This is a genomic window from Shewanella sp. T24-MNA-CIBAN-0130 (assembly GCF_040310185.1).
Classification (GTDB): Bacteria; Pseudomonadota; Gammaproteobacteria; order Enterobacterales; family Shewanellaceae; genus Shewanella; species Shewanella psychromarinicola.
Genome location: NZ_JBEOPP010000036.1, coordinates 1 through 48,359 on the forward strand (window position 1 = coordinate 1; position 48,359 = coordinate 48,359).

Sequence of the window (48,359 nt, forward strand, 5' to 3'; positions counted from 1 at the left end):
AGTGTAATTTGTTTCATAGGGCTATGATGATCCCATTTGGGACAAAATCAAGCATTTTCAATGATCACGGGTATATATCTGGATCAACATAATCGACTTTGGCCATACCAATGCTGGCACTGATATTGTGTTTAACACCTTTCCAAATAAATTCATGATCAAACAATTGCTGACAAATCCGCTTGGCAACTTGTTGTGCTGATAACATATCTGAGTGGAGCATCAATAAGCCAAACTCATCACCGCCTAAACGTGCGACGATATCTCCCTTACGCAATAATTGTTTTAACCGCGTAGCCACTTGTTGCAGTAACAAATCACCCGCTTGATGGCCACTAAGATCATTCACCACCTGAAACTGATCGAGATCGAGAAAGGCAATACAAGCCGGTGGATGATCTTCGTCGTTTAATAACTCTTCGAGCATATTTTCAAACTGTAGCCGATTAGGGAGTCCGGTCAGTACATCATGATTTGAATGGAACGATAATTCATCGGCAAGTCGATAGCGCTCGGTAACATCTTCAATCATTAACAATAACTGTTGCTGTTTATTAAGCGCATGGCAAAAGCTAAACTTATACCAGTGGATTTGAACGCCATTTCGCAGCGGCACTTCACACCAGGCTTGGCGTAAAATACCTTCTCGGACAATATGCAATGTATCTAGGAGCAGAGGATGATCATCTTTAAGTAACAAATCAAATAAACTCTGCCCTATGGTAATGGGCAAATTATGTTTACTCACATCATTTTGCAATACCACATTATTGTGTAAATCAATCAGCGCACAGGCCATCGGCAATAATTGAAACAGTTCTTGATACTGTTTATCTTTATTATCAAGAACTACGGCTAAACGACGTAACTCAAGTGAAGAGGCCAATTCATATGCGGTATCATCGAGTAACTTTTGTACAAAGGCACAAGGATTTTCATGCTGACAAACATCATGATTAGCATCTGATACACACAGAGTCCCTAAAACAACTTTGACATTGCCAACGTGTAAAACGGGGCTTAGAGCAAGGTGCTTACAATCAATATCCAGGGCCGTCAGTGTGTCTAGAAACGGAATTAATATTGGGTTTTCGTCGGCAGTAAAACATTGTTCAGGGGAACAGGTATAGACAATGGGTTGATGATTATAAAATAAGGAGCTGCACAGTGATCGATTATCTTGTAAATGTTGGCTAAACAGGGCCTCAGATACAGGTGAAGCACCAAAATGACTGACACATTGTTGCTCTAACGTATCGATAATATCAGTATCAACCGCAAATAATTTATCGTATTGACTCGTCAGCACAAATGCTGCACTGCATTCTAGCCTTTCACAGACTAATTGTAGTGCCTGATTAAGCAGTGATAACACCGAAGTATTATTGCCTTCAATAGGTCCATTTGTAAAAACACTTTTCAATAGTTGCTGGGTACTATTGGCCATACATCAACTCAGTCAAGGTTAGCAATTCAATTTGCTCGGGAATAAAAAAACATGCGCTATATTATCGTTAACATTAGCCTAAGTGTAGTTTAGTCACTCACAAATAACGATATATGTTTATATCATGCTGTATTGGTAATCTATTCGGGTTAAAGTTACAACTTATTACTAATTAAGGATAACCGAATGCAAACCACCTCTTCGCGAAGATTGTTTGTCGGTTTTAGCTTAAAAAAATCACAAATAGAACAAATATCTACGCTACGGCATAGGCTTAAGACATTGTTGAACAATGATGCGAAGACCATAAACAACACCAATTTACACATGACTCTTGGATTTTTAGGCCCGGTAGATCCTACCCGTTACGCCAGTGTCATCGATGCGATTGGGTTGATGCCCAAATCTATTTTTAATCAACAGTTCGATACCCTAGCTTTATGGCAATCAGCACAGTTAATCTGTTTACAAGGACAAGCAAGCGAACCGCTATTAGCCATGGCACAATCGCTTACATCGATTGCCAAACACCACAACTTATTCATCAGCCAGCACCAATACACGCCACACATTAGCTTATTTCGTCATGTTAGCATGACGGATTTACCCATATTGGGATGCATGACAAACTTACAGTTAACGCCGACACATTTACATTTGTACCAATCCATAAATTGCTCGCAGCAAATTAACTATTCAGTCCTCAAAAGTTGGCCGTTACTGCACGAAAAATAAAAAACCGTCGCCACAATACGTGAACGACGGTTTTTATTACGTTTAAAACAAAATAACTAGTCTTTTAATAATTCAGCTATGGTCAATACACCATGGGTGGTCGCGCCTGCTGCCCATAATGCAGAGGCAGATGATTCAAATGCGGCAGCTAAGTCTACGTGTAACCAATTAGCTTGTGGTGACACAAAGCGCCATAAAAAACCGGCCGCATTTGATGCCCCACCCGCGCCACCACCTTTGACTGGTCGGCTATTGGCGGTATCAGCATAAGCTGATGGACACATATCTTTATGCCATTCATCTAACGGCAATGGCCATACATTTTCTGATACTGCTGCCGCGCGCTGCTGTGCTAATTGTAATGTTGCCGTTTGTGGTGAAAAAATCGCATTATAATTTGAACCCACGGCCATCACTGCTGCACCGGTTAAGGTTGCCGCATCGATAATTAAGCCGGCACCCGTTTCTGATGCTGCTTGTAAACCATCAGCCAAGACTAAGCGCCCTTCTGCATCGGTATTGACGATTTCAACCGTGGTGCCATTCTTATAAGTTAAGATATCACCTAATTTAAAGGCACGACCACTGATTAAGTTTTCCGCACAGCATAGAAATAGCTTAACGCGTTTATTCAAACCCGCCTTCATCGCTAATCCCAATGCCGCAGTGACGGTGGCGGCGCCACCCATGTCACATTTCATCGCTAACATACCTTCTGATGACTTAAGGCTATAACCCCCTGAGTCAAAAGTAATACCTTTGCCTACTAGGGCAACAGATACCGGTGCATCAGCTCCCAATGGATTAAAATCGAGTTCTAATAATGCAGGAGGACGTTCACTACCACGACCCACAGCATGAATACCGACCCATTTTTTCGCTAATAATTCTTGGCCTTCAACAATACTGAAGCTGACATGATCGCCACCAATATGTTTTAACCAAGCAGCAGCTTGTGTCGCTAAACCGACTGGCGATAAATCTTCAGGTGTATCATTAATCAACTTACGGGCAAACAGGGCTGCTTCAGCACGTTGTTTCAACGTTGCTTTATCAGCATCACTCCCACACCAGTTCACTTCGTATCCCGCTTTAGCCGTCGCAAAACCTTGCGCAAATGCCCACTGTGAATGTAAATTCCACAAGTCACCGTCTAATTGCACATAATTAATACCTTGATTACGCACTTTCCTTGCAGCCATTTGCACTTGGCGCAGTTCATCGTTGCCAGATAAATGGATCGCCGCTTGAGCGCCTTGGTAGGTCACATCAGCCTTACCCCAATGAGCAGCAGGGGCTTGGGTGGTGAGAGTAACTGTCATAATGTCCATAATAATCCCTTGTTGTAAGTCTAATAACACCAATACTCGCGCTTAACCACGAGTTAATGGCAGTAGTGTAGACAAAACATAATCGATAAACCACGCTAAAGTTTGTTAGCATTGTTGTAAATCAACTCATTAAATGAGTAATCGATGAAATTTACCCCCGAATTAGAATCAGGTGTATTAATTAAACGTTATAAACGTTTTCTCGCCGATATCATGCTACCAAATGGCCAAGCGATCACGATTCATTGCCCTAATACGGGGTCAATGAAAAATTGTTTATTTCCAGGTGAAAAGGTGTGGTTTTCCACCTCAGACAATCCAAAACGTAAATATGCCCACACCTGGGAAATTATGCAGACAGATCAGCAACAGCTGATTGGTATTAATACCAATCGTGCCAATGCGTTAGCAGAAGAAGCAATCCATCAGCAAGTTATCACTGAACTGCAAGGTTATGACAAATTAAAACGTGAAGTAAAATATGGTAATGAAAATAGCCGTATTGATATTTTGCTCACTAGCCAAAACCGACCTGAGTGCTATATTGAAGTGAAGAGTTGTACTTTGCTAGAAGGCCAAGAGGGTTATTTCCCTGATGCCGTGACCACGCGAGGACAAAAGCATCTGCGGGAGCTGAGCCACATGGTGGCATTAGGACATCGTGCGATATTATTGTTTGTGGTACAACACAGTGGCATAACAAGTGTTAGACCCGCACGACATATTGACCCTCAGTACGCAGACTTACTTCAACAAGCAGTATCAAATGGCGTTGAAGTGCTAGCATATAAGACACAATGTTCATCTCAGGGAAGCCTTATCACCACCCCTTGTAAAGTGATGGTGTAGATAAAAAAACTCAAATACTGAGTAAAAAATTTGCCTAGCCATAGAGTTTCTGCTATAGATAGCGGCGATAAATTTTAGACGCCCTTAAAACGCAAATGATTACAGGAGATGCGTTATGCCTGAAGGCACGAAAAAACTTGGCGTACTCGCTATCGCCGGAGTAGATCCTTACCAGGAATCCGCTGGTGAAGAGTATATGAATATCAAGCAACGTGGTCACTTTACATTGATCCTCGATGCATGGCGTAACCAATTGCGTGAAGAAGTCGACCGTACGTTAACTCACATGCAAGATGAAGCTGCAAACTTTCCTGATCCTGTAGACCGTGCAGCACAAGAAGAAGAATTCAGCTTAGAATTACGAGCTCGTGACAGAGAACGTAAACTGATCAAAAAGATTGAGAAAACTTTACGGTTAATCAAAGAAGACGATTTTGGCTTCTGTTACTCATGTGGTGTCGAAATAGGTATCCGCCGTCTCGAAGCTCGCCCAACAGCCGATCAATGTATCGACTGTAAAACACTTGCAGAAATAAGAGAAAAACAAATGGCGGGTTAACCCGTTACCAATAGGGCGAGATTATCTCGCCCTTTTTGTTTTGTAATTTAGTCACATCAGATGTAAGTGACGGTAATGACAGTGCGATATTAATGAATAAAAAATACTCCACAAAATAACATGAGTATCACTTCCTACGTTGGACGTTTTGCACCATCACCTTCAGGTCCACTGCATTTCGGTTCACTCACGGCTGCATTAGGCAGTTATCTTCGCGCCCACAGTCTGCAAGGCCAATGGCTGGTCCGCATAGAAGATATCGATCCCCCACGAGAAGTCCAAGGTGCAAGCGATAATATCCTCCGCACACTTGATGCCTACGGTTTGCATTGGCATGGCACTGCACTATTTCAACATCAACGTCATCAGGCTTATCAAGATAAAATAGACCAACTCATTGCCAGCGATGATGCTTATTATTGCCAATGCACACGTAAGATGATCCAAGCCCATGGTGGTGTATACGATGGCCATTGTGGCCGACTGCAGCCTAAGTTGACACAAGGTGCGATCCGGATTAGAAATTACGCTAAAATCGATCGTTTTATTGACCAGCTTCAAGGCTATGTGGTGGTCGATAACACCTTCGCCGAAGAAGATTTTATGATTAAACGCAGCGATGGTTTATTTGCATACCAGCTCGCCGTTGTACTCGACGATGCTTATCAAGGTATCACTGAAGTCGTCAGAGGTTGTGATTTACTTGAAGCCAGTTGCAGGCAAATAAGTTTATTTACTCAATTAAATGTTACCCCACCTGATTGGCTTCATTTACCGCTAGTCTGTGCACAAAAAGGTGTTAAATTATCAAAGCAGAATCACGCGCCCGCCATCGATATCATTCGCCCACAAGCCAGTATTAATGCTGCTCTTGCCTTTTTAGGCCAGCAAATGGTTGATGTAGATTCGGTACAAGTCATGCTTAAACAGGCAATAGAACAATTTGACCTAAGTACCATTCCAGCACAAAAAGAAATTGTCTTAACGACAACAAACAACTAAGTATCGTCATCGTTCGGCGTACATGATTGCATTAAGCCCATTTTAGCGCCGCGACATGTATACTCATTTGGTCACATTTAATGTATTATACCCGCCAGATTTTTAATCAAATTATTATAGCATTTCGAGGTGTATTATTTTTCGCCGTATTAGCCAATTCTGTAAACAGCTATTTGAAGACAACAAAGTAGCTCCAGTACTTGAAGACCCCATTCAAGAAGATGGCTTACGTCTGGATATCATCTCCAGAGATGGCCATTCGATTTCACGTCGCCAAATTAGTGAGAACGCACTCAAAGTGCTCTATCGTCTTAATAGATCAGGCTATAAAGCTTATTTAGTCGGTGGGGGTGTGCGTGATATTTTATTAGGCCTTCAACCGAAAGATTACGACGTTGTGACTAACGCCACGCCAGACGACATTAAAAAACTATTCCGTAACTGCCGTTTAGTTGGTCGTCGCTTTAGACTGGCACATATCGTTTTTGGGCGTGACGTCATTGAAGTGGCCACTTTTCGCGGCCACCACAGTGAAACAAACGACAACGTATCGAAATCAAATGCCGAAGGGCGTTTACTGCGTGACAATGTCTACGGCGAAATTGATGAAGATGCTGAACGTCGTGACTTCACTATTAACGCGCTGTACTACGACATCAGCGACTATTCTATTCGCAGCTATGGCGGTGGAATAGACGATCTCAAGGCTCGGACGATTAAGCTTATTGGCGACCCCGACACCCGTTATCGCGAAGACCCTGTCCGCATGCTGCGCGCCGTTCGTTTTGCCACTAAACTTGATATGCAAATCGACGCCGTTACCGCGGCCCCAATTAAAGCACTCGCACCATTATTAAAAGATATCCCTGCAGCACGCATGTATGAAGAAGTGTTAAAACTGTTTTTTGCCGGCAAAGCTGAAGCCAATTATAACATGATGCAACGCTTTGGTTTATTCGCACCCTTGTTTGCACAGGTCAGCGCACTCATTGAAGAGTCGCCTAAAGGACATGCCGCCAAAATGCTGCAAGCCGTTATGCGTAATACCGATATCCGTGTTAATGAGGATAAAACGGTTACCCCAGCATTTTTCTTTGCTGCCATATTGTGGTATCCGGTAAAATACCGAGCCGATGATATTGCCATTGAAAGCGGGTTAACCCACTACGATGCACATGTTGCCGCTATGGGTGATGTGCTTGAACAACAATGCCTAACGATTAGCTTACCACGACGCTTTAGTACCCCTGCCCGCGACATTTGGCAGCTGCAACTGCGCTTAGAACGGAGTCAAGGCACGCGGGCATTTAAACTGCTAGAACATCCTAAATTTAGAGCCGCTTACGATTTGCTACTACTGCGTGGTGAAGCTGAAGCGGGCAATACCGCCAAGATAGCTCAGTGGTGGACAACGTTTGTAGAAGCAGATGAAACTGACCGTAGCGACATAGCTAAAAGTGTCAAAAGCAGTAATAGTCGCAACAGAAATGCACCACAGCGTAAGCGTCGTCGTAAACCAGCAGCCAAGCCTGCGGAAGAATAACCACCATGGCGGTTCAAGTTTATGTCGCCTTAGGCGCTAATTTAGCCGAGCCAATACAACAACTCAATGTTGCAGTAACGGCGCTAAAAGCATTGGCGGTAAACGACACGTTTGTGGTCTCAGCTTATTATCGTTCCAAGCCTATGGGTGATGTTGTTCAGCCAGATTATGTCAATGCTGTCGCTGGGTTTCATACCACCCTATTGCCGATTGAATTACTTGATGCCTTGCAAGATATCGAGCAACACCAAGGGCGTGTTCGGCTTAAGCGCTGGGGACCTCGCACCCTAGATTTAGATTTGTTACTGTATGGTAATCAACACATAAGCAAACCTCGACTCTGTGTGCCTCATTACGGCATGAAGCAACGCAGTTTTGTGTTAGTACCATTGGCAGACATCGCGCCATCGCTAACATTGCCTTGCAATACAAGCCTTGAAAGTCTTATTAGTGTGAAAATGCGTGATGAATTGCAAAAACTTATCGATTTAAGTTGATCTTAACGGCCAGAACATTAAGCTCGGCTTTTAGTATTTCAATATTGTTTTAAGAGTCTATTATGTCAAAAGTCACCAGTTCGACCCTAATCAAGTTCAAACAAGAAGGTAAAAAGTTCACCGCATTAACGGCCTATGACGCCAGTTTTGCCGGCGCCTTTGACAGCGAAGGTGTGGATGTACTTTTAGTAGGTGATTCACTTGGTATGGTGCTTCAAGGCCATAATGATACCTTACCGGTAACGATTGCCGATATTGCTTACCATACAGCTTGTGTCAAACGAGGCGTTTCGCGTGCATTGCTCATCGCGGACATGCCGTTTATGAGTTATAGCACCCCAGAACAAACCATGACTAATGCTACAACGCTAATGCAGGCGGGTGCCAGTATGGTTAAATTAGAAGGCGGACATTGGCTACTTGAAAGCGTAAAAATGTTAACCGAACGTGGCATTCCAGTATGTGCTCACCTAGGATTAACCCCGCAGTCGGTGCACGTGTTTGGCGGATTTAAAGTGCAAGGTCGCGATGTTGATAGTGCTCAACGTATTCTAGATGAAGCCAAAGCAATACAAGCTGCAGGCGCGCAATTATTAGTGGTTGAATGTATTCCGGCTTCGCTGGCTAAAGCCATTACTGAAGCGCTAACCATTCCCGTTATCGGTATTGGCGCAGGTGCAGACACTGATGGCCAAATTCTTGTTATGCATGATGTGTTAGGCATTTCCAGTGGCTATATTCCTCGTTTTTCAAAAAACTACCTTAAACAAACAGGTGAAATTCGTACCGCTATTAAAGCGTATATTGATGAAGTAGCAAACGGCACTTTTCCAGCTGAAGAGCACACATTTAATTCATAATGCGCATTAAATAACGGCATTGTTTTTCCATTAAGGTTTGAACAGAAAATGATTACCACCTCCGCTATTTCAACCATTCGTGAACACGTTAATGCTTGGCGCCGCAAGGGCGAAACGGTTGCTTTTGTGCCAACAATGGGCAATTTGCATCGAGGTCACATCGCCTTAGTAGATGAAGCCAAAAAGCGTGCAGACCATGTGGTGGTATCTATTTTTGTTAATCCTATGCAGTTTAGTGCCAACGAAGATTTAGACAATTATCCTCGCACACTCGCACAAGACAGCGAGCAGCTTATGGTTGCCGGAACAGAAATACTCTTCACTCCAACACCTGAGATCATGTATCCCAAAGGGTTAGCACAACAAACATTTGTTGAAGTACCCGACATTGGCGATCAATTATGTGGTGCAAGCCGCCCAGGGCATTTTCGTGGTGTGGCAACCATAGTCACCAAACTGTTCAATATTGTGCAACCTGACATTGCCTTGTTCGGCCGTAAAGATTTTCAACAATTGATGATCATCAAAACCATGGTTGAAGATTTATCGATGCCAATTGACGTAATTGGTGTCGAGACTATCCGAGAAAAATCGGGTCTAGCCATGAGTTCTCGTAACGGCTATTTAACCGCCGATGAAAAATACTTGGCAGCAAGATTAAAACAAGTATTAGATAATATTATTCACGCTATTCAACACGGTGAAGCAGCACAACAAGCTATCACGAAAGCTGAACGAGACTTGATTAGTGCTGGTTTTACGCCCGATTATCTCCAAGTGAGAAATGCAAACACCTTACACCAAGCGACGGCAGCAGACACTAAGCTAATTGTTATTGCGGCCGCGTATCTCGGTAAAACGCGCTTAATCGACAACGTGCTATTTTCTCGTCATTCGAATTAGCCACCACCTATGAAATTATCCAGTTTCAGCTTAAGCCCATTAAATAACAAAACAAATATTATTTTTTATTGAAATTTCTGTTGTCAAAAAACTGGTTTTATCGATAAAATTACATCATATTGAATGATATTGAATCAATATCATTATTTTTTCGACGCTATTGTTGCTATATTGTTATTTAAGCATGATGGCTGTGTATCAACTTTCCGCTAACGAGCAAGGGTTATGTCTTAGTTACGTAGCTAAAAAACATGCTAATCTGCTTAAGTCAATAAGTTCACCAAACCACGAGCTAATTAAGTTAGTTAGTTAGTAAGTTAGTTAGTTAGTCGGAAGCTAAACACTGTGGTCCGCTGTTAGGCTGAATACATAACCGAAACAGTCTACCGTAAACCACTAATATCAAAATCGTAATAGTGATGACAAAAGGATGTGTGGCCGCATGGCAAAAAAACTGTTATTCATCGTACTCGCCATGAGCGCTTTTACTGCTCAGGCCAATACTATCTACAAGTGCATGAAGGATGAAAAAGTCATTTTCAGCCAAACAGTTTGCCCGCAAGAATATAGCCAGCATAAAATTGAATATCAATTAGGTATTACCACCGAAATCGACTCTGACAAGCGCGAGTTGAAAGACGATCCATTAAAAGCCTTGCTTAATAAACAAACTATTTCTAAAGAAAAATTACTCCAATTACTCGATGGCGAAATTTATCGACTTAAACAAGAAAATAGCTATTTTGAAATATTACGTGCGAGCGAAATCCAAAAACTGGATCGTAAACGTTATTGGCAGACCACACCTAAAGACGATCCAAGTTACGGCCTAGAATTACAAAACATCTCTGAACGTTTCAATGATCTCACTAAAAACAACATCAATGTTATCCGTGTATTAAATCAACATAAGATGAAGGTCTCTGCTGAAACACCCCCTGATGAATATATGAGTAATTAACCTCAACTCAATGCCAATGTTGAGGTTATCCCCCTAAGCAGACTGTTCTAGTCTGGTTTAAACACCCCGATCATACTGCCGCTAGCCTTTTGAGGTGCTTTTACATCAGTTTGTTGCTCACGGTAATCACACTCTGTGCACTCAATGGTTTCAATGCCATTTTCTTTAAACAATAGAATACTGTCTTTCGCGCTGCATTTAGGACATTTAGCCCCTGCAACAAAACGCTTTTTAATTTTAGTCATGATTTACTCGACTTAGTGTTTACACAATGAGGTTTATACCCGCTTTATACGCCTATTTTGCCATGATTAGCCCACATGAGTCCCGTGATTGTGGGAAATAAATCCTATATGCGATATTATCTGCACCATTATTCTATTCTTAAGAATCAAGTTGTAATTAATGATCAAGATAAGCCAAGCACAGTTAATTCGCGGCAGTAAAATCTTACTCGATGAAACCTCACTGACGATTAACCCCGGACACAAGGTTGGCCTTGTCGGCGCCAATGGTACAGGTAAATCAACATTGCTTGCCTTAATTTTGGGTCATTTACAGCTGGATAAAGGTGAGTTCAGTTTCCCCGCAGGCTGGCAGGTTGCCTCTGTTGCTCAGGAAACACCCGCATTAAATGTGTCGGCACTAGAGTATGTACTGGACGGCGACACCGAATACCGTCAACTAGAAGCCCAATTAGAACAAGCTGAACATGATAATAACGGCAATGCAATAGCGCTTATCCATGGCAAAATTGATGCTATTGGCGGTTATGCTATTAAAGCTCGAGCGGGCTCACTATTAGCCGGTTTAGGCTTTAAAGATACAGATCAGAGTCACCCGGTCAAAAGTTTCTCTGGTGGTTGGCGTATGCGCCTCAACTTAGCCCAAGCACTGTTATGCCGTTCTGACTTATTGTTACTCGATGAGCCAACCAACCACTTAGACTTAGATACCATGTATTGGTTAGAAGGTTGGATAAAAACGTATCAAGGAACGTTAATTTTGATCAGTCACGATCGTGACTTCATCGATGGCATTATCGGTGAAATTGTTCATATCGAAAATCAAAAATTAAATTATTACAAAGGCAATTACTCATCTTTTGAACGCGTGCGCGCAGAACGCATGGCACAACAACAAGTGGCCTTCGAGCGTCAACAAAAAGAACGCTCACATATGCAGTCATTTGTTGATCGTTTTCGCTATAAAGCCAGTAAAGCTAAACAAGCACAAAGTCGCTTAAAAGCACTCGAACGTATGGCAGAGTTATTGCCATCCCAAGTAGACAATCCATTTCAAATGGCCTTTAGAACACCAGAAGCATTGCCAAATCCATTAGTGGTGATGGAAAATGTCTCTATTGGTTATGAAGATAAAACCATCCTTAAACAGGTTGAGTTAAACCTTGTTCCAGGCGCTCGTATCGGTTTATTGGGGAGAAACGGTGCAGGTAAATCGACGCTAATTAAACTGTTATCTGGCCAATTAAAAGCTAAAACCGGTAAATATCAACCTAATCCAGGATTGAATATTGGTTATTTTGCTCAGCATCAAGTTGAATTTTTAAGCCTTGATGATACCCCAATGCAACACTTGATCAGGCTGGCGCCATCCAATGCGCGCGAACAAGAATTACGGAGCTTTTTAGGCGGATTTGGCTTTAATGGTGATATGGCTTTATCGCCAGTACGGCCGTTTTCTGGCGGCGAAAAAGCGCGTCTGGTATTAGCATTAGTCGTTTGGCAACGCCCTAATCTATTATTACTCGATGAACCCACCAACCATTTAGATTTAGAGATGCGCCATGCGCTAACCATGGCATTACAAACCTTTGAAGGTGCAATGGTAATTGTGTCACATGACCGTCACCTATTACGATTAAGTTGTAGTGACTATTACTTAGTGGATCAAGGTGTTGTAACACCTTTTGACGGTGACTTGGATGATTACCATCAATGGTTACTCGATGCGGCTAAATTGGCCCAAGCCAGCAACAAAACGGATGCTGCCATTAGCAGTGATTCGGTGGATAAAAAGCAGCAAAAAAGGATGGACGCTGAATTACGTCAACGAGTATCGCCATTGAAAAAGCAACAAATAAAATTAGAAACCCAACAGCAAAAAATCAACAAAAGATTAGCCGAACTAGAAATTGAATTAGCCGATGGCGACTTATACGAAGCTGAGAACAAAGCTAAAATGACCAAGGTTCTCAACGAGCGTACGACGCTGACTCAAACCATGGATGAAAGTGAAATGGATTGGTTAGAGATTCAAGAACAGATTGAGCTTATCGAACAAGATTTTCAATAAGCGATTGGTTTTCATTATTTTATTGGCATTTGTGCTGTTAATTAACCGCACAAATGCAGCAAGGGATTCTGTATGTCGCAACCTTTTCATCGCCAAACATTTAGTCATACAATTTGGCGTCATTGCGAGCAAAGCTATTCAATTAACCCTCAGTTTTACATACACCTACAAGACAGTTACCACGTAAACGTTAATATTCTATTATTAGCGCAATACCTTGATCAACAGCATTATGTTTTGACGCAGCAACAATGGGAAATATTAACCCTTGTGGTTGATCAATGGGAAACCAATGTCTTACAACCTTATCGACGCTTACGTCGGATCGCTAAGGCGCATTTAGACAACGACGAATATCAAAAAATGCTCGATGTTGAGTTGGTGATGGAACGTAAATCTCAATACATGTTATTGCACAAATTGAATTTACTGCAGGGACAACCACTAAGCACTGATACTACAGACAATACTGAACCAGGAAATATACAACACTATCTAAGTTTATTTGGCTTAGATGAAAGCATTATGGCTGGGTTAACCACGCAAACAGGTCTTATTAACTCGTAATACATCGTCATCTCATTTGAGCCAGTTGTACGCAAACCAATGGGTTAACAATAAGATTCACCCATAACAGCATTGTTTAGACAATAAAGATTGTCTAAACAATGCTAAATAGGCTGGCTGTTGTGACAGTAAGAAGAGTCTTAGTCACACTCAATATCTGGTATGTTCAACACATTGGATAAGGACGCGGCTTCGCGCGGCCTATCTTTATTGACTTCGCGACCACTTACGACCACTTAGAATGTTAGCTTTCATTGCATAAAATTAAGATTTAGACATTATTTATTTTTCGAGTCGGTCATTGATTTTAATTCACCTTCAATAAGTATTTAACTTTTCTTTCGACGCGGTAGATTTGATATTAACGCTTACATTCTGACCTACTAGATAATCAGCTCGATTTTTTTGAGAAGTTCTAACCGCTTCTTCGTCTTCTTTATATTTATAACGCTAACGTGATATTCAAACGATGCCCCTTGTCCTGGTCCTGGGCCATCGCCTAATGGCGTATATGTAGATGGAAAGCTAAACCATCCATTTTCAAATTCGTAACATGGATGGTTTCAATAATCATTACCATGGTCTTTGGTTTTTGCAGCAACAATCTTGGTGGCATGATTAATGGTCATGATTAATGGTATTGAGTAATACCATCAGGTAATACTCAATACATACATTTACACATTATTGCACTGGGATCAGAGCTTCGATTAGCTTTGGTCGCCATTGGCCCTTATTAGCATCGTATGCGCCAAATCCTGATGCGTATTCCCAATATGCCCAGCTCATATTACGTTTTTCAGCCTCGCGCGCAATAAAAGCGGTCCAGGCTTTTTGCTGATCGGGATCAACGCTACGCGAATAAACGCCGAATTCACCTATAAATATTTCAAAACCGCGATTAGCGTGCGCATTCCAACGGGTGACTCGATCAAACATAGCGATTAAGGGGGCCTGATCGCTTTGTGTGCCTAACCAGCGAGTGCCAATCCAATCGTCTGCTCCATTAACCCATTTAGCCCCTTGATGAGTAAAATGAAAGGGCTTGTAATAGTGAATGGTAATTATGGTATTACGCGCATTTACCGAGGATGGTAGTCTCAATTTCGCTAAGTCATCGGGCTGACTCCAATTGGCCGAACCAATCATTACGGTCCGCTGCGTGGTACCATCATTTTGCTGTGCTGCCATATCACCCCAAATTACCGTCAATAATCGTGCAATGATATTATTCCAATCACTGTGATCTATGCTGCTATTAGGCTCGTTCAATAATTCAAAGATAAGATTATCATGGCCATATTCAGAGAGAGGAAATTGCTCACTCATTTGTTGCCAAATACCCTGTAAACGAAGAATGTGTCCCGCTTGCTGACTTTCTGGATCATGCATCATCTTTGTATAGTGATGCACATTTAAGATAACTTTTAGATGCGCATTGTTGGCCCAGCCAACCACTTCTTTAACGCGGGCCATAAATGTATCATTAATGGCATAGGGGAAGGTTAAATCGGCGTGAGCGGACCAGCGAACCGGGATGCGCACGGTTTTAAAACCGGCAGCGGCAATCCTTTGTAAATCATCTTCAATCAGCACGCGACCACCAGACCACTCGCCCTCGACAGGAGCCTCTAAGTAATTGCCAAGGTTGATTCCTCGGCCGAGTTGCGTCTGTTCCAGGCCACCTTGATCATTCCATGCGTAAAGGTCGCTGTAATAGCTGTCTAATAGCACCACGGGATTATCTGTTGCGTTAGCAATAGCGTTGGGACTTCCACAGCCGAGTAAGTTATAAATGACTGTGGCGAATAGTAAAGGCGTTACACTCTTGCGTATTAACAAGCGTGCACAAGCATAGATATCAATAGCAAAGATAGTCGCTAGTTTAACGATCCGCGAATCAACCCACTCTCGTCGATGCTCAACGTGTTCATCAGTCACATCATCAAGGCCACACGAGAACGCTTTACGAACAACACATGAGCAGCAATGATAATTAGGTGTCTCTTCTAAGCTCACGATTGTTTGTCTTGGTCTAGCCATCATTCATTACCTGCAAAATAAAGGTAACTAAAGACTAGACCAGTGGTTGAGTATTCGCCAACGATCTTGGCTAGCCATAATAGGGTCACCTTTGGGCTGTATAAAGCGAGCACTATCTTTTCGGGTGATCCACAATAAAAGCACTTAATTATGTTATTCGAAACAATATCAAGCAAAATCGAAGCAGCATAAATATCGGAGTAACGCGGCCGTCGATGACATGGCCAAGTTTACTGGGAAGGACTTGCCAAGTGTCACCGAAGTGCTTGCACTATAGGCTGCTCTTTCACATCCATGTGATCGCGACATTCGCGACATCCTGTAGGTAACCGGCTTATAGCAATTGATAAAATTGAATTGACGATCTAAAAAACCTTAAAATATGAAATTGTTAAGGCGTTACTCGAACTGAAGTCCAAATATTAATAACCGTTGGAATAAAAGTGAGTTATCTCGACTCTAATATCGACTCTAATATCGACAAACTACGACAATATCAAAGTAATATACCGCCCAATAGCGGTATACAACATAAATTGAGCTAGCTAGTTTGAGTCAGTTTTTGGGCCAACGCCGTCGCATTTCGAGCCACAAGCCCATAAATAGACAACTGAGGGTTAGCGCCTAAACTGGTTGGAAATACCGAACCGTCCATCACCGATAAATTTTCAAGATAGTGTGAATAACCAAAACCATCGACCATTGCAAGGGCTTTATCTTCACCCATTGCACAACCGCCCATCACATGGGCCGATGCGACTATGGTTTTTAATAAGCCTAAATCGACATTATTGATAACCTGCTTTGCTTCACTCCACGAATTGAGAAATGACAAACCATCATGCATCGGTAACACCTTTTTGGCACCTGCAGCAAATTGTAACTCAGCCATCGACAAAAATGCCCGACGAGCACCATCCCAAAATCCTTGGTTTAAAGGATAATCTAATGCAAAACTGGTATCCGTTAACCTCACCTGTCCACCAGGACATTGCTGATTGAAACCATCACGAATAAGCGCAATGGTGACCTGCATTTGATTAAAATTAGCCATTAACTGTGCATGGCTAACGCCATAACCAATGGTTTTTGACGCGATCAATACTGGGTGTACAGGCGCAACTTCCAATTTATAACCAACGTCACCCACGGCGCCATCACGCCAAACAAATTCATCGGAATAGATAGATTGCGGTGCACCACTGTGACCATTAATTTGTTCCGCAAAAATCCCTCCCGATAACAATGAAGGATGTAAGAAAGTTTTGCCTAACTGTTTATGGGGATCGGGCGTATTAGAGCGCATTAAAATAGTCGGAGTATGAATAGCCCCCGCACTTAAAATATAATGTTTCGCACTAAAGGTGATTTGCACTGACGTTGGCTTTAGGCCTTCTGTTAACGCTTGTGCCGTTAACCCAACAACTTGATCGCCTTTATGCTCAAGCTTAATCACCCTAGCGCGTGAAATTAGCGTAGCGCCTTTATCCAGCGCCGCGGGGATAGTAGTGACCAACATAGATTGTTTCGCGTTGACAGGGCAACCCATGCCACAGTAGCCCGTATTCCAGCAACCTTTGACATTACGTTTGATAACCGTGTAATCCCAGCCCAGTTTTTCACAACCTTCAAGTAATGCACCATTGTTACGATTGGGCTCATACTGCCATTGCTCAATATTAAGTCGCTGTTCCATCATTTCAAACCAAGGGAGTAAGTCTTGCGAAGATAGTCCTTTAACCGACTTCTCTTGTTCCCAATAAGCTAATGTTTGCTCAGGTGTTCTTATTGATGTGGTCCAATTCACTGTGGTCGACCCGCCCACCGTACGACCTTGAAATATACCAATGCCTTTATCGGCAGTTTTCATCGCGGCCGCTTGTTGGTACAAATTGGGGTAGGCGTGACGTTCTTCCATATCAAAGTGAGTCGATGACTTAAGCGCTCCGCCTTCAATCATGATCACTTTTAAACCCGCTTCCGTTAAGATTTCTGCCGCCGTACCGCCACCAGCACCAGTACCAACAATAACAACATCGGCTTCAAAATGGCGATCGACCTCTAAGCGACTGGCATCGATATGATGCCAACCGTCGTTTAATCCAGTGATAATCGGATCAATAATAGCCAAGGGGATGCTCCTTACACGAGAGAGTTATTGTAGGTTATTAACTAAAAAAGTAGGTTTTTCATAACGTAAGTTGCCCCAATGTTCTGGACAGGCGTAATAACTGGCCATAATCAATTCACGTAAACCGCCGTAAGCGGTTTTTAACATATCCAAATAATTGTAACGCCAAAACTCAAGCATTTCGACCAATTGCTGGGGGTCACGCATTAAAAGCGGTGTCATACTGCCACTGAGTAACAACAAGCCCAAACGTCCTTCAAGCAATTCCAATAACTCCATCAACTCTTGTTGTTGGTCTGGCGCTAAATGGGTAATTGATTGTGAAATTGCATCCAAAGTCCGATTCATCGCGATTTCTCGATGGCTGGGTACCTCGGGTAATGCGCCATCTAAGAAAGCTGGGATCAACACACTGAACAATACTCGGTGATGGATATCATCCGAAGAAGTAGTGATATTTGGCAAATATAAATTAACGCCTAGGGCCAATGCTGCAGTTCCAGCAAACGCTCCAGTGAGAAAGGTACGCCGCTTCATTTACTTCCCCTTGAGTTTATTGTTGTCTCTATTTTTTATGTGGTAGAGTGGCATGAGTAACATTTAAACACATGTTTAAATTTTAACAAACTATTATAGAAATATTCCCTTTATGAAAACGTTATTCACACCGCCTTGGTGGGCTGCTAGCCCGCATGTTCAAACGATTCTACCATTGCTTTTTAAAGTAGCCAGACCTGCAACCTTTAGGCAACGACAAGAATTACCCGATGGCGATTTTATCGATTTAGATTGGCTTGGCCAAGCCCAAAATGGCGAGCCTATATTAGTGATTATTCATGGTCTTGAAGGTAATACAGAATCACATTATGCACGCAGAATGCTCATCGAAGCAAAAAAAGCCAAACTGTCTGCATTGGTTCACCATCATCGGGGCTGTTCAGGTGAGCCTAATCGCTTAGCCCGCAGCTATCATAGTGGCGATGTTAACGACTTAGCCTACACTCTTGAGCAACTAAAACACTATTATCCAGACTCGCCACTGTATGCTGTCGGCTACAGCCTGGGCGGTAATGTATTAGCCAAATACCAAGGTAGCAAACAACAACATAGCTTACTGGAACGTGCCGTGGTTGTGTCGGCCCCTCTCACGTTAAGTGCCTGTGCAAAACGCCTAGAAAGTGGCTTTTCAACCCTTTATCAGCGTTTTTTGATTAAACGCTTACAAGATAAAATGCTCGACAAAATTAACTCTGCAGATTTGACCGAGCAAATGCCGATCACTAAAAAGCAGCTCAAAATGCTGAATACCTTTTATTTGTTTGACGATAAAGTCACCGCACCATTACACGGTTTCACTGACGTCAATGATTACTATCAGCAATCCAGCGGCCTTGCTTATTTACAACATATCACTAAGCCCACATTAGTGATCCACGCTAAAGATGACCCCTTTATGACCGATGAAGTGATCCCAAACCAAGACCAATTGTCGCCGATGGTTGAATACGAGTTGCATGAGTTTGGTGGGCATGTGGGATTTGTTGAAGGGGGATGGCCTTGGAAACCACGTTTTTATCTCGAGCATCGTATCATCGAGTTTATTCTATCTGCAGGTGACACAATAACCGAGCACGATGTCCCCTCTTCCTCGCTAAGTCATTTATAGGAAATACGCCATGCTTGTGCCTTATGAAGCCCTACTGACACTACCTCAAGAAATACTTCAACGTATGATAAAAGAATATCTGTTTTCGCAACTTGAAGATGGCAGCTTTAGTGATGCTAGCGAGCAGCAATTAATAAGTGCGATGGAACAATGTAAACTAGCGCTGAAAAAAGGCGAATTAGTTGTCGAGTTTAGTGAAGACGACGAGTCTATCGCCATCAGACAACGCGAACATATTTCACGGTCATCTACCCATGAATCGTGATAACTAAATGATAGAACTACGACAAATTGATCATATGCCACCGGTGAATAATTGACCCAAAGGTGATAATTACCGTATAACTAGTGACTTGATTTTCATTCGTCCACAACTTTACGTAGGCAAATAACATGTCAGCAAAACACCCTATTATTGCTGTAACCGGTTCATCTGGTGCTGGCACAACCACAACAACTACCGCTTTTATTCATATTTTTAGACAGCTAGGCATCAATGCTGCATTTGTTGAGGGTGACAGTTTTCATAATTTTACCCGTGCAGAAATGGAAGTGTTAATTCGAAAATCCCAGGCTGAAAATCGTAATCTAAGTTATTTTGGCCCCGAAGCAAACAACTTTAAAAAACTCGAAGAATGCTTTACCAGTTACGGTAACACCGGTAATGGCCAAACACGCAGTTACTTGCATACATTTGACGAAGCGGTTCCGTTCAACCAAATGCCTGGCACATTCACCCAATGGCGTGAGTTACCAGAAAATACCGATATGCTGTATTACGAAGGACTGCATGGTGGTGTGGTGACTGAAGATGCCGATGTGGCTAAACATATTGATCTATTGATTGGTATGGTGCCCATTGTCAATTTAGAGTGGATCCAGAAGATTATCCGCGACACAAATGATAGGGGCCATAGCCGTGAAAAAGTGATGGGCTCGATTGTCCGCAGCATGGATGATTACATCAAACATATGACCCCGCAATTTTCGCGAACCCACATTAATTTTCAACGAGTGCCAACGGTTGATACCTCTAACCCTTTTAGCGCCAAAGACATTCCGAGTCTCGACGAAAGCTTTCTGGTGATCCGTTTCCGTGGCATAAATAATGTTGATTTTCCTTATTATCTTAATATGATCCAAGGCTCATTTATGTCCCGCATTAATACTTTAGTCGTCCCCGGTGGAAAAATGTCATTGGCCATGGAGCTTATTTTGACACCATTGGTTAAAGACTTAATGGATAAACGCATAGAGTTACAAAATCTAAATGATATCAAGCCCGATTAAGCTTGATTTAAGTCATGGTGGCTAGAATAGTTACATCGTGATTTCAAGCGAAATAGCGGCAGTTGATGTGCTTAAAGTGCTAATCCCCCTTTTTGTTCTGTTAGTGCATTAAGCACATTAACGAAACCAAACAACGTCGCGGCTCAAGCACCCACATCAACTATTATCCCTTCAGATAAACAAGTGAATACACTGATTGGTTGATAATAGTAAATGACTCACATTGCTCACTCTGAGCATTACATAAGCGGGATAATTTCTCGATAAGCTTGATTATTTTGGTACTGTTTCAAGCGCAAAATAAACTCATCGCTGCGCGCAATCTCCGGGTAATCCTTCAAGGCATCAATGGCTTTTTTCTGCGTATCAATCGCTGCAGTAAAATCACCGAGTTCTGCATATGCAGCCGCAAGGTTATCCAATACAGTCGGATCATTCTGATCATGCTCAAGTAATTTTAACGACATCGACACCGCACGCGAGCCATCTCGATATTCAGCTTCAGGGCACGTTGCTAATATCCAAGCAATATTGCCCATTGATACAGCATCACCCGCAACACTAAACTGCTCCATTGCTTTACCGCAATTACGCACCACGCCATCGCCACCAGCAGAATAAATAAACCCTAAACGAAAATGAGCCCATTTATCACCTTGCTCAACCATTTGCAGATACCATTTTTCAGCAAGCGCTAAATCACGCGGAAATAATTTACCTTCAAAGGCTAAATCCGCTAATGTTTGTTGTGCTTTTATGTGTTGCTGCAGAGCAGCAAGATTAATCCAATTCAAACCTTGTTGAGTATCTTGAGTAGCAAATCGTCCTGAAAGGTTCATTAAGCCCAATAAAAATTGTGCATCAGCATTGCCCTGTTTAGCTTTAATCTGAATATGAACCAGTTTAGTCGCCGCCTGAGACTGAATGGAGGGCGGGATCACAAACGCTTTTACAGACAAACTTAACCCACTTAATAAAACGACACAGATAACAACCCCGATTTGACTCAGTTTTTTCACGCATACCTCGACAACTATTAATGATGCTGATTAAATAACATTAGCTAAGACATAGTTCTAATACAATAGATAAATGCCATTGGCTGTAACCCAATCGTAGTGATGATGAAGACTAATTCACAAAAAAAGTGGACAGTCATCACAAACGAGATAAATTTAATCTAAAATTTAACAAGTTAATATACACTACCCACACTTCTAAATACGATCTCTATCAAAGTTTTCACCGTTTCAATAGCGTAGAATGCTTAATTAGACATTACTTACTTTCATTTTTAATCAATCGAGGAATATCATATGGCTCTGATTGGTAAGCCAAAACCTGACCCAACATTAGAATGGTTTCTTTCACATTGTCACATTCATAAGTACCCAGCAAAGAGTACTTTAATTCACGCAGGTGAAGAGTCTGACACTTTATATTACATCGTCAAAGGTTCGGTCGCAGTATTGATCAAAGATGACGAAGGTAAAGAAATGATCCTGTCTTATCTTAATCAAGGCGACTTTATCGGTGAGCTTGGGTTGTTTGAAGAACAATCTGAACGTACTGCTTGGGTTCGTGCTAAGCAAGCATGTGAAATTGCAGAAATTTCTTATAAGAAGTTTAAGCAACTCATTCAGGTTAATCCTGAAATTCTCATGAAGCTTTCTGCGCAAATGGCATATCGTTTACACAGCACTAGTCAAAAAGTGGGCGACTTAGCCTTCCTTGATGTGGCTGGCCGTATTGCACAAACATTATTACATCTTGCTAAGCAACCTGATGCAATGACACATCCTGACGGCATGCAGATTAAGATCACCCGCCAAGAGATTGGTCAAATTGTCGGTTGTTCACGCGAAACCGTTGGTCGAATTTTAAAAATGCTTGAAGAACAAAATTTGATTCAAGCACACGGTAAAACAATCGTGGTTTATGGCACTCGCTAAAAACGACGACTAAGGCTAAATGTTTAAGCCTTAATCATTTAGGCTTCAGCTTGATTTAAGCCAAGATACTTAAAGTGGTGTTCATACTCTGAACGCCACTTTTTTTTATTTTGGAGCGACCATGAATAGCTTGTTCTCCACAGTAATGAGCAGCTTAATGGCCATCACCATTAACCAACAAGATATTCCCGCAAAAGAACTCCCTCTGGATCACGACAATGTCCAAAAATTGGTTTCTTCTGGTAATATACGTTCATTAGATGATTACTTAGCCTGGGTATCGCAGTATTGTGATGGCCACTTAATCGACGCGCAGCTTTATCAACACCAAGATAAATTGCGCTATAATCTACAATTTAAGCTAAAACAAGGGCATGTTGTTAATCTGCAGTTAGATGCAGCTAATGGCATGCAAGATTCATTGACTCAATTACCGAGCGAATGTACTAAACATGAAACTGTTACTCGTTGAAGATAACCCATTACTCGTTGCCGAGCTTGAAAAACAACTCAAGCAAGCAGGTTATATTACCGATGTCACAGACAAAGCTATTGAAGCCGATTATTTGATGAAAGAAACCAATTATGACTGTGTCATTTTAGACATAGGCTTACCTGATGGAAATGGTTTGTCATTAGTGACTCAATGGCGTGAACGTGGCATCAATACCCCCGTAATTATGTTGACAGCGCGCAGTCAGTGGCACGAAAAGGTTGAAGGTTTTAATGCGGGTGCTGATGATTACTTAGGTAAGCCCTTTCATACCCAAGAACTGCTCGCTCGCATTCAAGCGTTAATTCATCGCGCTCATGGGCGGATAAACTCATCATCCAAACAATTATGTTATGCCGGCGTCAACCTCGACGAAAATGAACAAAAAGTTACTGTCGATGATCAAGAATATGAACTGACATCTATGGAGTTTAGGTTACTCAAAATCTTTTTGATGTCGCCAAAAAAACTTCTTTCTAAGCAGCAGCTTACAGACAAGCTTTATCAGTTTGATGATGAAAAAGAAAGTAACGTCGTTGAAGTTTACGTGACACATTTACGTAAAAAACTGGGTAAAACAGCTATCGAAACCCGCCGTGGCCAGGGTTATATTTTTCATGGCATTATTGAATGATCTCAATTCGTTTTAAATTAAGTCTATGGCTCAGTGGATTAATCATCATTGCCACCCTCATAGGCTTATTTTTGTTTGAGTCGATGCTGCGAGATGCGTTTCATGACTCAATTATTAACCGCCTAGAAGAAGATTTAGAACATATTATTATCGCCACTCAACTCAATGAAGATGAGTTAGTTATCGACCAAAGCCAATTATCCAGCTTCTATCGACCCGCCTATTCAGGACGTTACTTCCAATTAAATTTGCCCGACCGAACTATTCGCTCTCGGTCCTTGTGGGATGCAGAGTTACACATTGAACCCTTACAAGCGCAACAAAAACGCGTTTGGCAGGCTAAAGGGCCCAAAAATAATGATATGCAGCTCTTATCTATCGGCATAGGCGCGCCAAACAGCCCCAACACCGCAACACTGACTGTCGCCCAAGACCTCAGTATCGGCCGTAGTGTCTTCAGTGAAGTGTTTGGCGCTAAATTGGCAATCAATATTGGCATGTTACTCGCGATGATCGCCGGTATTTTTATTATTTTACGCCAGTCTTTTAAGCCGGTGAATCAAATCCAAGGTGCTCTGGCTAAGCTTCGCGAAGGTGAGATTGCCTCGCTATCCATTTCACAAATTCCAGCGGAGATCCGCCCACTCGCCGAAACCTATAATGAATTATTAGACTACACGGCTAAACAGATTGAACGTAGTCGCAATAACTTAGGTAATTTAAGTCACGGCTTAAAAACCCCACTCGCGGTGATGCAGCAACAAGTTGAAGCTCTCGGACTCAGCCATCCCGATGCCGCGATGGCAATGCAGCAGCAATTGGATTTAGTCCATAAAATGATTGAACGTAAATTGGCTGCGGCACGCATAACAGGGGACATGTTACCCGCGGCACAATTAGCCATTCCAAAAGATTTCGATAGCTTAATCCAAACGCTACATAGAGTGCATCACCAACAATATATACAATGCACCATAGTCAATCCGCAGCAGATAAGTCGTATTCCAATTCATCGCGAAGATGGCATGGAATTATTTGGCAACTTGCTCGACAATGCCTTTAAATGGGCAAACACCCAAGTTAACATCAGTATTGGCTACACAGATTCAGAGGCAATATTACTGCAAGTAGAAGATGATGGTATTGGCGTAGAACCAGCCCAAATGGCCTCACTAACCACCAGAGGATCTCGATTAGATGAAGCCACCATGGGTCATGGATTAGGCTTATCTATCGTTAAAGAGATTTGTGACCAATACGGTTTTGTATTGCAATTTAGTCGCAGTGAAACGTTAAAAGGCCTGAGCGTCAGTATTTTGATTAATCAATAACAATACCCATAAAAAAACCTAATTGATGACTCAATTAGGTTCTTTGTCGATAGATGAACATTACATCGCATTGGTACTTTCAAAAATTTTGTCGGCTGATGCCGCTACAAAACCAGTATAAATCTGACCATTATCCATCGGATAACGGCGGGCGAATTCATAGAAACAACTTGGAATTTCAACATCGCCATCGGTAAACTTCACCACCACTTTATCGGCCATGGTCGAAGACTGTTCTAGCAGCACTTCTGGCGACCCTTTAATTTCACCGCCTGAGCTATTTAATAAAAAGCCAGCCTGTTTTAAGGCTTGGTTTACATCTTCAATACGCTCAAACTCAGGTAAATCATTAATTGAAACCGTAAAATGATTGGCACGATAACCTAATGCCGCAACCCACGCCGCATATTCACTTTCAACGAGTAATGCTTGGTATGTCGCTTTATCTAGATCCCAATGACAGCCAGAATAAATAAAATTATCTGCAGTAGTAGCTGCGACATCCACTTGGCCAACTAAGTCATGAATGGTCTTTTGCAACTCAGGGCTAAACTCTTCAACTAACAGCTCAGAAATAAACACCTTTGGCTGTTTAGGATCCGGATGTTCAAAATGCTTGGCAATCAGCTTTTTCTGCACAAACTGATAATCACCACTGTCGACATAACCAAGAGAAGTGAAATGCTTGGCCAGTACGTTTAAATTCACCTTGGCGATATTAAAGGTCCGCAACGCAATATGGTCATTGATGATGGGAGCACCGTGGCCTAATAGCTGATGAATTTTCGCCGCTGACGGCGTCATCTGAATATAGTCTTGCCATAAGGCAGCAAATAAAGCATTAACGTCAGTATGCATGGTTAAATCCTTCTAAATAAGGCTGGCGATTAACATCGCCAGCACTGATCATGCGATGAATTTATCAGTTAAATTGATAAACCAGGGCTTAAAGTTGCAGGTAAGCTCACCGCGTCAGCTTCCATTGAAGCGACTGGGTAAGCACAGTAATCAGCAGCATAAAATGCACTTGCACGATGGTTACCCGATGCGCCAACACCACCAAACGGTGCTGCACCTGATGCGCCAGTGATCTGCTTATTCCAATTAACAATACCTGCACGAATGCGCGCTAAAAAGTAATCATAATCTTCACGGCTATCCGCTAATAGACCTGCAGATAAACCATAGCGAGTCGCATTGGCTAAATGAATCGCTTGGTCAAAATCGCGATAACGAACGAGTTGCAATAATGGACCAAAATATTCTTCATCAGGTAATTCAGCAATCTGAGTCACATCAATTAAACCTGGAGTGACTAAACCGGTTCCGGCTTCAACTTGCACTAACTCAACTAATGAAACGCCACCTAGTGACTGCAAGGTAGCTTGTGCACCAACCATGCCAAGCGCTGCGGTTTCAGAAATCATCGCCCCCATAAACGGCTGTGGTTGTGCGTTCCAAGGACCGACTTTAATTTGCTTAACCGCTTTGACTAGCGCTGCGATTAACGCATCGCCTTGCGCGCCTTCTTCAACGTATAAACGACGGGCACAAGTACAACGCTGGCCAGACGAAATATAAGCAGACTGAATGATGTCATGAACTGCAGCTTTGGTATCCGTTACGCCTTTAACGATAAGCGGATTATTACCGCCCATCTCCAAGGCTAAGATTTTACCTGGGAGGCCAGCATATTGTTCATGTAAAATATGCCCAGTACGAGAACTGCCGGTAAAGAATAATCCGTCAATTTGTGGATGCGACGCTAACGCTTTACCGGTTTCAACTTCACCTTGCACTAGGTTAATCACACCTTGTGGCAAACCGGCTTTATCCCAACATTTCAGCATTAACTCAGCCACTTTAGGCGTCAATTCAGACGGCTTAAATACCACTGTGTTACCCGCCAATAATGCTGGCACTATGTGACCATTTGGCAAATGCCCGGGGAAGTTATACGGACCAAATACGGCCACAACACCATGAGGCTTGTGGCGTAATACGGCGCGTCCTGCAGGTAAATCATTGGTTTCAGTACCGGTACGTTTGTCGTGAGCTTTCGCTGACAAGGCAATTTTACCAATCATGGCACCCACTTCAGTTGCGGTTTCCCACTGTGGCTTACCCGTTTCTTGGGCTATGGTTTCAGCGATTTCGGCTTTATTAGCTTCTAGTTCTGCGCGGTACGCTTCTACAATGGTCAAGCGGGTTTCATAGCCCAACATAAACCAATCAAACTGCGCCGCGCGAGCGGCATCGACAGCTGCATTCACTTGTGTGGCAGTCGCAGTGTTACCTTGCCAAATGACGTCACCGTTGGCAGGGTTTTTTGAGTTAATATCATGACCTTCGCCAGCTAACCACTGACCTTTAATATATTGTGTCATTTCTTGCTCCTACATTGCTAAAACACGAATTTGCTCGCCTTCGCTAACCATAAGACCGGCGGCGATTTCAGGACTAAGCAGTACATTGTCGTGTTCATCAGAGACCAATAATTTTATCGCTGATGCACGATAATCAGCGAGTGAAGTGTTGGATATAATAAAATGGTGATCGGCATGTAACATTTTGCCGATGTTAACCGTGAGTAAGCGACTTTTCTTTACTGAGCGAATATCACTAATTGAACATTCAACCGTTGGGCCGCCATCAAAAATATCGACGTAATTGCGGAACCTAAATCCTTCAGCTTGCAGTAAACGCAGTGCTGGCTTAGTATTTTTATGGACTTCACCGATCACTTTTTGGGCTTTTTTAGGCAACATACACACGTAAACAGGGTTTCGCGGCATCATTTCGGCCATAAACGCTTTTTTGCCTAAGCCAGATAAATAATCGGCTTCAATAAAGTCGATGCCTAAAAAATGATGCTGTAGCCATTCGTAAAAAGGTGAGTCGCCATGGTCATCACTAACACCGCGCATTTCAGCTATCACAGTTTCACCAAAGCGATGCTGATGTTGGGCTAATAATAAAAAACGTGATCGCGACAACATTCGACCATTGTTACCTTTACGATAACCGTCTTTTAAAAACAAGGTACACAGTTCCGCGGCGCCCGTGTAGTCATGGCATAATGTCAGGGTTTCAACTTCATTACGGACCGATATTTGTTGAGAGTGGTATACCTCAGTACCTAAACGGTAATGATAAAAAGCATCTTCCATGCCGACAGCCGCTTCAATACCACAGGTACCAACAACTTCATTGGTTTTCATGTCTTCAAGCACCATCAAATAACCTTCGTCAAAAGGTTTATCAACATGCTTGATAAAAGATGCCTCTGCCCTAGCAATCTTTGAACGCAGTAACTCTTCGTTAACTGGTAAAGATGTAAAACCGTGGCCTGACTCGACTGCGATACTGTAGAGTGCATCGTAATCACTTGCACGGATAGGACGTATGATTAACATCTTAATCTCCTCATTGCGCCACAAGCAAACAGCGCTGAAATACATTTCGGCGCATATTTACGTTGTCAGCGTACCCAAACAAAAAAGTGCACGCTGGGGGTGCACTTTTTGCTAATTAACCTGCAACCACTTTTGCTACAGCGCGTTCAAAACGCAATAAGCCTTCTGCGATATCAGCTTCTGGGATCACTAATGAAGGAGCAAAACGCACAACGTTTGCACCGGCCATCAAACTCATTAAGCCTTCAGCAACTGAGGCTAACAAAAACTCGCGACTACGACCTTCATATTGCTGATTTAATACCGCACCAATTAACAAGCCTTTACCACGCACTTCACTAAATACGTTGTATTTGGCATTAATTGCCGCTAAACCATCACGAAATAGCTGTTCGCGATGTTTAACTCCGTCCAGTACTTCTTTGGTATTAACCACATTCATTACCGCATTTCCTACAGCACAAGCCAGTGGGTTGCCGCCATAAGTAGAACCATGAGTACCGATTTTTAAGTGAGCGGCAATTTTTGCTGTTGTTAGCATTGCGGCGATAGGGAAGCCACCGCCCAGCGCTTTGGCACTGGTTAAAATATCAGGCACGATATCAGTACCCATGTAAGCAAATAGCTCACCGGTTCGGCCTACGCCCGTTTGTACTTCATCAAAAATCACTAATGCGTCGTGCTTATCGGCTAAACGACGTACCGCTTTTAAGAACTCAGGCTCACCGTCGATAATCCCGCCTTCACCTTGAAGAGGTTCAAGCATGATGGCACAAGTCTTATCAGAAATAACCGCTTCAAGTGCAGCGATATCATTAAAAGGCACGTGAGTAATACTTTGTGGCTTAGGGCCAAAACCGTCAGAATAAGCAGCTTGTCCGCCTACGGTTACCGTAAAGAATGTACGGCCATGGAACGCTTTATCAAATGCGATGATTTGATCTTTATCAGCACTATGGTTGTCTAGTGCATAACGACGAGCCAATTTTAAGGCGGCTTCATTCGCTTCAGCACCTGAGTTAGCAAAATATACCCGCTCAGCAAAAGTGGCATTAACTAACTTTGTGGCTAATTCAAGCGCTGGCTCGTTAGTCATTACGTTTGATAAATGCCATAACTTTTCGCTCTGCTCTTTTAATGCAGACACTAAAGCAGGGTGACAATGACCTAAACAATTTACTGCAATACCACCAGCGAAATCGATGAATTCTTTGCCTTCTTGATCCCACACTCGGCTACCTTTACCGCGTACAGGAATAACCGCGGCAGGCGCATAATTAGGCACCATAACTTCATCAAATTGGGCACGGGTTAGATTCATTTCTACACTCATTGCATTTTATCCTTCAGGTTGTAAACGGCTTCAAAGCCGCTGTTTCCGCTGTTTGCTTTATATTCTGTTAGTTCATTAGCGGAAGTTTGTATTATTTATGCGACATTATTAGCGAAAATGTGATCAAAATACCAGTTCAGTACAATTAACTTGTGCAGGCTTGCTTGGCATTGTGCATAAAGATTTAAAAAACATGCCTAAACAATGCGCTTATTCAGGGGTATGGAGCATAACTAGTCATAAAAAAACTTATTTGACTCGATTTTGTGTGGCTATTCATCAAAAGTGAATAATTACACAGATTTAACATTTCCAACTCTGACAGAGATAGTCGGTTTAAAGTAAATCAAGCTTACGAAAATTTTGCCCTTTAAGCCGAATTAATTCTTGATCTGAAAATTGATAATAATCAAACATAATTCGCTTTTCTTGTGGATCGATTTGTTGTTGCTCTTCTAACAAAAGCACTTTGGCATAACAACTGGCCTTAGCCACTATCGCGGCATCAGCTGACAACTCGGTGAAATGGTAATCGTGATCTAACTCTTTTAATACTAAGGTTATCGGAGAGTCTTCAAATTTAAGTAATGTCAGCAATTGCCAATTTAAACGATGGCTATGTTGTATCACTTGATCTAACACCGCTTGCGCAGGAAAATCAGTTGCCATAATGGCATCGTAAACTTGTTTTTCGCCACTGTGACTGGCCTCTCTGAGCCATGTCCCCCAAGTGTTATCAAACATATGCCCACTTTGGCTGAGTATGATGGAGGTAGAAAATTGATACATTAAGGCACAGCTATAGGCCAAACTCGGCGCTTCATTATGTAACTCAGCTAACGTTTGCGCCGCAATGGCACTTACCATGCTATATCGCCTTAGCTTTCTGGTTATCCACAATAAGTTAGCATTACCTGAAGGTAACCAATGACGTAAGCAAAAATAAGGGATCAGTAAGCGTAAATTCTCAATCCCGATATAGTTAAGCACCAGCTTAATGTCAGTCACTTGCACATCGGTATGTTTGGGCCGTCGGTGACCTGATGCCGGACTGTTAATTAAATTGATTAAATCACGAGATAACCAGCTAATACTTTCAATAATGGGTCGAAGTCGATTAATGTTAAGGTCTGAATGTAATAATAAATCGAGCAGTAAAATTTGGCTTTCGCTAATTCCCGATGCCTCTAATACCATTTGTGGATGCGCTAATTGATGCTCTATCGCATGATTAACCGTATGGGTTAACTGTGCAGACACCTCAAGAAATACATTTTTTTCTTTAGCTTGTTTTTCGAGGCGCACTTTTAATGCTTGACGCTCAATATCAAGCTTATTGGCACTCTGTTCTAACTCAACGCTCAACTCATCAGGCATAGCATTGGCTTTGTGCTTACCCACAATAAGTTGTTTATAGAGCCGGCGCTCAATCTCGATGACTTTTCCGGGCCGAACTCCACCTGCTATTGATATTGCCACTTACATTGCCTTTTACTGTTTTTATCGCTTAATCATAAAAATTATGGCTTCTCAAAGGAAGCCATAATCGATATTTATTTGTTTTTTTGAATCCAGAGCCAATTAGTTAAGTTCTTGATCAAACAATTTATAAATACGACGATACTGGTCTAACCAACTTGAAGCTTGCTTAAATCCATGCGGCTCAACCGGATAGATTGCCATTTCAAACATCGGTTTTTCTAATTCAATCAGACGTTGAACCATGCGCACACTATCTTGAAAAAATACGTTGTCATCTACTACACCACTCATGATCAGTAATGGTTTCTGTAAACCTTGAGCATATTCTATCGGTGAGCTACGCTCATAGGCGATAGGATCAACGTCAGGCGTATTTAAAATATTTGACGTGTATGGCGCATTATAATGGGCCCAGTCTGTTACAGGGCGTAATGCCGCCCCTGCTTGGAATAACTCAGGTTCATTAAACAGCGCCATAAAGGTGAGAAATCCACCGTATGAACCACCATAAGTACCAACACGTTTGCTATCAACGTTAGCATTTTTCGCCAGCCAAGCCACACCGTCTATCAAATCTTCAACTTCAGGATGACCCATATTACGATAAATTGACGTACGCCAGTCACGTCCATAACCTTTTGAACCGCGATAATCCATGTCCATCACCACATAGCCTTGTTGGGTAAGTAAGTTATTGAACATAAATTCACGGAAGTAGCCTGAAAAACCATAATGGGCATTTTGTAAATAACCGGCTCCATGGTTAAACACCACGGCTGGATATTTATCAGCTTGTTGAGGATCATAATCTTGTGGCAAATAAACCCGGGCGTAAATTTGCCCCGCGCCATGGCTTGAAGGTACTGTGACTATTTGCGGTGCTTGCCAAGGATATTGTGTAAACGCTGTGCTGGTATAATGGGTTAATTGGCTAATTTCGCCACCAATAGATTGAATGTATAGCTCATCAGGGTGCACAGCAGAAGAAGCCGTTAATAACAGTGATTGCCCATCAGGGCTTAAGCTGTAATCCAATGTGCCTAACCACTGAGTCAGTTGTTCTGTTTTGCCGCTGGCAATCTCTACACGGTAAACATTATAGCTACCTGGGTGGTCTTTATTGGCACGATAATAAAGATGTTTTGCATCGGGTGATAAAGTCACATTATCAACCACAAATTGGCCATTAGTTAAGGCTGTTACTTCATTAGAGGCTGTTTTGATATATAGCTGAGAAAAACCAGACTCTTCAGATAAGTAGTACATGCTATCGGTACCGGTTATCCAACCAAATTGATTAAAATTATAATTTACCCAAGCATCATCATGTAATCTGTGTTCGGTTATCAGCTTGCCTTTTTGAAGATCAACACTGGCGATCCAGCGATCTTTGTTGTCAACGGCTTCCAGCATCACTAATAATTTATCGTCAGACTCATGCCACTGAATTGCACTCTGACTCCATTCCCAATCTTGCATTAACTGGACTAAACGTGGTGTTTTTTCGCTTTTATAGCTTTTGCCTTGGGCCTTAGCATTTTCAGTTTTGACACTTGCCAGTACGTCTTGATCAAAACCTGTTAGACCTTCGATGGTAATGTCTTTTTTATTGTGTTCAACAAGATCAAGTAGCACTAAACGTTGTCCAGGAAAGACATCTTCAGCCACTCGAGCACGAGAAGGCACGGGAACGACATAACCCTCTTGGCCCAAATAATTGGGCATAATGTCGTGTTCTGCACGCCAATCATAATTTTTATCAGTCAATGCCAATATCACGTAACGTCCATCAGGTGACAAGCTCATTTCTGAAACCACTTCGGCATCACCTAAATACCAAGGTTTAGCTGAAAAAGTAGGATCGGCTTTAGCCAATGAGTCACGGTATTCATCACGTGTGACACTGTTATCATGTTCCCTGGCAACATAGTTAATTAATCTGTGCTGTTGCTTAGCGATAAAGCTACTGGGTGCTTGCGTCGCTTTAGGTTCGTTTTCCATTTGGATGGCGGCAATTTGTTCCATTAGCTCGCTAGACTGGTGCACCCGAAAAATATTATTACCTTGCCAGAATGCAAGGTCGCCACCCGTTAAAAAACGCACCCCATTAATGGCATCATTTTGACGGGTAATTTGCTTTATTTCACCATTTGATAAGTCTTTTACAAATACGTTACCTTGATAAATATAGGCTTTTTGAGTCTTTGCCTGATCGAATACGCCATTACGTTGATCGGCAAGGTGTAGCTGATTGAGTGCAAGTTTGTTTGCCTCAGACTGTCCAATAGCTTGTTGATAAAAATCACGGACCGGAGATTGATGTGCTTGGCGACTGAAATATACCGATTGACTGTCATCGCTCCAATAAGCTCCTTGAGCAAAGATTCCCATCCAATCTGGATTGGCCATAATTTGATTAAGTGTCAACGGCTGCTGGGCTTTTGGAGGCGGTGCTAATGGTACGGTCAATGCACTTGCGCTGGGGGTTACGATAGCAGAGGTATTGTTAATATCTGTGGCGGCACAGCCACTCATTATGGCCAAAGAAAGTGCACTCAGCGCAATGTTTCGCATAAAGCTTGTCATGATCATCCCTTTTATTATTTTTAAGCGCTATTTATAGCATAATTGCCGCGTGACTTTAGCCCGATTGGTTGCAGAAGTTGTAACAGAATAAGTGATTATCAACCTAAAAATAGACTGTGAATAACACTTTATAGATGTAAAAAGTTATCCAATAGTTCATGACCTTGCTGAGTCAATATAGACTCAGGATGAAACTGAACACTGTAAATACCTAAATCAGCATGGCTCATTGCCATAATTTCACGACCATAAATTGGGTCATCAAACCACGCATCCAGCCTAAAGCCATTGGGAACATGATTAATCAACAATGAATGATAGCGAGTCACCTGCAGCGGAAGTGCTAACTGAAAAAATAATCCCTGTTGATTATGTTCAATCAAGCTGGTTTTACCGTGCATAACACGTTTTGCACGTATAACGTCAACGCCAAACGCTTGGGCGATAGCTTGATGTCCTAAACAGACACCCAGAATGGGAATTTTACCCGCAAAGTGTTTAATCGCCGCAAGTGAAATACCCGCTTCATTTGGAGTACACGGACCGGGAGAAATGATTAAATGAGTCGGTGCTAATGCTTCAATTTGTTCAATGGTGATGTCATCATTTCGCTTAACCAGTATCTGTTGCCCAAGCGCTTGGAAGTACTGTACTAAGTTAAACGTAAAAGAATCATAATTATCAATCATCAACAACATTATGGGTTCCACTTCGTTATAAATTTTTTGTGGCACAACAATTTTAGCTTAAAAAAAACCAGCCTTGCGACTGGTTTTATGTGCTGATAACTAATCGTTACTTCACCACAGTTAAATGGTTTTTACGCTTAGCTTTATCATCTGGATCCGTCGATTTAGGCGATGGTGGCAATGTCGAAGTATCATCAACAGATTTCATTGATGGTGGCACAGATGATAAATCATCATCTTCACCTTCGATCATGTACGCATCTTCCATATCAAACACCGTGCCAGCGCCGTTTTCACGAGCATAAATGGCGACGATAGATGCCATAGGTAAATAGACATTTTGTGGTACACCACCAAAACGTGCATGAAACTCAACAGCATCATTGGACATGTGAAGATTAGACACCGCTCCGGTGGCAATATTCAGGACGATTTGACCGTCTTTGACAAATTGCTGCGGAACTTGCGTACCGTTAACAAATGCATCCACAACTACGTGTGGCGTCAAATGGTTATCCATCAACCACTCATAGTAAGCACGCAACAAATATGGACGATTAGCTGTTATTGGTTTCATTACATGCCCATGCGCATTTCGCGCTCAGCCTCAGTTAACGATGCCTTAAATGATTCACGTTCAAAAATACGGGTCATATAAGCACTGATATCTTTCGATGTACGAGGATCTAAGTGAATACCTAATACTGGTAGACGCCATAATAATGGGCCTAAGTAACAATCAGATAAACCAAACTCTTCGCTCATGAAGTATGGCATTTCAGCAAATACTGGCGCTAGAGCAATCAAGCTTTCAGTTAACTCTTTACGCGCAGCATCAGCTTTTTCACCTTTACGGATACGCTCTACAAGCGCATACCAGTCAGTGTCGATTCTGTGCATCATTAAACGGCTTTGGCCGCGAGATACTGGGTATACAGGCATTAATGGAGGATGTGGAAAACGCTCATCCAAATATTCCATAATAATGCGTGATTCGTACAACACTAGCTCACGATCAACTAAGGTCGGTACTGAGTTGTATGGATTTACTTCAAGTAAATCTTCAGGCATCTCACTTGGGTCTACCTGTAAAACATCAACGGTAACCCCTTTTTCAGCCAATACGATACGTACTTGGTGACTATATAAATCATCGGCACCAGAAAAAAGTGTCATGATAGAGCGCTTGTTGGCAGCAACAGCCATTGATACCCTCCAGAAACTAAAAAAAACAAAACAAACGAGGGGGCTAAGCCCCCCGTTTACAATATGCGGATGGTGTATATTAACCGTTATTGATGGCTAGTGTACATCTTTCCAGTATTCTTTCTTCAACAAATAAGCAATGATGAAGAAAATAAACAGGAATCCAAGTACCCACCAGCCTAAAGCTTCACGCTCTAACTGAACAGGTTCAGCAGAATAGACTAAGAAACCGGTGATATCACGCACCGCTTGGTCGTATTCTTCTGCACTCATTTTGCCACCAGTAGCAGGGTTTAGACCTACTAATTCAACCGTTTCAACACCGTCAATTACTTTCTTTTCATAATGAGGAGTTGCAAGACCTTGCAGGTCTTGTAAAACATGTGGCATACCCACTAATGGGAACACGGTATTGTTGGCACCAAATGGACGAGTCTCATCTGCATAGAAACCTTTTAGGTAAGAATATACCCAATCAGCTCCACGTACACGAGCAACTAACGTTAAATCTGGAGGCGCAGCACCAAACCATTTAGCCGCATCTGCAGTAGGAATTGCGTTTTCCATTAGATCACCGATTTTAGCATTGGTGAACATGTACTTATTACGCATATCATCGTTAGAGATACCTAAGTCAGTGGCAACACGCTCATAGCGTTGGTATTGCGTGCTGTGACATCCAGAGCAGTAATGTTGGAATAAATCCACACCACGCTCTAATGACGCTTTATCATGTAAATCAACGTTAGCGCTTTCTAAATGAACACCATGTCCACTTGCTGCCATTGCGAGAGATGGCAGTAATGTAACTAATGCAATTAATAACTTTTTCATTAGTGTGTCACCCTCGTTGGCACTTCTTTTGTTTTCTCATTTTTACTGTAGAACCATAAGGCTACAAAGAAACCAAAATAAGTGAAAGTGAATACACGTGCCGCTATAGTTAACTCAGGCGTTGCAGGAACGACACCTAAATAACCAAGAATGATGAACGACACAGTAAATTGTGCAATGTTGATTTTGTGAGCCAAACTACGGTAGCGGATAGACTTCACTTTACAACGATCAAGCCAAGGCAGAATAAACAGCACAGCAATCGACAGACCCATAGCAACAACACCGATTAACTTATCAGGAATTGCACGCAAAATGGCATAGAAGGGTGTGAAGTACCAAACAGGCGCTATGTGATCAGGGGTCTTCATTGGATTAGCCGCTTCAAAGTTTGGCTTTTCAAGGAAATAACCACCGCCTTCAGGCATAAAGAACAGCACATAACAGAACACGATCAAGAAACCAGCTACACCCATAATATCTTTTACAGTGTAATAAGGGTGGAATGGAATACCATCAATGGGCCATCCGTTCTCATCTTTGTTCTTTTTAATCTCGACGCCGTCTGGGTTATTCGAACCCACTTCATGTAATGCAATTAGGTGTAAGAACACCAACACAACCAATACAAGTGGTAACGCAATAACATGCAGTGCGAAGAAGCGGTTTAATGTTGCGCCAGAAATAACGTAGTCACCACGGATCCACAATGTTAGGTCATCACCAATAATAGGAATGGCACCAAACAAAGAGATAATGACCTGCGCGCCCCAGTAAGACATTTGTCCCCAAGGCAGTAAGTAACCCATGAATGCTTCAGCCATCAGCACAAGGAAAATCAACATACCAAATAGCCATAAGAGCTCTCTTGGTTTTTGATAAGAACCGTAAATTACCCCACGGAACATGTGCATATAGATCACAAAGAAAAACGCCGATGCACCGGTAGAGTGCATATAACGAAGTAACCAGCCGTAATCAACATCACGCATTATGTATTCAACAGAAGCAAACGCACCTTCTGCTGTAGGTACGTAATTCATGGTTAACCAAATACCTGTCAGTAACTGGTTAACTAATACTAATAATGCTAATGAACCAAAGAAATACCAAAAGTTAAAGTTCTTTGGTGTCGCATACTGACCCACATGACGGTTATAAGTTGCCGTCATTGGGATGCGTGCATCAATCCAATCAATTAAATTCTTAACCATTACGCCGCTCCTGTGTCTACACCGATGATAACGTTAGCATCACCGATATATTTGTGCGGTGGGACCACTAGGTTTAATGGTGCAGGAACACCCTGGAATACCCGACCAGCCATGTCAAATTTAGAACCATGACAAGGACAGAAGAAACCAGATGTCACGCCTTCAACCTGCTCACCGAATGAATCAGGCAGATAAGTTGGCGAACAACCTAAGTGAGTACAAATACCGACTGCAATAAAGAATTCAGGCTTAATAGAACGAGCAGGGTTAGTTGCATATTCTGGTTGCTGTAATTCTAAAGAAGCAGGATCGCGTAATTGACTGTCTAATGTTTTAAGATTATTTAGCACAGCTTCTGTACGACGAACGACCCAAACCGGTTTTCCACGCCATTCGACACGAATTAACTGACCTGGTTCTACTTTACTAATATTTACTTCGACCGGCGCACCTGCAGCTTTCGCCTTGGCACTCGGATTCCATGACTTGATGAAAGGAACCGCTACAGCGACAGCACCAGCACCACCTACTACGGCGGTTGCGGCTGTCAGGAATCTGCGACGTCCGGTATCGACTGGCGCATTGCTCATCCACTTATCTCCCAGAGGGTGTTGGAATTTTTATATTTCAATACTTTAGCGACCAAAAAGGTAAAACGCTAAAATCATAGTTTGAGGCGGTGCTCATTATAGCGAAAAATTAGAACCAGATCATAGTGAAAACATACATCTATGTTGAGGATATTAACATTTTTTTCAAAAGCGCATATAAATCAACCGTCCCGCAACAATTAGCAGCAACTTAATTAGTAAAAAAAACCGCGTTAACACTTAGTTAAATCAGCAATTTATCGACATTAGACAGTAAAAAACGTCTCAAAGCTTCACTATTGTCATTTACCAAAGTTTTTTGCAAAACTAAATTCAAATTACAGACATAAAAAAGCTCGGTAAAAACCGAGCTTTTTTTTAGGCTAAAAAAATATCAACGCTATTTTCCGCTAGATGATTTCATGTATTTGAAGAAATCGCCTTCAGGTTCTAACACCATAATGTCATTTTTGCCGGAAAAACTTTCTTTGTAGGCTTCTAAGCTACGTAAAAAGCTATAAAACTCAGGATCTTTACCGTAAGTATCAGCATAGATTTTTGCCGATAATGCATCACCTTCACCACGAACGGTCAAGGCGTTACGCTCAGCTTCAGCAATCTTAACCGTGACATTCGCATCAACAGTCGCGCGAATAATCTCAGCTTGCTCTTTACCTTCTGCACGGTGCTCTTTCGCCACAGCTTGGCGTTCGGCGCGCATACGTTGATAAATACTGATACTGACATTAGCAGGTAAATTAATTTGCTTAACACGTACATCAACCACTTCAATGCCAAGACTCTGAGCACTTTCAGAAGCATTTTCTAATGCATCGTTTTGCAATTCATCGCGTTTACCTGACACAATTTCCTTGATCGTCCGGCGACCAAATTCAGTGCGCAAATCGTTACTGATTTTGGCTTGTAATAAGCTTTCTGCATTGGCTTTAACACCGCCATTGGTAGAAAGATAATACGTTTTAAAATCACGAATACGCCACTTAACATAGGAGTCGACCATTAAGTCTTTCTTTTCAGAAGTAACAAAACGATCCGCTGCACCGTCCAATGTCTGGATACGAGCATCCATATAGCGCACTTTATCCACTACGGGTAATTTAAAGTGAAGGCCTGGAGCAAATACCTTTGTGACGTCTTCATCTTTAAGGACTTTACCAAAGCGGGCTACAATTGCGCGTTCGCCTTCGTTTACCACCATCATAGATGAAAAACCAACCCCTAAAATGACCACAAGAATGATCAGAGCTAATCTACCCATTGTTAGTTCCTCCCTTGGCGAAGACGATCTTCGCGGCTGAGACGACCATCAGACGACATGCTCGTAATAGGCGTATTGACACCATCACCTGATCCCGAATTAATGTGACGCTCCGTCTCAGGTTGTACTTGATTGCGCGGATTCTTAGAAGAATCCATCAGTTTATCCAAAGGTAAATACATTAAATTACCGCTATTCTTCGTGTCAATGAGTACTTTATTAGTATCAGCCAGCACGGATTGCATCGCATTAATGTATAAACGATTACGGGTCACATCAGGCGCAGCTTTATACTCAGGTAATAACTTCTCAAATCGAGCGACTTTACCTTGAGCTTCAAGAACTTCACGCTGTTTATAAGCACTAGCTTGCTGTGTCATTCGTTCTACTTGGCCACGCGCTTTAGGTTCAATTTCACGCGCATAGGCTTCAGCTTCGCGAATAAAGCGTTGTTGATCTTCCTGAGCTGAAATAGCATCATCAAATGCATCTTTCACTTCTTCTGGAGGACGAGCGGGTAAAAAGTTAACGTCACGAACTTTTAAGCCTAGTTTATACGGCTCAATAATACGCTCTAACTCTGTCCAAGTATCACGACGAATACCATCACGTCCAGTGGTTAAAATGTCATCCATACGATTATGGCCAATGACATAACGCAACGCACTATCGGTCGCTTCACTTAAACTCGAATTGGCATCAACAGCACTGAATAAATATGAATAAGCATCTGATACGCTATATTGAATCACGAGTTCAACATTCACGACGTTTTCATCAGATGTCAGCATTCTGCCAGATGCTGGAATCGAACGGACCGTTTCCACGTCGACGGTAATCACTTCATCAATAAAAGTGGCTTTCCAATGTAAACCGGAACTCACTTCACCGATGTGATCACCAAAACGAAGTAACACACCACGCTCAGCTTCTTTAACCGTGTATAAACCCGACAATGCCCAAATAATTAAGGCAATAACGACAAATACAATCAATAAAGATGAATTAAATGGTAGACCTGAGGCGCTATTGCCCCCCTTGCCACCAAAACGTTTTGATAGGTTACGAAAGACTTCGTCAAGATCCGGTGGCCCTTTATCGTTACCACCTTTATTTCCCCAAGGGTCTTTGTTCCCCTTGTTACCGGGCTCATTCCAAGCCATTTAGCACTCCATAATTGGATGAAATAAATGAGATTAACAAGAGGTGTCTACTTCTGAAGATTCAAAAATAAATGCCTCTAATTCCCCCTGACTCTGTTTAGCTAATCGGCGCCAATCGGCCTCCGATAAACGAACAGACAAAATACAGTTCCCCAGATCGTCATACTCTTTCTGCTGTATTGCATCTAGCCGATAAAACTGGCCAAGATAATGTCCTGCTGATGCAGGTATTTTCAATGTAAGCTCGCAAATAACTTGACCGATTAATTCGGTTATAGCTTTAAGCAGCAAATCAAATCCAATGCGTTTTTGCGCAGAGACCCAAACCCTCTCAGGTTTACCGTCTTCACCGTAATCGATACGGGGCGCGAAATTTTCAAGTAAATCAATCTTGTTACATACTACTAATTGAGGAATCTCATCTGCATCAATTTCTTCCAATACATTTTGTACTTGGTCAAAATTTTCAGCCATATTTTCATCTGCACAATCAACGACATGTAAAAGAATTTCTGCTTGTCGAGTTTCTTGTAATGTGGCCTTAAATGCCGCAACAAGGTCATGAGGTAAATGACGAATAAACCCAACAGTATCCGCTAAAATTACCGCACCATCAGGTAATGATAACTTACGTAGCGTCGGATCCAATGTTGCAAATAACTGATCGGCAGCATAAACGTCCGATGACGTTAACGCATTAAATAATGTCGATTTACCCGCGTTGGTATAGCCCACTAAAGAAACGGTCGCTAAGTCACTGCGCTTACGAGCTCGGCGGCTTTGCTCACGTTGTTTATCCACTTTATCAAGGCGACGATTGATATTCTTGATCCGGCCTCGTAATAAACGTCGGTCTGTTTCAAGCTGAGTTTCACCCGGCCCTCGCATCCCGATACCACCTTTTTGTCGCTCTAAATGAGTCCAACCTCGAATTAAGCGTGTCGACATGTGGCGCAATTGCGCTAGCTCCACTTGCAACTTACCTTCATGAGTTCTTGCTCGTTGAGCAAAAATATCAAGAATAAGTGTCGTTCGGTCTAATACTCGACACTGACATACCAATTCAAGATTACGTTCTTGAGCAGGGCTCAATGCATGATTAAAAATAACTACATTGGCCTCAGTAGCAGCGACCATAGCAGCCAGTTCTTCAGCTTTACCGGTACCAATAAAAAACTTACGATCCGGCGAACGTCTGCTGCCAGTAATCACCCCAATAGAGCGAGCACCAGCAGATTCAACTAACAACTGTAACTCAATAAGATCTTCTCGACGCTCTTCATCAGAAAAGTCTATATGAACCAATACAGCTGTTTCACCCGCTTCATAACGATCAAACAAAAATTATATTCCTTTTCAATTATTCAACATCACTTTCTTCACCATTGGCAGTACCTTGGTGAGCAGAAACGTTAAATGGGCGTGCTGGTACGACTGTTGAAATAGCGTGTTTGTAAACCATTTGGCTTACCGTATTTTTCAACAAGATAACAAATTGATCAAACGACTCAACTTGGCCTTGTAATTTGATACCATTCACTAAATAGATAGAGACGGGTACACGCTCTCGACGCAATGCGTTCAAAAATGGGTCTTGTAAAGATTGCCCCTTAGCCATTTCAATTTCCTTTTTTTATTTTATAAATATGTTGAATTAAGTTTTATTGTTTAGTTTTAGTATTATACAGCAACGCCAAATTAGCTAGTTGCTTTGTTGCATAAGCGTAACTAAATTTCCTTCTGCACCACTTTCAAGCCACTGTAAATCGGGCCAACTCCTCAACCATGTTAATTGACGTTTGGCCAATTGCCTAGTGGCTGCAGTAGCTTTTTCGACCATTGTCGTATGATCAAATTCATTATCTAGGTACTGCCAGCACTGTCTGTAACCAACACAACGCATAGACGGTAGCTCTAAATGCAAATCGTTACGCGCTTTTAAACGCGCAACTTCTTCGATAAAACCTTGTTCTAACATCATATTAAAGCGTTTAGCGATTAATTGATGTAAAATTTTTCTGTCGGTTGGTGCAATAGCAAATTGCACTACATTATACGGCAAAGCGGCTGACTTCGTTTGAGTCAATTCAGTCATTGTTTTACCACTGATCCGATATACCTCTAGTGCTCGCGACAATCGTTGTGGATCGTTAGGATGAATTCTTTCTCCCGCGACGGGATCAATGTCACACAACTCTTGATGCAGCGCGTCCCAACCTTGGGTTTGAGCTTGAGCTAATATTTGCTGCCTAATGCCGTTATCAGCAGCGGGTAAAGGTGACAAACCTTCTAACAATGCCTTAAAGTACATCATGGTACCACCCACGAGTAAAGGCGTCTTACCTCGGCTAACAATGTCTTCTATAGCCAATAAAGCATCACGGCGAAAATCTGCCGCTGAATAACTTTCGCTTGGATCAAGAATATCAATTAATTTATGCGGCGCTAATTGCAGTTCTTGCAAACTCGGTTTAGCAGACCCTATATCCATGTCACGATAAATCAATGCTGAATCGACTGAGATAATCTCACAATTATGTTGCGTCGCCATTTCAATGGCTAGTGCCGTTTTGCCTGAGGCGGTAGGCCCCATTAAAAAAATCACTTTTGGCTTATCGACACTGTTCACGTTAATAATCTTTCATCCAATTGTGCCAAGGCAATATGTGTTCTTGGTCATAACAAATTTGTTTAGTTTCTTCGTCAAGTGAACAAAATCGCTGCCATAAGGCTGGCGCGGGCTCAAATTGCGATAAACTTTGTTGTGCAAGCCAACTCACAATAGCACTGTCTTTCGGTTGTTCTAATTGTATCCATTGTAGTAACTCAGGGATCACAATAGCAAGTTGGCTTTCCCTCAAATATGGGGGCACTTTTTTAATTATCAACTGCTGGAAGCGAATTGTTAATTCAATACCCATTTGGCGCAGTAACAGATCACGTATCACTAATGTTTCTGTCCAATCCAAATCTGCTGCAATAGACACTGGCATTAATAATGGCTGAGACACTAAACCATTAACAAACTTGGCTGCAACCTCTTCCTTTCTCACTGTCAACAACACCTGTTTTATTGGCAGTAATGACAGCTTATCATCTTTACAAATAACCCAATGCTCACCCGCTAATATGGGCGGCATTGCAACTTGAGTCGTCACTTCATTAACATATGATACTGGGGTATTCATCGGGGTATGCAGCAAATGTCCATAATTGGCAATGGCCGTCTTATTGACCCCTGAGGAAGATGCAATGGTGGGCTTTTTATCATAACTAGGCTTAATTGCAGCTGAATAGCCACCAGATAAGTCATTATTCTTTCCCGGAACATGCATCGAACCGAATGGGCTAACACTGTTAATCGCCTTGTCAGGCTCATGATTAAGTGTAAAGGCGTCTTCAGTGGTGTCGACGATATTGGCATTATGCAACAAGGTTGACTCTGTGTGCATCGGTGCGACATTATCATGGTGATGTAATTCAACATCAGGCAAAGACAATACAGGCATTTGCACTAACGCTGACTGTACCGTTTGTAGAATAAAGTCATGTACATAACGAGATTGATGAAAACGCACTTCGTGCTTGGCTGGGTGTACATTCACATCAACTTGGTGTGGATCAAGCGATAACATCAGCACATATCCCGGCTGATGCTCAATGCCATATTCAGCAAAAGCTTGTTTTACGGCATGATTAACCAGACGATCTCTGATTAATCGTCCATTGACATAAAAAAAGCTGGTATCTGTGATGACACTGTCATGTGGTGATTGTAAATAACCACTTAATAATAAACCATCATGTTCACACTCAATGCTCAACGCCTGTTCTGCAAAGGCTTTCCCACAAATTTGAGCTAATCGTTGCTGGGTCTGGATCTCGGTATTGGCAGGTCGATACTGGCGAACTAATTTACCATTATGTGTCAAGGTAAAGTGAATATCGTTGCGAACAATCGCAATCCGTTTTAACCACTCATCAATATGGGTAAATTCCGTTTTGTCGCTTTTTAAAAAACGACGTCTTGCGGGAGTATTAAAAAATAAATCCACCACTTCAATCGTTGAGCCTTGCGGATGTGCGGCAGGCGTGACCTTAACGTCCATTTGCGAGCCTTCAGCAAAGGCCTGCCAAGCTTCAGATTGTTGAGCGGTTTTTGAGGTTAAAGTTAACCGAGACACTGAGCTAATGCTGGCCAAAGCTTCACCACGAAAACCAAAGCTTAAAATAGCTTCTAGGTCATCTAGTGTATGTACTTTTGAGGTAGCATGACGCGATAGAGCCAAGGCTAACTCATCTTTAGGGATGCCCGCACCGTTGTCGCGAATACGAATAAGCTTGCTTCCCCCTTTGTCGATATCTATATCAACTCTAGTGGCACCAGCATCAAGACTATTTTCAACCAGTTCTTTGACCACCGAAGCCGGACGTTCAACTACTTCACCGGCTGCGATTTGGTTTGCAAGTTGAGGAGGTAGCAGTTGAATGACCATATTATGTCCTAGGGATCACAAGTGTTTGTCCAATACGAACAACGTCTGATTTAAGATTATTCACACTTTTTAGACTACTGATCGACACACTGTAACGCTGGGCGATAATGGATAGAGACTCACCACGTTTAACACTGTGTTTCATATTTAATGTTTTAGCCAATAAAGTATCGGCTGGCGGATTACTCTGAAAATAACGTAACACGCCTTTGTAAATAGCATTTGCAAGCTTTTGTTGATGATTTCCATTAGACAATAACCGCTCTTCACCTGGGTTAGAGATAAAGCCGGTTTCAACTAAAAGAGATGGAATATCAGGAGACTTAAGCACTGCAAAGCTTGCTGATTCAGGCTTTCTTTTGTGTAAGTGGGTAATAGAACCTAAATCGCTAAGAATATCACCCGCGATAGAATGACTTATCGCCATCGAACTGTTCATCGACATATCAAGTAAAGTCATGGCTAAATATTGTTCACTATCGGTGTTTTGAATGATTTCACCAGCACCGCCTAACAACTCTGAGTGTTTCTCTTTTTGCTCTAACCATCGACCAATTTCACTATTGGCTCGGCGCATTGACAAGATCCAAACGGAAGCACCGTTAGGTTGTGGTGAAGTAAAGGCATCGGCGTGGATAGATATCAGTAAATCCGCTTTATTATTGCGCGCTATTTCAGAGCGTTTATTCAAATTAACAAAATAATCGCCACTGCGTGTCATTACAGCGCGCATACCTGACGTTGAATCCACTTTACGCGCTAGGCGCTTAGCAATTTCAAGTACCACACGCTTTTCATGCATACCAGAAGGCCCAATTGAGCCAGGGTCTTCCCCTCCGTGACCAGCATCAATGGCAACAATAATGTCTCGAGCTGACTGATTAGAAGATCGACTAACCGTTTGCACTGCTGACGACCCACCATCGGAGTCCTCTAAGTCTACCACTAGACGGTTTCCGTAAGGTGCTGTTGGCGGCAAAGTAAATAAACTTGATTTTACCGGTTTCGATAAGTCCATAACAAGACGCAATATGCCTTTTTTAGGCGGAGAACTAAAACGGATTTTTTTAATAATTTTACTGTTGTTGGCTATTTTATCTAAATTAATTTTAGCGCCAGTATCTTGAATATCGACCACCAAACGATGAGGGCCGGTTAAGGTAAAACTGTCATATTTGGGCGCTTGAGTTAAATCAAACACCACTCGCGTCGATTCTGGAGCAGCCCAAATACGCACGCTATCAAGTTGATTGGCCGCCCAAACCACGTTAGGCACCAAAAACAACAGCATGTAAAGTACAATGGTAAAAAACGTATTTTTTAAAGTCATTATTATTTGATTTTATTTGATTTTATTTAAAATTGCCTGTCCTGCTGGGGATAAGGCTTGTAATTCAATTTGTCTTTGAGATTCTTTATAACGCAAATGCACTTGGATGTCAGCCCCAGGGAGTAATCCATGACCATTATCAGGCCATTCAACTAGACAGACGCTTCGATCGGTAAAATAATCACGGATACCCATATATTCAAGTTCCTCTGGGTCGGCTAATCGATATAGGTCAAAATGAAACACATCCATATCGTTAAATTCATAGGGTTCTACCAGAGTATAAGTCGGACTTTTTACCGCGCCTTGATGACCCAAACTTTGGATAATGCCTCGACTAAACGTCGTTTTACCAGCGCCTAAGTCCCCAGTGAGATAAATCGTTAAAGGAGGTACAATCCACTGAGCAATTTGTTGCCCAAGCATAACTGTAGCTTGTTCATTTTCAAGGATTTTAACCAGAGATGCCATGTTTTAGGTCTATATCTATTAAAAAGAGTTATAAGAATGCTAAATATACCAGAAGTTACCGGGGAACTCCCATTGTTATGCGGTTATTTTTTGTTAATAAAAAAAGCCAGCTACTGGGAATAGCTGGCAAATTAACACTTCAGGAAGTTATATCAAAGTTTCAATGCGTCGTTTAAATGTCATCCATACGAATTGTGCTGTGAACTAAACGTTTTTGTTGAGTTTGTGCCACTCGCACTAAGTCCATTAATGTATTTCTAATTTCATCGGTTGGGCTACTAATAGCTGTTTTTTCAAGTAACGCGATTAAGCGATTTTCTAGATCTAGATGCAACTCAAGCACTTCGTCTTCTTTCATATTGGCAGGGAGTGAAGTTTCAATGCAACGCTTGCTAAAATCTTCAAAGGTAATGTCTTTATACCAAGTATTTAATATTCTTGAGGGTGCATCGTCAATATAACGCTCTAAAGTCTCGTATATGTGCCTCTGATGTTGCTGGAAATACGTCAGCATCATTTTAACTCTGGAAGAATCAGCATTATTATCTAAACGCTTATATAATTTTTCCATATCGAGATGGCAATTAGCAACATAATCAAGTAGCTCACTTAGTTGTTGGATCCGCATAACACTCACCTCGTTTAACGCCCTAGCATCTTAGGAAATTTATCTTAAGTTGATTATCAAAGATAATCACTGTAAATGATTTGAACAATGTCATGTTTTACTTCACAAGTAGACCATTACTTTAGAGATCCATAAAGAAGTGAGTGCTAGATCACTTCTTTGTTGATTAGAAATCAATTTGCCTTAACAACGCTTGAAAATGAACCGAGTTAAGCAGGTATTGTTAAAAATGAATTGAGTGTCAATGCATAACGAGTGAAGTGGTGAAGACGATAAAGTTGTTTTATGAATGAGTGTTAAACGACCTTCCCGTCATAAACAATGGTTCGAACTGATGACGCTGTTATGACTTCTCGCTTGGCAAACCAAGAGGTATCGCATTTTCTAAACGCGCAACTGAGCTAATTTAGATAAAATTTAGGGAATGTTTACAAGGATTTTTAACTAGGAAAGTGATTTGGAGCGACATATCAGGTTCGAACTGATGACCTATACCTTGGCAAGGTATCGCTCTACCAACTGAGCTAATGTC

46 protein-coding genes are annotated in these 48,359 nt (G+C 42.0%); 18 read left to right on the forward strand and 28 right to left on the reverse strand.

Annotation, left to right across the window (positions count from 1 at the left end; genetic code table 11):
- Positions 1 to 64 precede the first annotated feature (64 nt).
- Complete coding sequence (locus AAEZ02_RS14240; RefSeq protein WP_351123707.1) at positions 65 to 1,447, reverse strand: sensor domain-containing diguanylate cyclase; 1,383 nt, start codon at positions 1,445 to 1,447, stop codon at positions 65 to 67.
- A 186-nt stretch (positions 1,448 to 1,633) separates the two neighbouring features.
- Here AAEZ02_RS14240 and thpR point away from each other — a divergent pair, with 186 nt between their 5' ends.
- Positions 1,634 to 2,182: an RNA 2',3'-cyclic phosphodiesterase gene (thpR, locus tag AAEZ02_RS14245; protein WP_351123710.1), complete on the forward strand. Its 549-nt coding sequence runs from the start codon at positions 1,634 to 1,636 to the stop codon at positions 2,180 to 2,182.
- A 56-nt stretch (positions 2,183 to 2,238) separates the two neighbouring features.
- Here the strand turns inward: thpR and pepB are convergent, their stop codons facing one another.
- The gene (gene pepB / locus AAEZ02_RS14250) at positions 2,239 to 3,513 is read right to left on the reverse strand and encodes an aminopeptidase PepB (RefSeq protein WP_351076326.1); all 1,275 of its coding nucleotides are present in this window, start codon (positions 3,511 to 3,513) and stop codon (positions 2,239 to 2,241) included.
- A gap of 144 nt (positions 3,514 to 3,657) precedes the next feature.
- Here pepB and sfsA point away from each other — a divergent pair, with 144 nt between their 5' ends.
- The 8 genes from sfsA (at position 3,658) to AAEZ02_RS14290 (ending at position 10,687) form a co-directional block, all read left to right on the forward strand.
- Positions 3,658 to 4,362 carry a DNA/RNA nuclease SfsA gene (gene sfsA / locus AAEZ02_RS14255; RefSeq protein ID WP_335686814.1) on the forward strand — a complete coding sequence of 235 codons (705 nt, stop codon included), beginning with the start codon at positions 3,658 to 3,660 and terminating at the stop codon, positions 4,360 to 4,362.
- A 115-nt stretch (positions 4,363 to 4,477) separates the two neighbouring features.
- A complete protein-coding gene (gene dksA, locus AAEZ02_RS14260) occupies positions 4,478 to 4,921 on the forward strand; it encodes an RNA polymerase-binding protein DksA (RefSeq protein ID WP_101034195.1) in 444 nt (147 codons plus the stop codon).
- Positions 4,922 to 5,041: 120 nt separating this feature from the next.
- Complete coding sequence (gene gluQRS / locus AAEZ02_RS14265) at positions 5,042 to 5,923, forward strand: tRNA glutamyl-Q(34) synthetase GluQRS (RefSeq protein ID WP_351076322.1); 882 nt, start codon at positions 5,042 to 5,044, stop codon at positions 5,921 to 5,923.
- 241 nt (positions 5,924 to 6,164) lie between these two features.
- Positions 6,165 to 7,466 (forward strand): polynucleotide adenylyltransferase PcnB, encoded by a 1,302-nt coding sequence (gene pcnB, locus AAEZ02_RS14270; RefSeq protein WP_164839545.1) that lies wholly within the window; start codon positions 6,165 to 6,167, stop codon positions 7,464 to 7,466.
- Between the two features lie 5 nt (positions 7,467 to 7,471).
- Positions 7,472 to 7,963 (forward strand): 2-amino-4-hydroxy-6-hydroxymethyldihydropteridine diphosphokinase, encoded by a 492-nt coding sequence (gene folK, locus AAEZ02_RS14275; protein WP_124012438.1) that lies wholly within the window; start codon positions 7,472 to 7,474, stop codon positions 7,961 to 7,963.
- Between the two features lie 62 nt (positions 7,964 to 8,025).
- Entirely contained in the window at positions 8,026 to 8,823 is a 798-nt protein-coding gene (gene panB / locus AAEZ02_RS14280; RefSeq protein WP_101034191.1) for a 3-methyl-2-oxobutanoate hydroxymethyltransferase, read from the forward strand.
- A gap of 48 nt (positions 8,824 to 8,871) precedes the next feature.
- A complete protein-coding gene (gene panC, locus AAEZ02_RS14285; protein ID WP_351088559.1) occupies positions 8,872 to 9,726 on the forward strand; it encodes a pantoate--beta-alanine ligase in 855 nt (284 codons plus the stop codon).
- 442 nt (positions 9,727 to 10,168) lie between these two features.
- Positions 10,169 to 10,687 carry a DUF4124 domain-containing protein gene (locus AAEZ02_RS14290; protein ID WP_124012440.1) on the forward strand — a complete coding sequence of 173 codons (519 nt, stop codon included), beginning with the start codon at positions 10,169 to 10,171 and terminating at the stop codon, positions 10,685 to 10,687.
- Positions 10,688 to 10,734: 47 nt separating this feature from the next.
- Here the strand turns inward: AAEZ02_RS14290 and AAEZ02_RS14295 are convergent, their stop codons facing one another.
- On the reverse strand, positions 10,735 to 10,932 hold the full coding sequence (locus AAEZ02_RS14295; RefSeq protein WP_164839440.1) for a YheV family putative zinc ribbon protein: 198 nt from the start codon (positions 10,930 to 10,932) through the stop codon (positions 10,735 to 10,737).
- 160 nt (positions 10,933 to 11,092) lie between these two features.
- Here AAEZ02_RS14295 and AAEZ02_RS14300 point away from each other — a divergent pair, with 160 nt between their 5' ends.
- Together AAEZ02_RS14300 and AAEZ02_RS14305 are read left to right on the forward strand one after the other, a co-directional pair.
- Positions 11,093 to 13,003 (forward strand): ABC transporter ATP-binding protein, encoded by a 1,911-nt coding sequence (locus AAEZ02_RS14300; RefSeq protein WP_124012441.1) that lies wholly within the window; start codon positions 11,093 to 11,095, stop codon positions 13,001 to 13,003.
- 72 nt (positions 13,004 to 13,075) lie between these two features.
- On the forward strand, positions 13,076 to 13,570 hold the full coding sequence (locus tag AAEZ02_RS14305; protein WP_124012442.1) for a TIGR02444 family protein: 495 nt from the start codon (positions 13,076 to 13,078) through the stop codon (positions 13,568 to 13,570).
- 684 nt (positions 13,571 to 14,254) lie between these two features.
- Here the strand turns inward: AAEZ02_RS14305 and AAEZ02_RS14310 are convergent.
- From AAEZ02_RS14310 to AAEZ02_RS14320, 3 genes are all read right to left on the reverse strand, one after another.
- Complete coding sequence (locus AAEZ02_RS14310; protein WP_351123713.1) at positions 14,255 to 15,613, reverse strand: glycoside hydrolase family 5 protein; 1,359 nt, start codon at positions 15,611 to 15,613, stop codon at positions 14,255 to 14,257.
- A gap of 541 nt (positions 15,614 to 16,154) precedes the next feature.
- Positions 16,155 to 17,744: a GMC family oxidoreductase gene (locus tag AAEZ02_RS14315; protein ID WP_101034184.1), complete on the reverse strand. Its 1,590-nt coding sequence runs from the start codon at positions 17,742 to 17,744 to the stop codon at positions 16,155 to 16,157.
- A gap of 24 nt (positions 17,745 to 17,768) precedes the next feature.
- Complete coding sequence (locus tag AAEZ02_RS14320; RefSeq protein ID WP_124012444.1) at positions 17,769 to 18,281, reverse strand: TAT leader-containing periplasmic protein; 513 nt, start codon at positions 18,279 to 18,281, stop codon at positions 17,769 to 17,771.
- Between the two features lie 112 nt (positions 18,282 to 18,393).
- On the opposite strand from AAEZ02_RS14320, the gene AAEZ02_RS14325 reads away from it, so the two are divergent.
- The 3 genes from AAEZ02_RS14325 (at position 18,394) to AAEZ02_RS14335 (ending at position 20,700) form a co-directional block, all read left to right on the forward strand.
- Positions 18,394 to 19,410, forward strand: a complete 1,017-nt coding sequence (locus AAEZ02_RS14325) for a hydrolase (protein WP_124012445.1) — start codon at positions 18,394 to 18,396, stop codon at positions 19,408 to 19,410.
- 10 nt (positions 19,411 to 19,420) lie between these two features.
- Positions 19,421 to 19,675, forward strand: coding sequence for a YheU family protein (locus AAEZ02_RS14330; protein WP_101034181.1), 255 nt, complete (start codon positions 19,421 to 19,423; stop codon positions 19,673 to 19,675).
- Positions 19,676 to 19,803: 128 nt separating this feature from the next.
- The gene (locus AAEZ02_RS14335; RefSeq protein ID WP_101034180.1) at positions 19,804 to 20,700 is read left to right on the forward strand and encodes a phosphoribulokinase; all 897 of its coding nucleotides are present in this window, start codon (positions 19,804 to 19,806) and stop codon (positions 20,698 to 20,700) included.
- A 239-nt stretch (positions 20,701 to 20,939) separates the two neighbouring features.
- Here the strand turns inward: AAEZ02_RS14335 and AAEZ02_RS14340 are convergent, their stop codons facing one another.
- Positions 20,940 to 21,719 carry a tetratricopeptide repeat protein gene (locus AAEZ02_RS14340; protein ID WP_101034179.1) on the reverse strand — a complete coding sequence of 260 codons (780 nt, stop codon included), beginning with the start codon at positions 21,717 to 21,719 and terminating at the stop codon, positions 20,940 to 20,942.
- A gap of 297 nt (positions 21,720 to 22,016) precedes the next feature.
- Between AAEZ02_RS14340 and crp the strand changes: the two genes are divergently transcribed.
- The 4 genes from crp to AAEZ02_RS14360 all read left to right on the forward strand — a co-directional run bounded on the left by crp (position 22,017) and on the right by AAEZ02_RS14360 (position 25,110).
- Positions 22,017 to 22,652, forward strand: a complete 636-nt coding sequence (gene crp, locus AAEZ02_RS14345; protein ID WP_101034178.1) for a cAMP-activated global transcriptional regulator CRP — start codon at positions 22,017 to 22,019, stop codon at positions 22,650 to 22,652.
- Between the two features lie 121 nt (positions 22,653 to 22,773).
- The gene (locus AAEZ02_RS14350) at positions 22,774 to 23,124 is read left to right on the forward strand and encodes a PepSY domain-containing protein (RefSeq protein WP_232772146.1); all 351 of its coding nucleotides are present in this window, start codon (positions 22,774 to 22,776) and stop codon (positions 23,122 to 23,124) included.
- Positions 23,105 to 23,779 (forward strand): response regulator transcription factor, encoded by a 675-nt coding sequence (locus AAEZ02_RS14355; protein ID WP_101034176.1) that lies wholly within the window; start codon positions 23,105 to 23,107, stop codon positions 23,777 to 23,779. The genes AAEZ02_RS14350 and AAEZ02_RS14355 overlap by 20 nt, the downstream gene beginning before the upstream one ends.
- On the forward strand, positions 23,776 to 25,110 hold the full coding sequence (locus AAEZ02_RS14360; RefSeq protein WP_124012446.1) for a sensor histidine kinase: 1,335 nt from the start codon (positions 23,776 to 23,778) through the stop codon (positions 25,108 to 25,110). The genes AAEZ02_RS14355 and AAEZ02_RS14360 overlap by 4 nt, the downstream gene beginning before the upstream one ends.
- Before the next feature lie 60 nt (positions 25,111 to 25,170).
- Here AAEZ02_RS14360 and AAEZ02_RS14365 read toward each other — a convergent pair whose 3' ends face one another.
- From AAEZ02_RS14365 to AAEZ02_RS14465, 21 genes are all read right to left on the reverse strand, one after another.
- Entirely contained in the window at positions 25,171 to 25,968 is a 798-nt protein-coding gene (locus tag AAEZ02_RS14365; protein WP_351076301.1) for a DUF1338 domain-containing protein, read from the reverse strand.
- A gap of 68 nt (positions 25,969 to 26,036) precedes the next feature.
- Positions 26,037 to 27,497, reverse strand: coding sequence for a succinylglutamate-semialdehyde dehydrogenase (gene astD / locus AAEZ02_RS14370; protein ID WP_101034173.1), 1,461 nt, complete (start codon positions 27,495 to 27,497; stop codon positions 26,037 to 26,039).
- A 9-nt stretch (positions 27,498 to 27,506) separates the two neighbouring features.
- A complete protein-coding gene (gene astA, locus AAEZ02_RS14375; RefSeq protein ID WP_101034172.1) occupies positions 27,507 to 28,526 on the reverse strand; it encodes an arginine N-succinyltransferase in 1,020 nt (339 codons plus the stop codon).
- A 115-nt stretch (positions 28,527 to 28,641) separates the two neighbouring features.
- Positions 28,642 to 29,859 (reverse strand): aspartate aminotransferase family protein, encoded by a 1,218-nt coding sequence (locus AAEZ02_RS14380; protein WP_351076297.1) that lies wholly within the window; start codon positions 29,857 to 29,859, stop codon positions 28,642 to 28,644.
- Between the two features lie 336 nt (positions 29,860 to 30,195).
- Positions 30,196 to 31,338, reverse strand: a complete 1,143-nt coding sequence (locus tag AAEZ02_RS14385) for an HDOD domain-containing protein (RefSeq protein WP_124012448.1) — start codon at positions 31,336 to 31,338, stop codon at positions 30,196 to 30,198.
- 102 nt (positions 31,339 to 31,440) lie between these two features.
- Positions 31,441 to 33,927, reverse strand: coding sequence for a S9 family peptidase (locus AAEZ02_RS14390; protein WP_351076294.1), 2,487 nt, complete (start codon positions 33,925 to 33,927; stop codon positions 31,441 to 31,443).
- A 128-nt stretch (positions 33,928 to 34,055) separates the two neighbouring features.
- On the reverse strand, positions 34,056 to 34,625 hold the full coding sequence (locus AAEZ02_RS14395) for an aminodeoxychorismate/anthranilate synthase component II (protein WP_351076291.1): 570 nt from the start codon (positions 34,623 to 34,625) through the stop codon (positions 34,056 to 34,058).
- 97 nt (positions 34,626 to 34,722) lie between these two features.
- On the reverse strand, positions 34,723 to 35,193 hold the full coding sequence (locus tag AAEZ02_RS14400) for a ClpXP protease specificity-enhancing factor (RefSeq protein WP_351076288.1): 471 nt from the start codon (positions 35,191 to 35,193) through the stop codon (positions 34,723 to 34,725).
- On the reverse strand, positions 35,193 to 35,822 hold the full coding sequence (gene sspA, locus AAEZ02_RS14405; protein ID WP_101034166.1) for a stringent starvation protein SspA: 630 nt from the start codon (positions 35,820 to 35,822) through the stop codon (positions 35,193 to 35,195). Before sspA ends, AAEZ02_RS14400 begins: the two co-directional genes overlap by 1 nt.
- Before the next feature lie 96 nt (positions 35,823 to 35,918).
- Positions 35,919 to 36,656, reverse strand: a complete 738-nt coding sequence (locus tag AAEZ02_RS14410; RefSeq protein WP_351076285.1) for a cytochrome c1 — start codon at positions 36,654 to 36,656, stop codon at positions 35,919 to 35,921.
- Entirely contained in the window at positions 36,656 to 37,870 is a 1,215-nt protein-coding gene (locus AAEZ02_RS14415; RefSeq protein WP_351076282.1) for a cytochrome b, read from the reverse strand. The genes AAEZ02_RS14410 and AAEZ02_RS14415 overlap by 1 nt, the downstream gene beginning before the upstream one ends.
- Positions 37,870 to 38,460: a ubiquinol-cytochrome c reductase iron-sulfur subunit gene (gene petA / locus AAEZ02_RS14420; protein ID WP_101034163.1), complete on the reverse strand. Its 591-nt coding sequence runs from the start codon at positions 38,458 to 38,460 to the stop codon at positions 37,870 to 37,872. The genes AAEZ02_RS14415 and petA overlap by 1 nt, the downstream gene beginning before the upstream one ends.
- Positions 38,461 to 38,860: 400 nt before the next feature.
- Positions 38,861 to 39,739, reverse strand: coding sequence for a protease modulator HflC (hflC, locus tag AAEZ02_RS14425; protein WP_101034162.1), 879 nt, complete (start codon positions 39,737 to 39,739; stop codon positions 38,861 to 38,863).
- Positions 39,740 to 39,741: 2 nt separating this feature from the next.
- Positions 39,742 to 40,902, reverse strand: coding sequence for an FtsH protease activity modulator HflK (hflK, locus tag AAEZ02_RS14430; protein WP_101034161.1), 1,161 nt, complete (start codon positions 40,900 to 40,902; stop codon positions 39,742 to 39,744).
- A 33-nt stretch (positions 40,903 to 40,935) separates the two neighbouring features.
- Entirely contained in the window at positions 40,936 to 42,243 is a 1,308-nt protein-coding gene (hflX, locus tag AAEZ02_RS14435; RefSeq protein WP_124012450.1) for a ribosome rescue GTPase HflX, read from the reverse strand.
- A gap of 19 nt (positions 42,244 to 42,262) precedes the next feature.
- On the reverse strand, positions 42,263 to 42,520 hold the full coding sequence (gene hfq, locus AAEZ02_RS14440) for an RNA chaperone Hfq (protein WP_101034159.1): 258 nt from the start codon (positions 42,518 to 42,520) through the stop codon (positions 42,263 to 42,265).
- Between the two features lie 84 nt (positions 42,521 to 42,604).
- Positions 42,605 to 43,531, reverse strand: coding sequence for a tRNA (adenosine(37)-N6)-dimethylallyltransferase MiaA (gene miaA, locus AAEZ02_RS14445; RefSeq protein ID WP_351076275.1), 927 nt, complete (start codon positions 43,529 to 43,531; stop codon positions 42,605 to 42,607).
- Between the two features lies 1 nt (position 43,532).
- Positions 43,533 to 45,398, reverse strand: coding sequence for a DNA mismatch repair endonuclease MutL (gene mutL, locus AAEZ02_RS14450; protein ID WP_351076272.1), 1,866 nt, complete (start codon positions 45,396 to 45,398; stop codon positions 43,533 to 43,535).
- A gap of 1 nt (position 45,399) precedes the next feature.
- Positions 45,400 to 46,728 carry an N-acetylmuramoyl-L-alanine amidase gene (locus AAEZ02_RS14455; protein WP_351076269.1) on the reverse strand — a complete coding sequence of 443 codons (1,329 nt, stop codon included), beginning with the start codon at positions 46,726 to 46,728 and terminating at the stop codon, positions 45,400 to 45,402.
- Positions 46,729 to 46,740: 12 nt separating this feature from the next.
- Positions 46,741 to 47,199, reverse strand: coding sequence for a tRNA (adenosine(37)-N6)-threonylcarbamoyltransferase complex ATPase subunit type 1 TsaE (tsaE, locus tag AAEZ02_RS14460; RefSeq protein ID WP_101034155.1), 459 nt, complete (start codon positions 47,197 to 47,199; stop codon positions 46,741 to 46,743).
- 172 nt (positions 47,200 to 47,371) lie between these two features.
- Positions 47,372 to 47,827: a hypothetical protein gene (locus tag AAEZ02_RS14465; RefSeq protein ID WP_351076266.1), complete on the reverse strand. Its 456-nt coding sequence runs from the start codon at positions 47,825 to 47,827 to the stop codon at positions 47,372 to 47,374.
- Positions 47,828 to 48,359 lie beyond the last annotated feature (532 nt).

What these genes read in the sequence shown, in the direction of transcription:
- AAEZ02_RS14240 (WP_351123707.1), bottom strand. Translation starts at nt 1,447, where the DNA reads ATGGCCAATAGTACCCAGCAACTATTGAAAAGTGTTTTTACAAATGGA.
- thpR (WP_351123710.1), top strand. Translation starts at nt 1,634, where the DNA reads ATGCAAACCACCTCTTCGCGAAGATTGTTTGTCGGTTTTAGCTTAAAA.
- pepB (WP_351076326.1), bottom strand. Translation starts at nt 3,513, where the DNA reads ATGGACATTATGACAGTTACTCTCACCACCCAAGCCCCTGCTGCTCAT.
- sfsA (WP_335686814.1), top strand. Translation starts at nt 3,658, where the DNA reads ATGAAATTTACCCCCGAATTAGAATCAGGTGTATTAATTAAACGTTAT.
- dksA (WP_101034195.1), top strand. Translation starts at nt 4,478, where the DNA reads ATGCCTGAAGGCACGAAAAAACTTGGCGTACTCGCTATCGCCGGAGTA.
- gluQRS (WP_351076322.1), top strand. Translation starts at nt 5,042, where the DNA reads ATGAGTATCACTTCCTACGTTGGACGTTTTGCACCATCACCTTCAGGT.
- folK (WP_124012438.1), top strand. Translation starts at nt 7,472, where the DNA reads ATGGCGGTTCAAGTTTATGTCGCCTTAGGCGCTAATTTAGCCGAGCCA.
- panB (WP_101034191.1), top strand. Translation starts at nt 8,026, where the DNA reads ATGTCAAAAGTCACCAGTTCGACCCTAATCAAGTTCAAACAAGAAGGT.
- panC (WP_351088559.1), top strand. Translation starts at nt 8,872, where the DNA reads ATGATTACCACCTCCGCTATTTCAACCATTCGTGAACACGTTAATGCT.
- AAEZ02_RS14290 (WP_124012440.1), top strand. Translation starts at nt 10,169, where the DNA reads ATGGCAAAAAAACTGTTATTCATCGTACTCGCCATGAGCGCTTTTACT.
- AAEZ02_RS14295 (WP_164839440.1), bottom strand. Translation starts at nt 10,932, where the DNA reads ATGACTAAAATTAAAAAGCGTTTTGTTGCAGGGGCTAAATGTCCTAAA.
- AAEZ02_RS14300 (WP_124012441.1), top strand. Translation starts at nt 11,093, where the DNA reads ATGATCAAGATAAGCCAAGCACAGTTAATTCGCGGCAGTAAAATCTTA.
- AAEZ02_RS14305 (WP_124012442.1), top strand. Translation starts at nt 13,076, where the DNA reads ATGTCGCAACCTTTTCATCGCCAAACATTTAGTCATACAATTTGGCGT.
- AAEZ02_RS14310 (WP_351123713.1), bottom strand. Translation starts at nt 15,613, where the DNA reads ATGGCTAGACCAAGACAAACAATCGTGAGCTTAGAAGAGACACCTAAT.
- AAEZ02_RS14320 (WP_124012444.1), bottom strand. Translation starts at nt 18,281, where the DNA reads ATGAAGCGGCGTACCTTTCTCACTGGAGCGTTTGCTGGAACTGCAGCA.
- AAEZ02_RS14325 (WP_124012445.1), top strand. Translation starts at nt 18,394, where the DNA reads ATGAAAACGTTATTCACACCGCCTTGGTGGGCTGCTAGCCCGCATGTT.
- AAEZ02_RS14330 (WP_101034181.1), top strand. Translation starts at nt 19,421, where the DNA reads ATGCTTGTGCCTTATGAAGCCCTACTGACACTACCTCAAGAAATACTT.
- AAEZ02_RS14335 (WP_101034180.1), top strand. Translation starts at nt 19,804, where the DNA reads ATGTCAGCAAAACACCCTATTATTGCTGTAACCGGTTCATCTGGTGCT.
- crp (WP_101034178.1), top strand. Translation starts at nt 22,017, where the DNA reads ATGGCTCTGATTGGTAAGCCAAAACCTGACCCAACATTAGAATGGTTT.
- AAEZ02_RS14350 (WP_232772146.1), top strand. Translation starts at nt 22,774, where the DNA reads ATGAATAGCTTGTTCTCCACAGTAATGAGCAGCTTAATGGCCATCACC.
- AAEZ02_RS14355 (WP_101034176.1), top strand. Translation starts at nt 23,105, where the DNA reads ATGAAACTGTTACTCGTTGAAGATAACCCATTACTCGTTGCCGAGCTT.
- AAEZ02_RS14360 (WP_124012446.1), top strand. Translation starts at nt 23,776, where the DNA reads ATGATCTCAATTCGTTTTAAATTAAGTCTATGGCTCAGTGGATTAATC.
- AAEZ02_RS14365 (WP_351076301.1), bottom strand. Translation starts at nt 25,968, where the DNA reads ATGCATACTGACGTTAATGCTTTATTTGCTGCCTTATGGCAAGACTAT.
- astD (WP_101034173.1), bottom strand. Translation starts at nt 27,497, where the DNA reads ATGACACAATATATTAAAGGTCAGTGGTTAGCTGGCGAAGGTCATGAT.
- astA (WP_101034172.1), bottom strand. Translation starts at nt 28,526, where the DNA reads ATGTTAATCATACGTCCTATCCGTGCAAGTGATTACGATGCACTCTAC.
- AAEZ02_RS14380 (WP_351076297.1), bottom strand. Translation starts at nt 29,859, where the DNA reads ATGAGTGTAGAAATGAATCTAACCCGTGCCCAATTTGATGAAGTTATG.
- AAEZ02_RS14390 (WP_351076294.1), bottom strand. Translation starts at nt 33,927, where the DNA reads ATGACAAGCTTTATGCGAAACATTGCGCTGAGTGCACTTTCTTTGGCC.
- AAEZ02_RS14395 (WP_351076291.1), bottom strand. Translation starts at nt 34,625, where the DNA reads ATGTTGTTGATGATTGATAATTATGATTCTTTTACGTTTAACTTAGTA.
- AAEZ02_RS14400 (WP_351076288.1), bottom strand. Translation starts at nt 35,193, where the DNA reads ATGAAACCAATAACAGCTAATCGTCCATATTTGTTGCGTGCTTACTAT.
- sspA (WP_101034166.1), bottom strand. Translation starts at nt 35,822, where the DNA reads ATGGCTGTTGCTGCCAACAAGCGCTCTATCATGACACTTTTTTCTGGT.
- AAEZ02_RS14410 (WP_351076285.1), bottom strand. Translation starts at nt 36,656, where the DNA reads ATGAAAAAGTTATTAATTGCATTAGTTACATTACTGCCATCTCTCGCA.
- AAEZ02_RS14415 (WP_351076282.1), bottom strand. Translation starts at nt 37,870, where the DNA reads ATGGTTAAGAATTTAATTGATTGGATTGATGCACGCATCCCAATGACG.
- petA (WP_101034163.1), bottom strand. Translation starts at nt 38,460, where the DNA reads ATGAGCAATGCGCCAGTCGATACCGGACGTCGCAGATTCCTGACAGCC.
- hflC (WP_101034162.1), bottom strand. Translation starts at nt 39,739, where the DNA reads ATGGGTAGATTAGCTCTGATCATTCTTGTGGTCATTTTAGGGGTTGGT.
- hflK (WP_101034161.1), bottom strand. Translation starts at nt 40,902, where the DNA reads ATGGCTTGGAATGAGCCCGGTAACAAGGGGAACAAAGACCCTTGGGGA.
- hfq (WP_101034159.1), bottom strand. Translation starts at nt 42,520, where the DNA reads ATGGCTAAGGGGCAATCTTTACAAGACCCATTTTTGAACGCATTGCGT.
- mutL (WP_351076272.1), bottom strand. Translation starts at nt 45,398, where the DNA reads ATGGTCATTCAACTGCTACCTCCTCAACTTGCAAACCAAATCGCAGCC.
- AAEZ02_RS14455 (WP_351076269.1), bottom strand. Translation starts at nt 46,728, where the DNA reads ATGACTTTAAAAAATACGTTTTTTACCATTGTACTTTACATGCTGTTG.
- tsaE (WP_101034155.1), bottom strand. Translation starts at nt 47,199, where the DNA reads ATGGCATCTCTGGTTAAAATCCTTGAAAATGAACAAGCTACAGTTATG.
- AAEZ02_RS14465 (WP_351076266.1), bottom strand. Translation starts at nt 47,827, where the DNA reads ATGCGGATCCAACAACTAAGTGAGCTACTTGATTATGTTGCTAATTGC.